Origin of the sequence: Geminisphaera colitermitum TAV2 (genome assembly GCF_000171235.2) — a bacterium.
In the GTDB taxonomy this organism is placed as follows: domain Bacteria; phylum Verrucomicrobiota; class Verrucomicrobiia; order Opitutales; family Opitutaceae; genus Geminisphaera; species Geminisphaera colitermitum.
This window is the reverse complement of the sequence record NZ_ABEA03000202.1, coordinates 1-44,908: the sequence shown is the minus strand read 5'-3', so window position 1 is coordinate 44,908 and position 44,908 is coordinate 1. Positions and strand designations below refer to the sequence as shown.

Genomic DNA, 44,908 nt, shown 5'->3' with positions numbered 1-44,908 from the left:
TGGGGGTTGAGCCAGATTTCGAGCCAGTCGGTGACGTTGGCGAGCGGGCTTTCGCCGTTGCCGCTGGGGAGGTAGCTTTCAACTTCGGCCAGGTTAACCGAAACCCCGCCGCCGGGAATTGCCAGGGCTTACCAGTTGCGCGCCTCGGCGGGTTTGGTTTTGTCCGTTTAGGTGACGGGGGTTTGCGGAAATTCGGCCCGCCTTTCGGCCGTGGCTGCGGCAAGGGCGGCTTGGTAATCGGTTTCGGTGACCCAGGCAATGGGAAAGGTTTCCCCCCAATAGCTTTGCCGGGAGAAAACCCATTCCCGGATTTTGTATTTAACGGTGGGGGTCCCGCGTTTCCGGATGCCAAGTTCGCCTATGATGCGTTTTTTCGCCTCGCCAACGGCCAGCCCTTCTTAAGGCCCGGATTTTACCATGGTCCCTTCGGCTTCAAAGGCGGCTTTGGTGAAATCGACTTCGGCCCCCCCGGGGGGGGGGGGGGGGGGAGTGACGACAGGGATGATGGGGAGGTCGAATTTTTTGGCGAATTCCCAGTCGCGTTGGTCGTGCGCGGGGACGGCCATGATCGCGCCGGTGCCGTAGCCCATGAGAACGTAGTCGGCGATCCAGATGGGGATGCGTTGGGCGTTGACGGGGTTGATGGCGTAGGAGCCGGAGAAGACGCCGGTTTTTTCGCCTTTGGCGAGGTCGGTGCGTTCGAGGTCGCTCTTGGAGGCGGCGTGTTTGCGGTAGGCGGCAACGGCGTCGCGTTGGGTGTCGGTCGTGAGGGCGTCAACGAGGGGGTGTTCGGGCGCGATGACCATGTAGGTTGCGCCAAAGAGGGTGTCGGGGCGCGTGGTGAATACACGCAGGTCGCCGAGCATGTCGTTTTCGAGGCGGAAGAGGATTTCGGCGCCTTCGCTGCGTCCAATCCAGGCTTCTTGCATGCGCTTGGTGGAGTCGGGCCAGTCAACGTCCTTCAGGTCGGAGAGGAGGCGTTCGGCGTAGGCGGTGATGCGCAGGACCCATTGGCGGAGGTTGCGGCGTTCGACAGGGAAGCCGCCGACTTCGGATTTGCCGTCAACGATTTCTTCGTTGGCGAGAACGGTGCGGAGTTCGGGACACCACCAGACGGGGCGTTCGTCCACGTAGGCGAGGCCGCGTTTGAAGAGTTGCAGGAAGATCCATTGGGTCCACTTGAAGTAGCGGGGATCGGTGGTGTCGATTTCGCGTTCCCAGTCGTAGGAGAAACCGAGGGCTTTGATCTGGCGGCGGAAGTTGGCGATGTTGTTCTGCGTGTTGCTGGCGGGGTGCGTGCCGGTTTTGACGGCGTGTTGTTCGGCGGGGAGTCCGAAGGCGTCCCAGCCGATGGGGTGCAGGACGTTGTAGCCGCGGGCGCGTTTGTAACGGGCAATGATGTCGGTGGCGGTGTAGCCTTCGGGGTGGCCGATGTGGAGGCCGGCGCCGGAGGGGTAGGGGAACATGTCGAGCACGTAGTATTTGGGCTTGGGCTGGCCCTTCGCGTTGAGCGTGTCGGCGGGGTCGGCGCGGAAGGAGCGGTTTTCTTCCCAGAAGGTTTGCCAGTGGGGCTCGATCGTGAGGAAGTCGTAGTCTTTGCAATGCGTAGCCATCAGATAAATATAAAGGGTGTGAGGTTGAGGGATTCCCGGAGTCGGTCAATCACGCGCAATGCGTGGATCGGCTGGATGATTGGCGGGCTTGCCGCCGTCGTCGTGTTGTTGTCAGGCGGTTGCGCCAGCGCGTCGCGCCCGGAGGGGGGGGGGGGGGGAGGAATGTCACGCGGGTTCGAGCGGTTGCTGGAGGCCGTGGTGCGGATCGACGTGCGCGAGGAGTCGTTCGAGGCGGGGTCGCGGCGTTTCATCGCGGGGGTGGGGTCGGGCGTGATTTTGTCGGACGACGGTCTGGTCTTAACAAACGCGCACGTGGCGAGTCCGCGGGCGGTCGAGTTGTCCGTAACGCTGGCCAGCCTGGAACGGGTCAACGCCACGCTCGTCGGTTGGGATCATTGGACGGACTTGGCGTTGCTGCGGCTCGATATGGACGAGGTGAGGCGTCGCGGGCTGGTGTTCACGCACGCGGATTTTGGCGACTCGGATGCGCTGTATCCGGGGCAAACGGTTTTTGCGGTTGGAACGCCGCATGGTCTGACGCGCACGGTGACGCGGGGAATTATTTCCAACAACCGGCGCTATTTTGCAGACAATCGCGGGGTCAATGGCTTCGAGACGGGCTTGTTTAACACGTGGTTGCAAACCGACGCGGCGATCAATCCGGGCAATTCCGGCGGTCCGCTCGTGGACGACGCGGGGCGCGTGGTCGGCATCAATTCGCGCGGCTATCTGGGCGCGGACAATCTCGGCTTCGCCATCCCGGCGACCATCGCCCGGCGGGTGGTGGCGGGGCTCGAAAAGGATGGCGCGGTCACGCGTAGTTACATCGGGATCGTGCCGGGGGCGTTGCAAGATTTGGAGGGATTTTATTCGCTCAAACAAAACACGGGGATGTTGCTCAACAGCATTGATCCGGGTTCGCCGGCGGCGAAGTCGGGGCTGCGTCCGGGCGACATCGTGCTGTCGATTGACGGCGTGGCGGTGGACGGTCGTTTCCCTGAACAATTGCCGCCGATCCTCAACCGCATCGCGAGTCTGCCGGTGGGCGCGAGCGTGAAGCTCGCAGTGAAACGCGGCGAACAGACAACAGACTACGAGATCGTCACGGAAAAATTGGAGAGTCGCAAAGGCGAGGAGTGGGCATTCGAAAAATGGGGTCTGACGGTGCGCAAGGTGTCGCGCGCGTTTGCACGCGAGAATCAGCTCGATGACGACACGGGTTTGCTGGTGCTTGGCGTGCAGCCCGGTTATCCGGCGGCGGTGGCGGGGCTTGGTCGTGGCGACATCATCAACAAAATCAACCAGCAACCGATCAGCACGCTCGACGCAGGCAAGAAGGCATACGCGGAGTTTGTGGAGAAACCCGCCCCAATCTTGATCGAAGCAAAGAGCGACCGACGTGTGTCGCTCTACGTGCTGAAGCCGTGAGGCTAGAGCATTGTCGGTTCAATTTGTCGCAAGGTTTAAGAGATCACGCAGAGCTGGCCTAGACCCGTTTCGTTTTAGCGACTTCACGGGTCTTGGCCAGCTGTCCTACAAGGCGCAGAGAGGTTCTTCGACGTTTTCAGTGGAGACTCGATAAGTTGATATAGCGGGAGGTGGCGCGGTAGCGCCCGTAGCGCAGGCATCTTGCCTGCCATCTAAATTGATTGCGCGAAGCGCGGTGACATCGGTTTGTCACGTAGTTCGGTGCTTTATTGCCAATCCGAACCGTGCGACTCACGAATACGGAGAGGTAACGGTTCGGGCTAAAGCTCCGAACTACGTCAAGGCAAGCGGCGCTTCGCGCGGTGGACTAGATGGCAGGCAAGATGCCTGCGCTACGGGCGCTGCCGCGCCACCTCTCGTCTATCCACCGAAAACGTCGAAGAACCCGCAGAGAAAACACAGATTGCTAATCATGAATAAATTACAAAATATTGTGTTTTTCAGATTCTGCGTCTCTGCGTGAGACAAAATAAATCGAAAATGTTCTAATCAGGGGGGGGGGAGCAAGCTGGGCAGGCGGCTCAAGGAGCGAACAGGTTCCAGCGTTCTCGGGCGAATTGGGCGTCGTTGCGGAGTTGGTTGATCTCGTCGCGGAAGGCCGGTTCATCGTCGCCATACGCAATGCGGGCCAGCACGAGCTCCATGCGGATGGGTTCGCGATCAGCGGGTTTCAGATCGGTCTTGATCCACGGTTTGTCGGGCGCGGCAAAGGGGACCATAAACCGAATCGCCTGGCGCAGACTGCGTCCATCGGGCGTGGTGTGGCGCCACCAGTCCACGCCGACGTGCGCGGCTTGTTGGGCGAGGGTCATGAAGCCGGCGAGATTCATCGTCGAGTAGGTGAGCGAGAGCGTGCGCGCCAGTTCGTGCGGCTGGCTGCCGTCGGGCTCGATTTGCGTGGCGAGCCGGGTCTGGAGCGCGGAGCTGAGCGTGGCGCGAGCGAGTTCGGTGCGGCCAAGGATGAGCGCGAGTTGCGCCACCTGCGCGTCATACCAGGTGCCGTGGTTGTTGTGCTCCTTTTTTTCGTCGAGGCCGTTTTTGCTGTGCAGCAGCCAGTCAAGATAAGCGCCGAGCCAGGCGTGGAGTCCCTCGTTGTCGGCGGGTGTCCAGGCTGGGGAATTGGCGATGAGGGCGATGCCGTCGGTGAAATAAATCAGGGCGCGCGTCTCGATGATGCCGATGCCTCTTCCATTGGTGCGGCCGGGGATGGCCTGGCCGTATTCAAGATGCGGATTCATGCGCGTGGCCGGGTCCAGAAACCAGGTGCGTGCGAGGCGTGCGGCGTGCGCGGCGTAGGGTTCGTGGCCGGTGAGATGCCAGGCGAGAGCGAGGGTCTCCACGGCGTGGCACATGGCGTCGAAGGCGGGGCGGTCGGTGCCGTCGTTGCGTTCGGGGTTGTGCTGTCCGTCGCGGCGGATGTAGGGCAGCCCGTCGGGTTTTGAAGGATCGGGCCACCAGTAGGGGCCCACGCTGTAATAGTCGTGTTTGTCGCCGCTGGCCGCGACCTTGGTTTTGTCCATCACGGAGGGCGGCTTCATCGCCAGCGCCTTGTCGGCGTCGGAGCGCAGCTTGGCCAGCGCTTCGCGCACGAGCGGATCGTTGGCCGCCACCCGTTCGCGGGCGGTGGCAAGGGCGGCGTGCGGCAGGGCAAAGACTCGCGGGGCCGAAGCTGCCGTGCTCGCCGTCGGCGTCGCAGCAGTAGCAGCAGTAGCAGCCAGGACGGAGTCGGTAATGGAAACGTTGATACAAATGGCCGTGAGCCAGAGAGTGAACAGGGTCGGAGTGCGTTTCTTTTTCATGAAGAGTTACAATGCAGGGTTGGCGAAGCGGACGTCACGCGTGGTGTGGCACGCCTAGGTAGAGGCGGGTCTGGTAACGGAGGGTCACGCGGTCATCGCGGGCGTGTTGCTGGAAGATGCGTTGTAGTTCGGCAACGAATACGTCGTGGCCGGGCTGGCCGGGATTGGGGGCGTAGGACGACGAGAGCGTGCGGCCAATAAGGCCGGGGAGATCGAAGTGTTGTTCATTGGGAGCTTCGATGGTCTCGAACCGCGCAGGTTCAAAAAACGCGGCGATGTGGGCGGGGGAGAAGTCGGACTGACGGGTTTTGCGGTGCTCGGCGATGTGCTGGAAGAGGAGTTTTTCGTAGTCCGCAAGAAAGGGCGTGCCGCCGACGATGCGTTGGTTCCAGATGAGCGCGATGCGTCCGCCGGGTTTGAGGATGCGGGCAAATTCGCGGCGGCAGGCAATGGGATCAAACCAGTGAAAGGCTTGCGCCGCCGTGACGAGATCGACGGAGGCGTCGGGCAGCGTGGTGGCTTCGGCGGTGGCGGCGACGCTGACAAAACCGGATGCGCCGCTGAGACGCTGTTCGGCGGCGGCGCGCATCTCCGCGTTGGGTTCCACGGCGTACACGCGGGCGGCGAGTGGCAGAAGCAGCGTGGTGAATATTCCAGTTCCGGAGCCGATGTCGGCGATGGCGGAGTCGGTACGGGGCGCGGGGCCGGACAGGGCGCGTTCACGCAGGACGTCGATCAGCGCCGTCGGATAGCTGGGACGGTAGCGTACGTAGTTATCAACGCGGTCAGAAAAACGTTCGGTGGAAGGGAGCATTTTTTTCTTTCAGAATTCAGAAATATCTCACGCGGAGACGCGGAGGCGCGGAGAAAGGCAATGGGGGTTATCCCGACTCCTCTGCGCCTTTGCGTCTCTGCGTGAGATTTTTGAGTTCATTCGATATGCACGAGGGCTATTTCGCCCAACTGTCCTTGAGCGTGATGGTGCGGTTGAACACGAGCGGCTTGCCGGGGGCGTTGTCCTTCGGGTCGGGCGCGAAGTAGCCGAGGCGCTCGAACTGGAAGCGGTCCTCCAGCGTGGCGTCGGCAAGCGTGGGTTCGAGTTTGGCGGTGATGATCTCGACTGACTTGGGGTTGAGGTGGTCAAGGTAGTTGTCGTCCGCGCCGGGTTCGGGGACGGTGAAGAGGCGGTCATACAAACGCACTTCGGCGTCGATGGCACGGGTGGCACTGACCCAGTGAATGGTGCCTTTGACTTTGCGGGTGGCGTTGGGCTGGCCGGTGCGTGTAGTGAGATCGGCGGTACAGCGGAGTTCGGCGAGGTTGCCCGCGGCGTCCTTGACGATTTCGTCGAGCTTGATGATACAGGCGTATTTGAGGCGGACTTCGCCGCCTGGCTTGAGACGGAAGTATTTGGGCGGCGGGACTTCGGCAAAGTCGTCGGCGTCGATGAACACTTCGCGGGTGAGGGCGACTTTGCGCGTGCCGAGCGCGGGGTTGCCGGGGTGGTTGGTGGCGTCGCACTCGATGGCTTCGCCTTCGGCAATGTTGGTGAGGACGATTTTTATCGGGTGCAGGACGGCGAGGCGGCGGTGGGCGAGGCGGTTGAGTTCGTCGCGCACGGCGTTTTCGTAAACGGCGAGTTCGGTGAGGCTGTCGAATTTGGTGATGCCGATGTTGTAGGCGAAGTTGCGCAGGGCGGCGGCAGGGACACCGCGGCGGCGGATGCCGCTGATCGTGGGCATGCGGGGGTCGTCCCAGCCGTTGACCACGTTTTCCTTAACCAGACGCATGAGGCGGCGCTTGCTGAAGAGGGTGTAGGCGAGGTTGAGCTTGGCGAATTCGTACTGGTGGGGGAGGGGACGGGGGAGGTCGAGGGCTTCGAGGAGCCAGTCGTAGAGCGGGCGGTGGACGACGAATTCGAGGGTGCAGATGGAGTGCGTGATGCCTTCGATGTAGTCGGAGAGGCAGTGGGCGAAGTCGTAGAGGGGGTAAATGCACCAGCCGTCGCCGGCGTGGTGGTGCGCGGCATGGCGGATGCGGTAGAGGAGGGGGTCGCGCAGCCAGACGTTGGGCGAGGCCATGTCGATGCGGGCGCGCAGGGTGCGGGCTCCGTCGGGGAATTCGCCGGCCTTCATGCGGCGGAAGAGGTCGAGGGATTCTTCGATGGAGCGGTTGCGCCAGGGGCTGTCCTTGCCGGGCTGGTCGGGCGCGCCGCGGTAGGCGTCGGTTTCCTCGGGCGTGAGGTCGCAGATGTAGGCTTTGCCGTTGAGGATGAGTTGTTCGGCAAAGGCGTAGAGAGCGTCAAAGTAGTCGCTGGCGAAGAAGGGTTCGGTGGCGTTGGGTTTGTCGTTGTCGGCGACGGGGGCGGGCGCGGCGTAGTAGTCGGGCTTGCCGTCGATGGTGGCGGGCGCGGGGCGCTGGCCGAGGGGGGTGAGGCCGAGGGTGTGGCCTGCCCAGCCGTCGATGAGCCAGCGAACGTCGGTGGTGATGGATTCGACGTATTCAACTTCTTCCTTGGTCGGGTTGGTGTCGTCCATGCGGAGGTTGCAGCGTCCGCCGTTTTCGAGGGCGATGCCGAAGTTGAGGCAGATGGACTTGGCGTGGCCGAGGTGGAGGTAGCCGTTGGGTTCGGGGGGGAAGCGGGTGACGATTTGCGGGTAACGGCCGGCGCTTACGTCCGCGGCGACGACGTCGCGGATAAAATCGGTGGGCGCCACGGCGGCGGCAGGCGCGCCGGTGTCGGGGGAGACAGGCGGGACTGGAGCGGTGGAAGCGCTGGAGGCGGAGGCATCGGCGTTCATAAACCGGACAGCATGCGCGAGCCGGGCGGGCGGTGGCAAGCGCCTCGTGGCCTCCCCCCCCCCCCCCCGATTATGAGGGGGCGACTCAAGGACGGGGGGCGGGTTCTCTTCCTCTTCCTTTTTCTCTTCCTTTTCCGGATGGGCGCGGCTGCGGCCGCGTCTGGCGGGTCGGGAGACCCGCCCTCCATTCTTGGCACATGGCCTGTCGTTTTGGTTTTGCCTGGGGGCAGCCGGTATTAGATAAGTTTTTAGTTTTTGGAGACCATTTGCCCTGTCGCAGTGACTGTGCATTTTTTGTCCTAAGCCGGACTACCACCCGGCCGATTAGATCAAGTCAGTTCAGTATAAGTTAGTCAGACACCCGGCTCGCCGGGCGGACTCACCTCCGCCAGGCAGGCCCTACTCAGGAAACCGCTACCACACCCATGCGCTACCACGCCCTCTGGTTCGGTGTGGCCATGACCCTCGCATCATGGCTGCCCGCGAGCCGGGCGGTTGTTGTGCCCGCGGCCCACCAACGGGCCGAAGTCACCGCAACCCTCGCCCGCGTCATCTCCTTCCCGCAAAACACCCGTTCGTTGCGGATCGCGGTCTTTTTGAGAAGCGACAACAGCACCTCCGTGCTCAATTATCAGGCGTTCGTGCAGCGCGTCGCGGACCTGCCGGGGGCGACGATCACGGCGCTCGCGCCGCGTGATTTTGCCCGGATGGATTTGTCGGTGTTTGACGTGATCGTGTTTCCCGGCGGCAGTCCGGCCTCGCAGGGGCGCAGCATCGGCGAGGCCGGGCGCGAGGCGATCCGCCGCTACGTGGAAAACGGCGGCGGCTACCTCGGCATCTGCGCCGGGGCGTTTCTCGCCACCTCGGGTTATCCGTGGAGCCTTGGGCTGCTCAACGCCCGCACCGTGGAACCCAACAACTGGATACGCGGACGGGGCGAAGTGGACGTGCAGTTTTCCGATGACGGGCGGGCGCTGCTCGGCGATTATTCCCCGGCCATGCCCATGGTTTACGTCAACGGCCCGATTCTCGAACCGATGGGCCGCCACGATCTGCCGCCCTACACCGTCGCCGCCTGGTATCGCAGCGAAATCGCGGACAACAACACCCCGCGCAACGTGATGGTCAACTCGCCCGCCTTCGTGCACTCGACCTACGGCCGCGGCCGCGTGTTCGCCATCAGCCCGCATCCCGAAGTGACGCCGGGTCTGGAAAACATCGTGCCGCGCGTGCTCCTGTGGCTCGCCTCCGGTCAGGAGCCCGTTTCCCGTCCCGTCTCCGGCACGATGGTGGCTTCGACGCGGTAACGCAAAAAAACCGTCGCCACGCCCGCCGTCGCGGACTTTTCGTTGGCGGACATGTTTGACGGCACATCCGGCACATTTTCATCCATTGCCATACTCGGTTCCGGCGCGCTCGGCCTCTACTACGGCGGACGCCTGGCGCGCGCGGGCAACGACGTGCGGTTCATCGCCCGCAGCGATCTCGCGCACCTCCGCGCCCACGGTATCCGCGTGGACATTACACCGGACAACGATACCTTCACCCTCCCTGGCGCGTCCCTCCGCCTCGCCGCCACCCCGGCGCAGGCCGGCCCTGCGGACCTCGTCATCATCAGCCTCAAGGCCACGGCCAACGATCAACTCGCGCACCTGCTCCCCCCCCTCCTGCACGACGGCACCACCGTGCTTATGATCCAGAACGGACTCGGCGTGGACGAAGCCGCCGCGGTCATCGCCGGTCCGGAGCGCACGGTGGGCGGACTCTGCTTTATCTGCGTCAACCGCATCGCCCCCGGCCACGCCCAGTGCACCATGACCGGCATGGTCGTGGCCGGCGAATTTGCCGGACCCGCCACCGCGCGCACCCGCGCCCTCGCCGACCTCTTTCACGGCGCGGGCATGAAGCTCACCGTCTCCGACAATCTGGCCGAGGCACGCTGGAAAAAACTCGTCTGGAACATCCCTTTCAACGGTCTTGCCGTCACGGGCGGCGGAGCGCCCGGTGACCCCCGCCCTCCCTCACCCGCCGCCGTGCCCACGGGCATTGACACCGAAAAAATCCTCGCCGATCCCCGCATGACCGCCGACGTCTGGGCGCTCATGCGCGAAGTGCAGGCGGCGGCGGCTGCGCACGGCATCACGATCCCGGACGACTTTGTGCGCCATCAAGTGGAGCGCACGTATCCGATGGGCCCCTACAAGCCCTCCACCATGCTCGACTACGTGGCGGGCAAACCCATCGAACTCGAACCCATCTGGGGCGAACCCTTGCGCCGCGCCCGTGCCGCAGGCGTGGACGTGCCCCGCCTCGCGGCGCTTTACGCGCGGCTGCGCGAGTTGTGCGCTAAAAATTGAACAGAAGGTAACCAAATCCTCCGCGCCTTCGCGTCTCCGCGTGAGATAGTTTTGAGAGGGAAGTGGTAATGGAGCGATTACCCGTTGTCAGTGTTTACCGCCCCGGCAAGAATTGCCGGGCAGGAGGCGATGCAGCCTCGTGAGTTGTATCGGATGTTTGAATGCGGACTTTAAAAGATATTTTTTCCCGCTCCACGACAGCAGGTTGTGGCATCGGCTGACTGACTGGCATTGACCGTGCAATAGGGCTGGCCCCCGCGCATGGCCGAACAAGACCAAGATCAAAAAACCGAGCTTCCATCGGAGAAACGTCTCTCCGAGGCGTACGAGCGCGGGCAGTTCGCCAAAACGCCGGAACTCGGGATCGTATTCATGCTCGCCGCGGCCTTTGGCGCGCTGTCCATGGCGTGCGAAGACGGGGCGCGCCGCGTGGCCGAGTACGCGACGGGGATATTCGAGCAACTGCACACCGTCCGCATCAGTTCGGGACTGGTGCCGGCGCCGGTGGCGATGGGGGCGGTCACTTTTGCCGGTGCGCTCGCCCCGCTCATGATTGCGAGCGTGGGGGCGGCGCTGCTCTCCGGCGGCATCCAGACGGGATTTCGCGTCACGCCCAAGGCGCTGGGTTTCAAACCGGAGAAACTCAATCCGGTGACGGGTTTCGGGCGCGTCTTTTCCAAAAACACGCTGGTGCATGGCGGCATCGACTTTTTGAAGGTCAGCGTAATCGCCTTCAGCCTCTGGCTGGCTGCGCGCACGCTGCTCGGCGACCCGCTGTTCACCGCGCCCGTCGAGACAGCCTACCTGGGCGAATTCATCCACCGCAGCCTGATGGCGCTGCTGGCCCGCCTGCTTCTGGCGATGGGCATCATCGCCGCGATCAGCTATGCCTACGAATGGTTCAAAACGCACCGCGAACTGATGATGACGCGGCAGGAGGTGAAGGAGGAACGGCGTCAGTCGGACGGCGACGCGCTGGTGAAATCCGCCCTGCGCCGCATGGCCCGCCGGCTCATGCGCCGCCAGATGCTAGCGGCGGTGCCGACGGCCGACGTCGTCGTCACCAACCCCACGCACTACGCCGTGGCGCTGAAATACGAGCGCGGCATCGACAAGGCCCCCGTTGTCCTCGCCAAAGGCGACCGGCGCCTGGCCCTCCGCATCAAGGCCATCGCCGCCGAGCACGAAGTGCCCACGGTGGAGGACCGCGCCGTGGCGCGCCTGCTCTTCGCCACCGGTGAAGTGGGAAAACCGATACCGGGTGAACTTTATCAGGCCGTGGCGGGCATTCTGGCGATGGTGTATCGGACTCACCGATACTACTTCTTCCGCCTCAAATCCCGGCGCACGGAAATGAGGACCGCCGCATGAACTCCGCCGCCGCCGTCGCCACGCCTCCCCCCCCCCCCCCCCTCTCTCCCGCCGCTGCGTCCGCCGTTCCCTCCGGAGGGTTGCAGACAAACAGCCTGCTGCGACGCGCGGACCTGATCTTCATCGCGGCGCTCTTCGGCACCGTGCTCATGCTGATCGTGCCGGTGCCGCCCTTCGTGCTCGACATGCTGATCGCGGTCAGCCTGGCGATGTCGCTGCTGGTGCTGCTCGTCATCGTTTACGTGCGCGACCCGGCTGAGTTTTCCGGTTTTCCGACCGTGCTGCTCGGGCTCACCCTCTACCGGCTGGCGCTCAACATCTGCACCACGCGCCTCATTCTCACGGAGGGCTACGCGGGCTCGATCATCGACTCGTTCGGGCACTTTGTCATTCAGGGCAACTACATCGTGGGCTTTGTCGTGTTCGTGATCCTGGTGGTGATCAACTTCGTGGTCATCACCAAGGGCGCGGGGCGCATCGCCGAGGTGACGGCGCGCTTCACCCTCGATGCGCTGCCGGGCAAGCAGATGGCGATCGATGCCGAACTCAACGCGGGCATCATCGACGAGTCCGTGGCCACGGCGCGCCGGCTCAAGGTGCAGAAGGAGGCGGATTTTTACGGCGCGATGGACGGCGCATCCAAGTTTGTGCGCGGCGACGCCATCGCGGGCATCCTCATCACGCTGGTCAACGTCATCGGCGGCTTCGCCATCGGCGTCTTCCAGATGGACCTCTCGCTCCAGGAGTCGCTGACCAAGTTCACACTGCTCTCCATCGGCGATGGCTTGGTGACGCAGATTCCGGCGCTCATCATCTCCGTGGCCGCGGCGCTGCTCGTCACGCGCGCCTCGGAAAACAGCGACCTCGGCGCGCAGGTTGGGCGGCAGTTGCTGCGCTACCCGCGCGCGCTTCAGGTCGTGGGCGGCATGTTGTGCGTGTTCGGGTTGATCCCCGGCATGCCGTTGCTGCCCTTTGCGGCGTTGGGCGGCATGTTGTGGTACGTGGCGCGGACGCTGCCCAAACACCTCATGGGCGACGATGCCGCGATTGCGGCGGGAGGGGCGGGAGCGGGCAAATCGCGCGCCGAGGGCAAGGCGGGGGGCGCAACTGCGACGACGGCGGGCGCGCCCGGCGCGAAGGGCGGCATCGCGGAGGAGATCCGCAGCATGATCGACCTCGACGTGTTTTCCATCGAGGTCGGATTCGGGCTCCTGCCACTGGCCGACCAGAGGCAGAACGGCGACTTGCTGGCGCGCATCACGGGCGTGCGCAAAACGATGGCGCGCGAGCGCGGCCTGATCGTGCCGCCCATCTCGGTGCGCGACAATCTGGAGCTTGAATCCAACGCCTACCGATTCCTGTTGCGCGGCAAGACGCTGGCGCGCGGCACCGTGGCGGCGGGCCGCTGGATGGCGATGAACGTGAGCGGCAGCACGACCAAACTGCGCGGCACGCCGTGCAAGGAGCCTGTCTTCGGCATCGACGCCGTGTGGATCGACGAGGCCGAGCGCAAGACGGCCGAGATCAACGGCTACACCGTCGTCGATGCGGCGTCGGTCATCGTCACGCACCTCTCGGAAGTGCTGAAAAACGTCGCGCATCATCTGCTCGGGCGGCAGGACGTGCAGACCCTGATCGACCACGTGAAGCAGACGAACCCGGCGCTGGTCGCCGAACTGCTGCCCGACCTCGTCAACTTGGGCATCATCCAGCGCGTGCTGCAAAACCTGCTGCGCGAAGGGGTGCCGATCCTCAACCTGCCGCTGATCCTCGAAGGCATCGCGGACTACGCGCCCGTATCCAAAAATCCTGACGACCTCTCGGAGCTGATCCGCCGGCGCCTTGGACTGTATTTTATTCCCCATCCCAATCCCGAATACGAAGTGCGGCCCGGCGTGGTGCGCGCCCTGACGCTGGACCCGCGGCTGGAGCAGTTGCTTGTATCCAAAATCCACCGTTCCCCCGGCGACGTGGGGCTGGCGCTCGATCCGCTGACGGGCCGGCATTTGCTGGCGGAGGTGGCGTCGCGCACAAAGGCGCTGGTCGAGTCCGGCGCGCCCGCGGTGCTCGTGGTGGGCGGCGAATTGCGACTGGCGTTGCGCAGGTTCTTCGAACCCTCGTTCCCGCGTCTGGCGGTTCTGGCGTATCAGGAATTGCCGGCGTCCACGGAGATTGAAAACGCGGGCATCATCCCGCCGGCAGGAGCGGCGACTTCTTCCTGATTTTTTTTCCCATGACCTCCCTTCCCCCCCCCCCCCCCCCTATCGCCCGCCAATCCATGCGATCCATCTTTCTCTTCTCCGGCTTTATCGGATTCACCGTCGTGGCGCTGGCGGGCCTCACCGCCGGGCGTGATCCCGATCTGGTGTTGCGCGACGCCGCCATCGGCTGCCTCGCCGGAGCACTCGTCGGACGTTGGTTCTGGAGCGTGCTCGTCAGCGCGATGCGCGAAACGTTGCTCGCCCAACGTCAGACGCAACCTCTCCTCCCCCCCCCCCCCCTGCGCCGTCGTCGCCGCCGCGTCCTTCGCTGCGTCCGTCGCCGCCCGTTCGTACCCGCTGATTAACCACGCATCCACCCATGTCCATCACGCTCACCGAGATTTCCTCCGCGCCTCCCCCCGCCGTTGTTTCCACGGCTTGGCGCGCCTACCAGCATGCAACGAATGGCGCGGACCGCGACGACGAGCAGACGCTCATCGAACGTTACCTGCCGCTCGTGCGCAATGTCGTTGACCGCATCAAAATGAACCTGCCCGCGCACGTCGAGGTGGAGGATCTTTACAGTGTGGGCGTCACCGGGTTGCTCGCCGCGATCCAGCGTTACGACCCCGAGCAGGGCAACACCTTCGCCGGCTACGCCACGCTGCGCATCCGCGGCGCGGTGCTCGACGAATTGCGCCGCCTCGACTGGTGCCCACGCCGCGCCCGGGCCAAGGCGCGCAAAATCAAGGACGCCATCGGCGAACTGGAGCAACGCCACGGACGCGCCGTGACCGACGCCGAGGTCAGCGAGCACCTCGGTATCTCCCTGCACGATTACGCGCACTGGCTGGAAGAGTCGCGTCCCGTGACCTTTGTCGCCATCGACCAGCCCGCGTCCGGTGACGACGGCGGGAGCAGCGGAGGCGGGAGCGGCGTGTCACTGCACGAGGTCATCGCCGACAAAAACGACACTCCTGTGCGCGAACGCATGGAAAAGGAGGAGGTCTGGCAACTTATCGCTCAAAGAATCACGGAACTGCCCGATATACAGAAACGCATCCTCGCCATGTACTATTTTGAAAACATGCGGCTGGCCGAAATCGCCGCCGTCTTCCGCCTCACCGAATCCCGCATCTGCCAGATCCACTCGCAAGCCGTGCTCACCCTGCGCGCCTACATCCTGCGCGCGCAGAACCGCTGACCTCCTTGCGTCCACACCCTCCACCCTCCGCCCACCTGTTTTCCGCCCTTCACTCTTCCCTCCGCCCCGCACTATGACGATCCTGATCGGAGCCCTTGTCGTATTGTCCGCCACCCTCGGCGGTTTCATGCTCGCCGGCGGCAATCCCCTCGTGCTGCTGCACCTCTCCGAATACGTGGTCATCATCGGCGTGGCGCTCGGCCTGCTCATCATTGCCAGCCCGCCCGCCGTGATGCGCGACATCATCCGCAAAGTCGGCGAAGCCATCCGCGGACGGCGCATGAGCCGCGAGGACTATTTCGACCTGCTAAAACTCCTCTACGAACTCTTCGTGCTGGGCCGGCGCAACGGCCTGATCGCACTCGAAGAGCACGTGTCCGCGCCGGAGCAGAGCGCGATTTTCCAAAAATACCCCACCTTCGCCCTTGATGCGGAACGACGCGAATTTCTGATGAACGCCCTGCGTCCCGTCATCGACGGCCGCATCAAACCCGATCAGCTCGAAGAATTGCTCGGCGCGGAACTGCGCGCCAAGGCCGAGGAGGCCGAGCACCCCGTGCACCTCCTCCAACTCGTGGGCGACTCGCTGCCCGGCATTGGCATCGTCGCCGCCGTGCTCGGCATCATCAACACCATGGCCTCCATCGCCGACGGCCCCGAAGTCGTGGGCCTGCGCGTGGCCGCCGCGCTCACCGGCACCCTGCTCGGCGTGTTCTTCGCCTACGGCTTCGTCAACCCGATGGCGAACCGGGTGAAGCTTAACAACATCACCAACCAGCAATACCTGCGCTGCATCATGATCTCGGTCGTGGGCTTCGCCAAGGGGCTCGCCCCCATCACCTCCGTGGAGGTGGCGCGCCGCTCGCTCAACAGCTCCGTGCAACCCGGTGCCGAGGAACTGGAGAGCACGCTCAAAAGCATGCCCGCGCCCGGCAAAACCTGAACCAAGGAACAACCCATCATGGCCGGCAACTCAGGATCAAGCGGAGCATGGAAGGTGGCCTACGCCGATTTTGTCACGGCGATGATGGCCCTCTTCATGGTCCTGTGGATCTCCGCGCAAGATCATCAAATCCTCATCTCCACCGCGCGCTATTTCCAAGCTCCGACCAAACCGCTTCTCAACGCCGCCGCGGGTGTGATGCCCATGGAGAAATTCCGGCCCGAGACCGGCAAATCCAGCGGCGAAAAGGACAACCCCGGCACCGGTCTCACCGACCAGAAAGCCGTGGACCTCGAGTACCTCAACAAACTCGCCCGCGAACTCTACCGCCTGCTCAACCTCGACGAATCGCGGACCGACAACCCCATCGACATCCAGGTGACGAGCGACGGCCTGCGCGTCATTCTCTACGATCGCAACGGACGCCCCCTCTTCGTGGACCGGGGCACGGAACTGACCGAGTGGGGCCGCTTCGTGATGGACAACCTCGCCTGGCTCATCGACCGCGACCATTTTTACGTGACCATCGAAGGCCACACCCGCGCCGGACTCACGCTCGATGACCGCCCCTCCAGCTACACCCTCTGGGAACTCTCCGCCGATCGCGCCAACGCCTCGCGTCGCGCCCTCACCGAGCACGTCGTGAGCCCGGCCCTGATCGAGCGCGTGGTGGGCTACGCCGACACCCGCCCCCTGCTCGACACGGACGCGACTTCCGAATCCAACCAGCGCGTGACGCTCAGCCTGCGTCTGCCGAGAAAACACACCCCCAAACCATGAGGCACTACTTGCAAGACCGTCCCCGCCTGGACCCGCCTTCGCTGGCGCGAGGCCTGAAGTTACTGCGCGGCAACGTGCCGCGTGGCGGCGTGCATGGATCGCCCCTCCCCCCCCTCCCGCCGTTCGCCCCTGCGCGTGGTGGAGCCAATGGGACTGCGCGTGGCGATGCGACAGCCGCCGCGTCGGGCAACGTCCCCCCCTCCACCGCCACGATCCCAACGCCGGGCGTGGCGGCGGGACCGTCTGTGGACTGCGAGCGTGCCGCCGACGGACGCATCACTCGCATCATCGTGACCGCCAGCAGCGGCGAACGCATCGAGATCGACTGCGCCTACGCAGCTCCCGACAGCGCCCGCTGAGAAGTTATTGGAGGGCGGGTCTCCTGACCCGCCAGACGCGGCGCAGCCGCGCCCATCCGAAATCGGAAGGGCGGCGCTTCGCGCCGTCGGCGGGTCGGGAGACCCGCCCTCCAGACGTTTCTCGCAGACCGCTTACTCGGACGCGGGGGCTTCCGGGGGCGGCGTGCCGGGCTGCTGGGGCGCGGTGTTTTCGGACGCGGTTTCGGCTGCTGCTGCAGCGGCGGCTTCCTGCTCTTCCTCGGTCTCGACGACCTTGGCGATGCTGAGGAGTTTGTCGCCTTCGGCCAAGGTGAGGAGTTTCACGCCTTTGCCTCCGCGGTTGACTTCGCGGATGGTGTTCACGGGACAGCGCACGCTCTGGCCTTTGGTGGTGAGGAGCATGATCTCGTCGGTGTCCTTCACGCTGAGCGCGCCGGCGATGTTGATGGAGTTGTCGTCGGGTAGTGTAATTGCCCATACACCGCGTCCGCCGCGGTTGATGAGGCGGTAATCCTCAAAGCGGGTGCGGACGCCGAGGCCGGCTTCGCTGGCGACGAGGAATTTGGCGGTGTGGTCCACGACTTCGATGACGTCGAGCTGGTCGTTATCGAGTTTGAAGCGCATGCCGGTGACGCCGCCGGTGGCGCGGCCGGTGGCGCGGAAGAGTTCTTCGCCGGTCTCGGGGTCGCGTTCGCGGAAGCGGACGGCGAGGCCTTGGTGGGAAACGAGGATGATCTCGTCGTTGCCGGTGGTGAGGACGCAGCCGATGATGGTGTCGCCTTCGGCGAGGTTGATGCCGATGAGGCCGCCTTCGAGGTTGCGCGTGGTGCCGAGGTAATCGGAGAGGGCGGTCTTCTTGATGACGCCGCGCCGGGTCGCCATGACAAGGTAGCGGTCGCTGGCGAAGTCCTGGAGGCAGAGCATGGCGGCGATTTTCTCGCCTTCGTTGAGTCTCAGGAAACTGGATACGGATTTGCCTTTGGCGGTGCGGGGGCCTTCGGGGACGTCATAGACTTTTTTGGCGAGGCACTGGCCGGTGCTGGTCACGAACATGATGTAGTCGTGAGTGGAGGCGGTGAAGAGGTGTTCGACAAAATCTTCGTCGTAGGTCTCGGTGCCGATGACGCCTTTGCCGCCGCGTTTTTGGGAGCGGTAGTCGGCGCTGGGGGTGCGCTTGATGAAGCCGAGGTGGGAGACGGTGATGACGCAGCCTTCGTTGGGGATGACGTCTTCCATGCGGAAGTCGCCGAGGGCGCCGGTGATCTCGGTTTTGCGGGCGTCACCGTATTTTTCCTTCATGACGAGGAGCTCTTCCTTGATGACTTCGCGGAGGCGCCAGTCGTTTTCGAGGATGACTTTGAGTTCTTCGATGAGTTTGAGCAGTTCGAGGTATTCGGCTTCGATTTTGTCGCGTTCGAGGCCGGTGAGCTGGTAGAGGCGGAGTTCGAGGATGGAGTCGGTCTGGCGTTCGCTGAGGGGGTATTTGGCCATCAGCTTTTCCTTGGCTTCCTGGCGGGAGGCGGAGGCGCGGATGATGCGGACGAAGTCGTCGAGGTTGTCGAGGGCGATTTTGTAGCCTTCGAGGATGTGGGCGCGGTCTTCGGCGCGGCGGAGGCGGAAACGGGTGCGGCGGGTGATGACGTCGCGGCGGTGGTCGATGTAGCAGTCGAGGAGTTCGCGGATGTTCATCTGCTTGGGGCGGCGTTTGTCGAGCGCGAGCAGGATGACTCCGAAGGAGGATTCGAGGGCGGTTTTCTGGTAAAGTTGGTTGAGAATGGGGGAGGATTGCTCGCCGCGTTTGAGTTCGATGACGATGCGGGTGTTTTCGTCGGATTCGTCGCGGATGTCGCGGATGCCTTCGATTTGTTTTTCGGTGACGAGTTCGGCGATGCGGGTGACGAGGTTGGCGCGGTTTACGTTGTAGGGGATTTCGGTGATGATGATTTGTTCGCCGCCGGTTTTGGTTTCTTCGGTGATGGCGCGGCCTCTCATGCGGACGATGCCGCGGCCGGTGCGGAGGTAGGAGTCGATGCCGTCGCGGCCGGCTATGACGCCGCCGGTGGGGAAGTCGGGGCCTTTGATGATCTGGCAGAGTTCGTCAAGGGTGGTGGCGGGGTTGTCGAGGACGGCAACGCTGGCGGTGATGAGTTCGTGGAGGTTGTGTGGGGGGATGTTGGTGGTCATGCCAACGGCGATGCCGGTGGAGCCGTTCATGAGGAGGTTGGGGAGGGAGGAGGGGAGGACGGTGGGTTCGGTGGTGGATTCGTTGTAGTTGGGGGCGAAATCCACGGTGTCTTCCTCGATGTCGGCGAGGAGGGCTTCGGCGATGTCGCGCAGGCGGCATTCGGTGTAGCGGTAGGCGGCGGCGGAGTCGCCATCGACGGAGCCGAAGTTGCCTTGGGGGTCAATGAGAGGGTAGCGCATGACCCAGGGTTGGGCGAGGCGGACGAGGGTGTCGTAAACGGAGGAGTCGCCGTGGGGGTGGTAGTTTTTCAGCACTTCGCCGACGACGCCGGCGCATTTGGTGAAGGCTCGGTTGTGGAGGAGTCCTTCGCGGAGCATGGCGTAGAGGACGCGGCGTTGGACGGGCTTGAGGCCGTCGCGGGCGTCGGGGAGGGCGCGGGACACGATGACGGACATCGAGTAGTCGATGTAGGCCGTCTGCATGATATCGGTGATGTTGGCCGTGGTGAGCTTTTCGGCGATGGCGGGCGTGACGTTGGCAGGCGTGGTCGTGTCGGAGGTGTCAGGTGTGTCGTCGGGCATGGATTGAAAATTAGGATTTAGAAATTAGGATTTAAGAAATCGGAGGGGGGGGATGGGGTGGGTTGAGGTGGAGGGTGAATTGATTTTTGATTTGAACAGCGAAGGCGCAAAGGCGCGAAGTAAGGCAAGGAAGGGAGGTTAGGTAGGCTTGCGGGAGTGTTTGTGTTTTCTTCGCGTCTTTGCGCCTTCGCTGTTCAAATCAGTTTTCGGTTTGAAAATCGTGATTTAAGATTCGCTTGATGCCGTGTTTAATGAGGGGGACGTTGAAATTGATGAGCAGTCCGAGCGGAAAATGGAGGAGTTTGATGTAGGTGATAAGTTGCGCTTCGTGAACAGGGAGCACGGATTCGACGGTCTTGAGTTCGATAGTGAGTTTATTGTTGAGTAAAAGGTCGAGGCGGTAGCTGTTGGCGATGAGGTGTCCGCGATAGGTGAGCGGCATGGATTTTTCTTGTTCAACTGTGATGCCGTTAAGCGAGAGTTCGATTGCCATGCATTGACGGTAGGTACCTTCCAAGAGGCCCGGACCAAGTGTTTGATGCACGGCAAATGCAGCATTAACAGCCGCCGTTGCAAGGTGTTCAACCTCTTGTGGAACAAGGACCGTTCTCATTTTGTATTTCTTCGCGTCTTTGCGCCTTCGCTGTTCAACAAAGGCATCAGGCGTCGAGGAATTGGACGTTGAGGGCGTTGTCTTCGATGAACTGGCGGCGGGGCGGGACTTCGTCGCCCATGAGGAGGGTGAAGAGGGCGTCGGCCTTGGCGGCGTCGGCGACGTTGACTTTGAGGAGGCGGCGCTTGGCGGGGTCCATCGTGGTTTCGAAGAGTTGCTTGGGGTTCATTTCACCAAGACCTTTGTAACGTTGGATGGAGAGGCCTTTGCGTCCGTTGGCGCGAATTTGCGCAACGATGTCGAGGGGGCTGTGGAGCGGTGTCTGGACTTCGCTCTTCTGGCCGGCGTTTTCGGTGAGGACGTAACGGGCATTCTCGGTGGTGCCGAATTGGTTGATGTCGAGTCCGATGCGGGCAATGGCCCGGATGAGCTTGGACATCTCGGTGGACTCGAAGATTTCGTGGATGGTGATGCGTTTCGCGGTGCGCGCGTTGGCGACAGGCGTGGGGGGGGGGGGGGGAGGGGAGGCGGCGGCTTCGCCGGAACGTCCAACGTCCAATGCGGGAGTGGCGGGAGGAAGGTCGGTGGTGATGCTGCCGTCGGGTTGGAGGGTGGAGCTGGCGCTGGCGTCGATGAGGTCGTGTTTTTGTTCGAAGGCGTAGCGGGCGGCTTCGTCGTGGAGGAATTCGTGGTTCTCTTGGTTGCCTTCGCGGATGCGGGCTATGTAACGGGGCAATTCCTGCGTGGTCTTGTCGTGCTGGTCGAGGTAGTCGGAGAGCGAGGCACCGTAGCGGGTGACGCTGCCGCCGAGTTTTTCGAGGGCGGAGAGGTTTTCGACGATCTGGTCGATCTGTTCTTCGTTGAAGTTGAGGTTGTCGCGCAGGCGGGTGAGGATGACGTCCTCGGAGCCGAGTTCGAGGAGGATGCGGTTCATCTGGTCGTCGTTATCGACGTATTGTTCGCGTTTCTTGCGCTTGATTTTGTAAAGGGGGGGCTGGGCGATGTAAACGTAACCGGCTTCGAAGAGGCCGCGCATCTGGCGGTAGAGGAAGGTCAGGAGGAGGGTGCGGATGTGGGAGCCGTCCACGTCGGCGTCGGTCATGATGATGATTTTGTGGTAGCGGGTTTTGGCGATGTTGAAGCCGCCAACGGAGTCGTCGCCTTCGCCGATGCCGGTGCCGAAGGCGGTGATCATGGTGCGGATTTCGGCGTTGCCGAGGACGTGGTCAATGCGGGCTTTCTCGACGTTGAGGACTTTGCCGCGGAGGGGGAGTATGGCTTGGTAGCGGCGGTCGCGGCCTTGCTTGGCGGAGCCGCCGGCGGAGTCGCCTTCGACGATGTAGATTTCGCAGAGCGAGGGGTCGCGTTCGGAACAGTCGGCGAGTTTGCCGGGGAGGCCGCCTCCGGAGAAGGCGCCTTTGCGGACGGTTTCGCGGGCTTTGCGGGCGGCTTCGCGGGCGCGGGCGGCGTTGAGGCATTTGTCAATGATGCGTTTGATGACCGGGGGGTTGGTCTCGAAGTACATCATGAGGCCTTCGTAGGAGGCGGAGCCGACCACGCTTTCGACTTCGGGGGAGAGGAGTTTGACCTTGGTCTGGGATTCGAACTTGGGGTCGCTGTGCTTGATGGAGATGACGGCGGCGAGGCCTTCGCGGACGTCGTCACCGGTGATTTGCGGGTCTTTGTCTTTGAGGAGGTTGTTGGCCTTGGCGTACTGGTTGATGGCTCGGGTGAGGGCGGAACGGAAGCCGGAGAGGTGGGTGCCGCCGTCGGGGTTGTGGATGGTGTTGGTGTAGCAGAGGACTTGGTCGTTGTAGGTGTCGTTGTACTGGAGGACGACTTCGACGTGGATTTCGACGGGTTTGTCGTCGATCTGGCTGCGAACTTCGCGGGTGATGCGGATGGGCCTGGGGTGGAGGGCGTTTTTGCCGGTGTTGAGTTGGGTGACGAATTCTTCGACGCCGTTTTTGTAGTAGTAGGTTTCGGGTTTGGGGGTGGCGGGGCGTTCGTCGGTGAAGACGATTTCGAGGCCGGAATTGAGGAAGGCGAGTTCGCGGAGTCGCTGGCTGATGCGGGCGGCTTGGAAGACGGTGGTTTCCTTAAAAATCTCGGGGTCGGGTTTGAAGGTGATGTAGGTGCCGGTGCCGCGGGCTTTGCCGATGACTTCGAGTTTTTTGACGGTTTTGCCGCGCTCGAATTTCATGTGGTGGACCTGGCCGTTGCGGGAGACTTCGACTTCAAACCATTCGGAGACGGCGTTGACGCACTTGGCGCCGACGCCGTGGGTGCCGCCAGAGAATTTGTATCCGCCCTGGCCATACTTGCCGCCGGAGTGGAGGGTCGTGAGAACGAGTTCGACGCCGGGCAGACCGCTTTCTTGGTTGATGTCCACGGGGATGCCGCGGCCGTTGTCGCGGATGCTGATGGAGCCATCGACGTGGATATTGACTTCGATGCGCGAGCAGTGGCCGGCGAGGTGTTCGTCCACGGAGTTGTCAAGGACTTCGGAGACGCAGTGGTGGAGGGCGCGTTCGTCGGTGCCGCCGATGTACATGCCGGGTTTTTTGCGGACGGCTTCAAGGCCTTTGAGCTGGCTGAGTTTGGAGGCGTCGTAGTCGCCTTCGATGGCTTGGTTGGCGACGAAGGGGGCATCAAGGGCGGTGGGGGCAATGATGCCGGCAGAGGCGTCGGAAGTGGAGGTGGGGGCGTTTTTCGGATCGGTTTGGTCGGACATGTGAAGGTGGTTGCGTGTGTGAAAGGGAATGGAAAATGAGTTGATATCTGGATGGATGCAGGACGGCGGCGGGCTGGCCGAGTTGTTAGGAAATGTAAGGGAAAAATAGCATCGGAAAACGCGGGTGGCGACAACCCCATTTTTTGAGGGCGTTCACAAATGCTGATGATCGGTGCGTGGGAGGGGACGAAGAAGGACGTGAACAGGCCCTAATGAAGAGCTAATGGGGTTTGGCGAGGGGGCGAGGCTGTTCCGTCGCCGCTTTTTGTTCTCCCGAGAACCGTGATGCATCTTTGCTTGAACTCCCCGAACAGGAAAAACCGACCCAAAGAGCAGTAGGGAGGTTCTAAAAATTAACCAAAGAGATACAAAGATACAGAGGAGGGGGTTCTTAATTTTGTATCTTTTTTGAGTAAAATAGGTTCCTTTACTTTCTCTGATTCGGTGAACCTTTATGCCTTGGTATCTCCGTGGTTAATAATCTGTTGTTTAGGAGTTTCCAATAAACCTTCTCGGGTGAAAATTATCCGCTTAGAAGACAGTAGATTGCGCAATTGGAAGGAGAATCTTTCATTGCTTTTGGGCTCTTTGCTGATCAAAAAACCCAATTTCCCTAATGCCCGTAAGCCTGCTTCCTGTGACCAAACCAACCACCACCGACGAACAAGCCTTTCTCAATACCCACCCCCCCGCCAGCGTCTGGGGCGAGCCGTCCCTCGCCACCTGAGAACACTCAGATTCATCGCGCATGGAAGTCTGTTACGTCCCCACGCTCAGCGCCCACTCCGCCGATTGCCGTCGGTTGTTTGATCTATGGCGGTGCTACGGGCGGAACACGGTCCATGTTACCCTTGATTTCAGCTACTGCGATTTCCTGCGCCCGCAGGCGGTGGCCTTTCTCGGTGGGCTCGTGCGCTTGATCGAACATCGTGGCGGCTCGGTGAGTTTTCTCTGGGGCACGCTCAAGCCCGCCATCTGGGCCTGCCTGGCCCAAAACGGCTTCATGCAGGCCTTCGGCGGACCGCAGGGTCCGTGGCAGGGAACGGCGGTGCCCTATCTGGAGCATCGCGCGGCGGATGCAGCCGCCTTCGATGCCTACGCTCGCGGACGTTGGCTCGGGCGCGGCTGGGTTGACGTAAGCCCCGAACTGGTGTCGGAAGTGGTTGGCAACGTTGGCGAGATTTACGTCAACGCCTTCGAACATGCGGATTCGGCGGTCGGCGTGCATGGATGCGGTCAATTGTTTCCCAAGTTGGGTATTTTGTCGCTCACGCTGGTGGATTTCGGTGTCGGCATCCCGGCCAACGTTCGCCGTTTTCACGGCGCGGCCACTGGTGAAGTGTGGCGAGACGGCAGGCGTTGCTTGGAATGGGCCTTTGCCCGGGGTAACTCGACCCGCTCCGGGCCGGTGAGCGGCGGATTGGGGTTGGATACCCTGCGTGAATTTGTGGTTGCTTCCCAAGGCAGCTTGGAAATTCATAGCCACGAAAGCCGGGCCATTTTGCGAAAAGAACGCACAGAATACGCAGTCTTCCCCGATTATTTCGAAGGAACCATGATCACGATTCGACTCCGAAGCTCCCCCGGCTATTATGATCTTGGCTCGTCCCGTGCTACCTTCCATCCGTTTTGATTCCCTTTGTTCCTCCTATGACCATACTCTCCGTCAAAACCATCGTTGGTGAAGTCTGCATGACCCGCGAAGACGGCCAGAAACTTCACGACCACTACCGAGGCCTGCTCGACGCAGGCGAAATGGTGAAGCTCGATTTTGCCGGCACGACTACCTTCGTATCTGCATTTTTCAACACGGCAGTGGGGCAACTCTTGCGCGACTATACGCGCGATCAGCTCAAGACCAGGCTGCTGTTCGCCAACGTCCCCGCAGCCGCGACGCGCCCTTTGCAGCGTTCCATTGAGCAGGCGGAGCGCTACTACTCCGACTCCAATTACCGCGCGACGCTGGAACGCGTGCAGGCGGAGCAGTCCGAACTGGTCTAGGCGTTTCAGGTGGCTGTCAACCTCACAGTCCAGGCGCAGGTCGTTGACTTGGCAGCACACACGCCGGTTGCGGGAGAATCCTACTTGGTAGATACAAATGTCTGGTGGTGGGCATCCTATGTCTTCGCTCCGGAGCTGGCGGAGACAAAGAAGCCGAAGCATTACCAGCTTTCAGTTTATCCGAATTTTCTGAAGCGCGCGAAGCTCGCCGGAGCGGCTTTGCACTGGTCACCTCTCTCTTGGCCGGAATTGGCGCATCACATCGAACGAACAGAATACGAGATGGCCAAATATTACGGTTCACCCGATGCCGATAATCCCAAATCCTATCGACACAACGATGCTGTTGAACGGGCACGCGTGGTGCGGGTCATCGCTGATGCTTGGGCGGAAGTCGATGCGCTCGGCTCCCAATTGGGCGACATGGTCATGTCGTCGGCGTCCATCGAGGAAGCGGCGACTCTGCAAAAGGAGGCCGAACTCGATGGCTATGATCTATTCTTGGCCCTAGCTCTTCAGAAATCGGGCGTGACCGGCATCGTTACAGATGACGGTGATTTTGCCACGGTTCCGGGGATCAGGATGTTCACCGCGAATCGAAACGTGCTTAACGCAGCCCAATGATGTCGTATTTGAGGCAGAAAGCATGGTCCAATACGTGGTGAGGTTTGGCATGTGGCAGGCGGTTTCGGGGCTTACGTGTTGAAATGCGGACGCCGCTGTCTTTTCTGCTGCGTTAGTGAATCGCGATCCTAATGAAACTGATCAACCAGAGGCAGAACCAGCGCCGGAGTCTGTTTACCCGGAGTTGAGAGATGAAGAGACGGGGGCGGTGCGGGCGGAGGACGAGGATGGCAGGGGGGGGGGGGAGAGGGAGAATGTTGATGCGGACAACGTGGACGAGTGGGAGGACGAGGAGGATGAGGCGGCGTCGGACATCGCGCCGGGCGAGCGGCCCATGGGGTTTTTTGACCATCTGGAGGAGTTGCGATGGACGATCGTGAAGTGCGTGGTGGCGTTCGGGGTGTTTGCGGCGGGGATTGGTGTTTTTTTGCGGCAGGCGAATCAGGTGTTGTTGTGGCCGTTGCACCGGGTGCAGGCGGAGAACGCGGCGGTGGAACTGGACTTGGGCACGCGGTCGGTGATGGAGAGTTTTACCATCGTCATCCAGATGTGCGGGCTGGGCGGGTTGGTGATGGCGCTGCCGTTCATGTTTTTCTTTGTGGGGCAGTTTATACGGCCGGCGCTCAATGACCGGGAGGTGCGGCTGGTACTGCCGGTGTGCCTGTCGGCTCTTGGGTTGTTCGTGGTCGGGGCGGGGTTCAGCTTCTTTTTTCTGGTGCCGAGCACGATCCGGGTGTCGGTGGAGTTGAATGAGTTGTTTGGCTTCGTGATGCGGTGGACGCCAGAGGCGTATTACAGTTTGCTGCTGTGGCTGGTGCTGGGGGTGGGGGCGGCGTTTGAATTTCCGTTGTTGATCGTGGTGTTGGTGTGGATGGGGGTTTTGAGCACGCGCAGGTTGATCGGATGGTGGCGGCACTCGTTGTTGGTGATTTTTATCATTTCGGCGATCGTGACGCCGACGCCCGATCCGGTGACGCAGACGGCGCTGGCGGTGCCGCTCTACGGGCTTTACTGGCTGGCTGTGCTGGTGGCGTCGCGCGTGGAGAAGCGGCGGGCGGCAAAGGTGGCGGCGGAAGAGGCGGGGGAATCGTTGGAGTGATGAGTGCGTCCAACAGCAGCAGATACAGGGTGCCGGATGCGATTCGGCGGGAGCGGGCGGACAAGGTGCTGGCGGCGGCATTTCCTGAACTGAGCCGGGTGGCGTGGCAGCGGTCGTTTGACGCGGGGTTGGTGCGGCGCGCCGGGCGTGTGCTGGACAAGAAGGACGAGGTGCGGGCGGGTGAGGTGTTGGAGTTTTCACATCCGGAAACGAAGCCGTCCGAATTGCGCGCGGCGGACATTCCGCTGGAGATTTTGCATGAGGACGAGCACTTGCTCGTGGTGAACAAGGCCGCCGGCATGGTGGTGCATCCGGGCGCGGGCACGGGCGATGATACGCTGGTGCATGCGTTGCTGGGTTACTGCGCGTCAACGGGGGGGGGGGGGGGGGAGGGGAGAAGTGGACTCAGCGGCGTGGGCGGGGTGGAGCGTCCGGGGATCGTGCATCGGCTGGATCGGGAGACGACGGGGGTGATCGTCGTTGCCAAGACGGACGCGGCGCACCGGGGGCTTTCGGAGCAGTTTGCGGGGCGGCATTTGCACAAGGAATATGTGGCGTTGGTGGCGGGCGTGCCGCGGCTGGCGAGCGGGACGATTGACCGGGCCATCGCGCGTCATCCGGTGCATCGGCATCGTATGACGACGGGCGAGGGGGGGCGTCCATCGCGGACGGACTGGGTGGTGCTGGAGGCGTTCCCGCCGTGGGCGGCGTTGGTGAGGTGTCACATCCACACGGGGCGCACGCATCAGATTCGGGTGCATATGAAGTCGATCGGCCATGTGCTGCTGGGCGATGCGACGTATGGGTGGAAACCGGACCCGCGTCTGGAGGCGCTTGATGCGATGCCGAGGCGGGTGATGCTGCACGCGGAACACATCCGGTTTCAGCATCCGGTCACGGGGCGGGAGTTGGTAGTGCGCGCGCCGCTACCGGAGGATTTTGAGGAGATGTTGCGGGCGCTGCGGGCGGGTGACGTATAGCAGATGGTGGAAACGACTCCATCGTGAGGATGGATCGGGTGACGTGGTAGCCGGTTTGGATTTCGTGCGGAGCGTTGGTGTGCGGGAGCGGGTGCCCGTCGGGGGCGCAGACTGTGTGCCAGCGTCCGGGCGGGGCAGGCGGTTGCGGGACGAGATGGGTGAAGGTCCATGTGCTGACGTTGTCGAAGGTGGCGCGGTAGCGGTTGTCACCGGTAAGTTGATACATCTGCCAGAGCGCGGCTGCGGTTTCGACTTGGGGCCACCACCAGACGCGGCGGTCGATGGCGGGGCCAGCCATTGGCCCCAGGTAATAAACGGCTCCGTCGGGACTGATGCCGTCGCGGATGAGGGCGCGGGCAATGGTTTGGAGGAGGGGGAGGATGTCGGCTGACGGGAGGCCGAGGGCGGTGTTGGCGGCGAGGAGATAGGTGATGGTTTCGGCGTTCTGGCCGTAGAGGGTCTGGTTGTTGATGGGGCGGGCAAACTCGGCGGGCCGCCAGTCGCGGGCGAGCGCCCAGCGGACGTGTCCTGTTTCGGTGGATACGAAGCGAGGGATGAGGGCGTGAAGTTCGGCGAGCCGGGCGCGGATGAGCGGGTCTTGCGGTGTGGCTTGGAGGAGGCGGGTGAGGGCGAGGAGAAGGTGGAGTTGGGTGGGAGCGTGTTTGCGGGAGGATTCGTGGTCGCGCAGGGTGTCGTTGAATGTTGAATACGTTACAAAATATCCGCCGTGTTCGGTGTCGTGCGCGAGTGGGTCTAGTTGAGTGAAGAGTTGGCGGGCGAGGCGGAGGGCCTCGGGTTTCCCGGCGAGGGCGTGGATGTCGGCGAGGAGGATGATGATCCAAGCTTGAACGGCGGTGGAGTTGGCCGGTGTTTTTTCGAGTTGGGGGATCAGTGCGGCGCAGCGTGAGTCGAGCTGGGCGCGAAGGGTTGTTTTGATTGTGGGGTTGGTTTCGCGGGCGAGGGAGACGGCGTGAACGTAGAGGGCGCGGAGGCGAAGCGTGGGGGTTTGTTCCGCAGGGGGTGTTGTTGTCCACCATGGGAGGACGTCACGTGTGAGGTGCGCGCTCCAGCGTTGGAGTCCGGTATCGCGGGAGGGGGGGGATGCCGGTGCAAGGTTGCAGCATAGGCTGGTTGCAACGATCAGGTGGAGCAGGCGGCGGTTCACTCGGTGCTGCCAGAGGTTCTTTCTTTTTTGAGCAGGAATTCGCCCTTTCCCAGTTTGGAGTCGTCGGGCTGGGACTTGGTGCTGGCGGCGGACCACCATTCGGACCAAAGCCGTTTGTCAGTGGCGGGCAAATACGCAGTGTGTCCGTCGAGAAAGGCGACGTTGATGCCGTTGCCTCCTCCGTGGCGGGGGGGCATGCGACGGGAGGAATTCCATATGGCATTCCAGCCGTCCCATATTAACGGGGTGCGGGAGGGGACTTGATAAAATGAGTCGAAGTTGCCGGCATGCAGCAGGCCGTTGGTGGAGCTGTTTGGGTCTTTTATGGCGTGCGCACTATCTCCGTGGGTTTGCAGGCCGTAGTCGGGGATGCGTCCGGGTTCGTCGGCTTTGACACTGGAGTTGGTCGGGATGGCCATCGGACAGATTTCCGTTTTTTCGAAGATGAATTTGGGGCCGGGAGCGAAGATGTAATTGGGGCCTGGTTTGTAATAGCGGCGCAGGAGAAGAATGCCTTCGGCGTTGTGATCTTCGCTCAAGGGATGGGTGTTCTGCGCTGTGCCGGGGGGGCCGTGTCCTTTGAACTCGTTGCGATACATGGCATGTGCTTGCGCGAGGGTGCGTAGGTTGGAGAGGCATTGTACGCCGCGGGCACTGTCGCGGGCGCGTCCAACAACGGGGATGATGATGGCGGCAAGGATGCCGATGATGGCGATAACGACGAGGAGTTCGACGAGAGTGAAAGCCGTCTGCCGCCAGCATTGCGAGTTGGACAGGCAGGGGTGTTTGTCGGGGTGCGAAATCATGGCCGGGGGGGGGGGGGGGGGGAGGTGCTCAGGTGTTGCGGTGGCGAAGCGCGATGATGGTAGCAAGTGCGCCGAGGGCGAGAATCAAGGCGTGGGTCGCGGGCTCCGGGACGGTGCTCAGGACTACGTCGTTCCATGTGGTGCCGATGCGGATGTCGTCAAAATAGTAGGTGTCGGTGGAGAGGCTGTTGGTGCGCAGTTGCAGGCCGTTGAAGGCGGTGGAGCCTCCAGCGGTGGATGTGATAGTGGCCACGATGCTGGAGTCCGTTGAAGTGAGGTCGGCGGCAGTGGGGTTGAGCCAGGTGGTGGTCGTTTTGTAACTGAAGTTGCCACCGCCTGCATCCTCGGCCCATCCGCTGAAACGCACGACGACGAGGTAGGTGGTGTTATATTGCAGGTCGGTTGTAATGGTTTTGTTTTGGTTGTTGACTCGCGCACCGGCCTTGGTGGAGGAGCCGAGGAGCAGTGTGTTGTCCGATGCCGCGGTAAAAGTGCCATCCCGTGGTGACCAACTTGTGAAGTGGTTTGCGGTGATGGTGCCGTCCGCGTTGTTGGCTTGGACGACTTGGAAGAGCATGCTCACATAAACGTCCGCACCGTTTGTCACGACGGACGTGATATCGCGCGTGCCAGCGGAGGTGGCGTTTGCTCCGGAAACCGCGAGGGATTTGCCGCCGCCATACGTGAAGTCGCCGAGTGTGTAGGTGAGGAGTTTGTCGGCGATTGAGGTGGTGGCCACCTGCGAATCCCATGCACCTTTCCAACCGGTGCCACCGTCTTGGGTTTTGAGGGATTCGGCCAGGGTGTAGGAGTCGAAGTTGTCGTGCGCGAGCAGGGCGGCGCGGGCGGTGTCGGGCAGCCAGACAATGGCGGCGAGGCTGGCGAGGGCGAGGTGGAGGATGGTTGTTTTCATGGGTTTGGATGCGGTGGATTGCTGCGTTGTGGGTGTGGGTTGCGGAAAGGGTGCGTCAGGTGGTGGTGGCGGCGCAAAGGCGAGGTTTCTGAACTCGTTCAAATTTCTCTGAAACCGGTAGCGTTTGCTTGATGGTGGTAATGCTGCGCGCCTGCGCGGTACGGACGTGGCTCATGATGGTTTTCACGCGGGCGAGAGCGGCAGGGCGGTCGTGGTGGATGGCGAGAAGCCGGTCGGCAATGGCGTGGCTGGTGGTGGCGGGGTCTGTGATTTCGAAATACCAGTCGCCGAGGCCGACGTCGGTCCACATCTGGCCCTTGGTGGTATCGCTGGGCTGGCGAACGAAGATCGTGGGTGTGCCGACGGCGAGCGCGAAGATAGGCGAGTGGTTGTCGAGGCTGACCACGGTGTGCGCGCGGGCGTAGGTGGAGCAGGCTTCATCGGGCAGCCAGTAACCGGGACGCCAGACAACTTTGTCGCGGACATCTTCGGGGAGGTTTTGACGGATGAGGTCGCGGCCGAGTTCGACTTGATAGGTCATCTCGGAGCAGACGAGGACGCGCAAGCCGGTGGCGCGCACCCAGCGGGTGATGAGGGCACGGAGTTTTTCCATGTCGGCTTCGCGGTGGCGGGCGCTGACGAGGGCGCGGCCTTCGTCGCGCGGGGTGGGCCGGGTGTCATGGGTTTCGTGATACGGGGTGAATCGAAGGCGGGGAATCACGCAGATGAATTCGCGGTCATGCAGGTCGTGATTGCGGAGGAAGGTGGCGGCGGCGGTGTCGTCGCGGAGGTCGATGGCGAAGGCACCGTCGGGTGCGAAATCGAGGCGGGGCTGGCGGAGGTTTTGCGCGCGGAGGTAATCGAGGGTGAGGGTGTCGCGACAGAATACAAACGAAGCGGATTCGAGCACGCGGCGTTCACGGGCGGCGAGGTGGGTGGGGGGGAGTTGGGCAACGAGCGCACGCTGGCGGGCAATGGTGTCGCCTTCGTTGGGAATGGCCTGATGGGCGGGACCGGCGCCGAGCGGGTCGATGGTGATGGCGTAGATGCCATAGGGTTTGCCGTGCGTGAGCCGCGTCCAGGCTTCGAGATGCGGGAGGGCGACGATGCCGGGCCCCGATCCGTGTATGAGGAGATCGGCTTCGGCGATGGCATCGGCAAGCGCGGGCGTCGTCGGCAGGCCGGTGGCAGGGTCGATGATGCCGTCGGCGATGTGGAGTCGGGGGAATCGGCGTTGAAGCATGGGGCGCACACCGCGGTCGAGCAGGTCGGGCCAGAGGGTAATGATGGCGTCGGGGAAGTTTTTTTCGAGGAGCGTCAGGACACCGGGCGAGTGTCCGATGTCGCCGATGTTAACGGTCTGCCAGGAGGATCGGAGCAGGAGGTGAAGCGGGCGCTGTGCAGGCGCGGCGGTTGTGATTGGGGGAGACATGTCGGCGATGGCGGCGATCATGCGCGGAAGCTGGAGGGGGGGGGAGGGGGGGGGCAAAGGGCGGGAGGTTGAACCCGTTCAAAAATGGGAGCGCTACAGGGGGAGCATTGCCGGGTGTTGACTTCGTTCCCATTGGAAATACGTAGAGAAGTCATGCAGACTACATATTCTGTGACGGAGGCGCAGGCGAATCTGCCGCGTATTATGAAACAGGCGGAGGATGAGATCGTGACCATCGAGCGTCATGGCAAAGTCACCGCTTATGTGTTGGGGCGCGAACGCATGGAGGCGATTGTGGAGACGATGGAGTTGCTGGCGTCGCAAGATTTCATGCGAACGCTGAAAAAATACCGGGCGGGCACGCTCAAGATGAAGCCGTTGTCTGCCGCCAATGTATAAGGTGCGCATTTCCGAGCAGGTGGAGCATTTCTTGCAAACGATGGCTCCGGGTCCGAAGCACAAGTTGCGCGAGGCCATCGCAAGGTTGGGAAAACAGCAGGGGGTGGTGCGTGCGCTGGAAAATGATTTGGCGGGGTTCTGGCGTCTTCGGGTGGGGCGTTATCGGGTGATTTTTTGTTACGTTGAACCAATGACGATCGACTGCGTTTTTGCCGAGGAGCGAAAGCTGGTTTATGAGTTGTTCAGCGCATTGATGAGAGAACAGCTTGGACGGGAGTAGCTGGCATTCACTCCGCCAGTTCCACGGTCGTTGTGAGGGCGAACTCCGTGACTGGGTCACGGGTACGGATGATGGCGGTGGCGTGGTTGGAAATCGTGCGGGCGCGGAGGGTGGCGTCGGGGGCGGATTCGATACGGGTTTCAATAGGTGTGGAGGTTTCCCACTTGAGGCGAACTTTGCCGATCTGGAGTTCGTTTTCGAGTTGTTTTACCAGCGCATCGGGGGCTTCGCCAGTGTGCCAGCGGAAGAGGGCGATGTCGGGTTCCTTGAGTGTAACGGTGTCTTGAATACGCATGCGGGTGGCGGTCCACTCGACGCGGCGTTTCCAGAGGGACGCACGGGCATAGCAATGGCTGGCATCGACAGTGATGTCGCCGCCATCGGCGTCCATGCGGTGAACGGTGATGGGAGCGGGGCGATGAGCGGTGTCGAGAATCTGGCCGGAGCGGGCAAGCCAGTCGCCGGTCATTTGTTCGGGAGCGAGATCGCCGATTTGCAGGACGTTGTGGCCGGGGACGCCTCGATACCGGGTGGTGAATTGGGGCGTGGCGTAATTGAGTGCGCCGGCTTCGATGAGGAGGGCGCGGTTGCCGATGATGAAATTGACATGGCCGCGGTCCTGATGGTCGTGGCGGTCGCCGGCATCGCCGCCGCGTATCCAAACTCCGGATGCTGTTTCATCGTCCCAACTGCTGCGCCAGTTGACGCGGGTGGCGTCGGGATACACGGCGAAGAGTGGCGGCGGCTGGGCGAGGGTGTCGGGAATCGTGGCGGCGATGAGGGCGTCAACGTGGTCGCCGGCAAGGCGGCGGGTTCGTTGTGCCCAGAGCGCATGGGGGTTGCCGGTGTTGACGGTGATTTCGCTAAAGACGTTGCCAAAAATGCCAAGCTGGCCGCGAGCGCCGTTGAGGGTGTCGAAGGCGTTGATGAGGAAGCCGCCGGGTTGGATGTGGTGTGCGAACCAGGTGCCGGTGTGGGCGAGGAAGGGGTGGGACAAGGCGCGTTCATCACCGGTGCGAGCCATGGCGCGGGCAGAGGAGAGGAGGCCTTTGACAGTGATGGAGGCGTAGGTGAGGCCTTCGCGAAATTCGCCGCGTGCGCCTTGTGCGTCGAGTGATTGCATGAGGCAGCGCACGCCAAATTCGTAGGCATCGCGGAGGGAGGGGGGGGCGTTGTCTCGCCGGGCGCCGCGATAAAGGCTGGCGCGAATGAGGCCTTCGACGGGCAACACCCATTGGTTGCTGGCGGGGTCTGGTTTTTTGACGAACCAGGGACGGCGGGCGTGCCAGTCGTCGAGGATGGTGGCGATCTCGCGGTCGAGCAGGGCGTCAATCGCGGTGAGCAGGCTGGGGGGAATCTCGTCGGGAGGGAGGAGGTCGAGGGCGTCGGCGATGCCGCGCAGGTGCCAGCCGGTGCCGAGCCAGATGCCGTCGCCCGCGGGCGGGAGGGGCTTGGCGCGGGCTCCGCCAAGGGTCCAGCCGGGGCGTTGCAAGGGGCTCCAGGTGGTGAGTTCCGCGAGTTGGGCGAGGAGGCGGTCGCGGAGCGCGGTGTCGTGAGTTATCCGATACGCGGCGGCGAGGCGGGGGAGTTCGATGGAGAGAACGCCTCCAGAGTCGGCGTCGTACATGGCGAGGGCAAATGTCTCGCGGTTTTCAGGGCTGGCGTTGGCGACGGTGGCTTTGAGTGTAATGCGCGAGGTTTCGATTTTGGCAATGGAATGGACGCGGCGGATGATCGGTTTGGCGGCGTCCGTCCGGGCGCGGACGATGAGGTTTTCACGCAGTGCGACGACAGCGGGAGTGGTGTCGCTGGCGGCGCGGTCAAGGAGTGTGCTGGTTGGCTGGCGGGGCAGTTCGGCCAGAGGGACCGCTGGCAGTGGCGTGGTGATGCAGACTAGGGTGGCTAGTGCGAGACAACGAGAGCGCATGGCAGGGGGGGGGGGGAGGGAGGCGGCTTCGCCGAACGTCCAACATCCAACGTCGAACGTCCAACATCCAATGTCAGGGGACGGTGGCGGTGAGGGTTGTGGTGAGGGTGAGGTGCTGGATGGGTTGGGGGGTGCTGACAACGAGTGTTGTGTGCGGATTTTCGGTGCGACGGAATTTCAGCGTGTGATCGGGGTGCGTAATCGCCTGGACGGTGATGGGGGCATCGGCGGTGATTTCGAGTTCGATGGCGGCGGTGTTGAGGATGTCTTCACCTTGCGGGCGTGGGAGGTCGGGGTTTTGCCAGGGGCCGACCCAGGCGGGAAAAACGATGCGGCCAGCGGGGATTTTTATGCGGTGGCGGTTGGGTGCGAGTTGTTCGATCCGCGCAGGCTCGGCGGTGGCGAGGTGCCAGCGCCAGGCGGGGGTGACGGCGGGTGCGTTGGGACGTGTGGCGATGGTGTCGGTGACACGAAGGGTAGCGGGCGTCCAAGTGGCGCTGCGGGTGGCGTCGGAGAGGGCGGGATAAACTTTTCGCAGATCGATGGAGAGGTCGCCGCCAGTGGCGTCGTGGCGGGCAACGGTGATGGGCGCGGGGGCGTGGGGGGGGAGGGTGTCGCCGTCGAGCGTGAGGACGTTGTGGCCGAGGGTGGAGTCGTAGTCGGGGCGTTTGCGTTTGTTGGCGTAACCAGGGGTGCCGGATTCGATGAGTATTGGGGTTCCAGATACGATGAAATTGATGTGGCCGCGGTCGTGGTGGGTATGGAAATCCTCCGCGTCGCCTCCGCGTATCCAGAGTCCGGATGCGTCGGGAGCCCAGGACTGGCGCCAGATGAACATGTGCGAGCGTTGGAAGAGGCCGGCGGTGGGGAGGGGGGGGGGGGGAGGGAGGCTGCGGGAGGAGGAGGCGAGTTCTCCGAGGGCGAGGAGGGCAAAAAAGTTTTGGCGGAAGCGTCCGGTTTCGCGGAGCATGGTTTGCGCAAAGGCGTGGCTGCCGGAGACAGCGGCGAGGTGGGTGAGATCGGTGATGGCGAGGTTGCGACGTTGGGCGTTGAAGCCGTCGAAGGCGTTGACGGGGTTTTGGCCGGGTTGGAAGTAAAGGGCCATCCAGTTGGGGAAGTTTTGGAAGAAGGGTTGCCGGGCGAATTGGGTGTCGCCGGTTTGCCGGGCGTAGTGGCGGGCGAGTAGGAGTGAGAAGCTGGTCCAGGCCATGCCGTAGGTGTGGCCTTCGTTGAGGGAACCGTCGTCACCGGCAAGAGCGAGGCTGCGGCGAAGGCTGTCCTGACCGAGTTGATACGCTTCGGGGAATTGGTCGCGGCCAAGGACGGCGGCGGCTACGAACATGCCGCTGGCGGGGACAACCCATTGGTTGGAGGTGACTTTCTGGCTTTGAACATACCAGGGGATTCGGGCTGTCCAGTCGTGGTGGGTGCGGCGGATTTCGTCGGCCATGCGCTGGCGGACGGCGACAAGGAGGTCGGATGGAAGTGCGTCCGTGGCGGTGGGGTTTTGAGGGAGGATGTCGAGGGTGATGGCGAGGGCTTGCAGCAGGGTGCCGGTGGCGAGCCAGACGCCGTCGCCAGCGGAGGGGAGGGGGTCTTTGCGAGCGGAGAGGGTCCAGCCGGGACGTTGGAAGGGGGTCCAGGTGGAGACTTCGCGGAGTTGTTTTTCGAGGTGTTCGCGGAGGGCGGGTTTGGTGGTGAGGCGCCAAGCGGCGGCGAGGAGGGGGAGTTCTTCAAGGAGGGTGCGGGCGGCGCCCATGTCGGAGGAGGCGAGGGCAAATTTTTCGGCGTCTTCAGGACGGTTGCGGCGGCGGAGTCCGTCGCTTTTGTTGCGGGTGTCGGTGGTGCGCCCGGCGGCGGGGTTGGCGGCGGTGGCGGCCATGTGATCGAGGGAGCGGGCGCGGACGAGAATGGGACTGGCGGCAAGGGAGTCGGCGCGAGCGAGGATCGCTGTCACTTCGGGCGTGTCGAGTTGGTCGCGCAGGGCGTCGATGCGCGCGGCAAAGGAGGGGGCGGCGGCGGGTGGAGGCGTGGAGTGAACGGCGGTGCACACGGATGCGAAGAGGGTTACGCAGGCAAGGAGGGCGGGGAGGCGGCGCGGGGCGGAGGTGTTCATGGAGTGGAGAGAGGAAATGCTGGCTGACTGGTGTTCAATTGCACGATTTTTGAACTCGTTCAAAGAATCAGGGTTGGCGGGCTGTGATTGGTGGGTTTTGTATCAGTGGCATGAGCAAGTTGCCCGCCCCAGTGCGCCCTACGTTGCAGGATATCGCGGATCGTTCGGGTTTTGGTCGCGCCACGGTTTCGATGGCGTTGCGCAATCATCCGGACATTAAGCAGGCGACGCGGGATTTGATTCGCAGGACGGCGGAGGAGATGGGGTACCGGCCCAATCCGATGATCGCGGCATTGATGACGCAGTTGCGGGAGCGGCGTCCGGGGCGGAGGGGGCATGCGAATGTGAGGGGGGGGGGGGAGGGGGGTATTGCAACGGGGCGGATCGCGTTGGTGAGCCGGTTTGGACAGGCGATTCGCAGGCGGCAGTTCAAGGATTCGTTTTATCGTCCGCTTTACGATGCGATCAGCGAGAGCGCGGAGGGGCAGGGATATGGGATCGATGAGTTTTATCTGGGGGAGAGTCCGGTGTCGGATGCGCGGCTGACACAGATTTTGCGGGCGCGGGGGATTCAGGGGGTGTTGTTTTTTCCAGGGGCGGATGCTCCGGATATGGAATTCCCGGAGTTGGACTGGCGGTATTTTGCAACGGTGTTGATCGGGTTCAATACCGCCCATGAGGGGCTGCATCAGGTTTGTTCGGATTACACCTACGATTTCGAGTGTGCGTTGCAGCATGTGCGCGCGGCGGGTTTTAGGCGTATCGGATTGGCTATTACAAATCGCGTGGATGCCTCGACGAATCATGCATGGGGTTCGCGGTATTTGTTTTACCGGCACGGAATCCAGGCTCGGGACCGGTTGCCGCCTCTGTTTTCGTCCAAGGAGCATTTGGGACAAGAGGAGGTGTGCGAGTGGTTCGAGCGCTACAGGCCGGAGGTGGTGTTGTCGGCGGGGCGGGATGTGCGCGATATTCTGATGGGAGCGGGTTATCGCGTGCCAGAGGAGGTGCGGGTGGTAAATTTGGTGCAGCGCGGAGAAACGGGGTTGGCTGGGATTGATCCGCATACGGTGGAGGTGGGGCACGCGGCGGTGGATTTGCTGGTGTCGTTGTTGCATGGCAACCACTTGGGTCAACCGGCGTTTCCGCGGATGGTTTCGATCCGGGGACACTGGGTGGAGGGGGCGTCGTTTCCGGAATGAGGGGGGGGGGGGGGGCGGTGCTCCGCCCTCTCATGCAGCAACTTTTTGTTCGCAACATAGAGTCGGGCGGAAGTGTCGTTTCCCGCCTGGGAAATGAGGTGATCTCCTCATAGTTCGTGTGTTATGAGATAGTATGTCCCGGATTAGGCTCGCTGCTGATTGGGGTTTAGCCGGTTGCGCGTGTTGACGGAATGAGGCGCAAGGATTGGGTTACGGGCGATTCTTCCGGCCAGCGTTTTTCTACCACACTGTCTCATGATGCCATGCGCCCCAGTGGTCCGTCTTGGACCGTAGCGGGAGGGGAGCACGGACCGGACTCTACCACGTCCAGACCAGACTGACTCAGATCATGGAAACCGTTCTTTATCTCATAGGTGCGACGTTGCTCGTCGTACCCTCGTCATCCCTCGTGCGCGGCAGGCACAGGTTGGTGACTCTTTCGCATGTGTTGGAAAACAGTTCCTTTTTCCCACATTTTTTGACGCCTCTCAATGTGAGTGATGGCCTGCGGGCCTGGCTTGGCACGGCCCTCATTTGCCACGAGGGCAGAAGTGGCGTGCTGCCGTTTTTTCTCGTCGGCATCATTTTGGGGTTGGGTGTGCTGTTGCAGCATTGCTTCGTGCGCGATGGCGATGATTCGTTGCCGGCTCCAACGGCTTATCTGGCCGGCATGGTCTTGGGATTTCTGCCGCCGTTCAATGCCGCCATCGCATTGGTGGTCGCCGTAACCATGGCGCTCGCATTGAGGCAGTTATACGCGTTTCACCTGGCGGGCGCGGTGTGCATTCTGGTGGGCGGACTTGTCATGGGCGCGCCCAGGTTGGAGGTGGCGTTGATGACGTTGTTGTTCTGCCTGCCCGTCGCAGTGGCGCTGTTGTCCAGACGTTCGCTGGAGTTGCGCGTCAAGCATGTCAGGCACGGGAGGAACGAGGGAGCATTTCATTCGCCGGTGCGCGATGTCGCCATCCCGGCGAGTGGCCGGGAGGGGATTCACAAATCTTGATTTTGCAGGGGCTGATGTCGCCATCAAAGCCGTCGCTCCCCCCCGGCGGGCGGCGGCGTTCAGTCGGCATCACTCCGCACTACTGCGAATATTTGATGACCGGCTTGTTGGTAATCGTGCTGCCGGTGGCGATAAATTCCGTCTGGTCGCGCCGGATTACCGCCGGGTAACGCTCGCCGGCTATGGAGGGCAGTTCGCTGATCGCTTTGCCCGGTCCCACGAGTTGGTCGAGGGTCACCATGCTGTCGCCCGTCCGGATGAAGTGGAGTTGCGCGGCATCGGCGAGTTGGCGCAGGTTGCGGATCACGCGTTTTTCCTGGGCATCGCTGTGGTCGCTGGTGAACGAGGGCAGCGTCATCAGACCGACAAGGACCACGATCATGCCGATGAGAAGAAGTTCGACGATCGTAACGCCCTTGGTTGAACGAAAACTCGTTTTTTGAATCACAGGAATGGCTGGCATAATAGGCTCTGGATTTCCCAGCAGTGAGCAGCCTGCCCCCCCACGCCGCCATCCCAAAGTGTGGCTGCCGTTGTAAAACATACCCGTTGCTCTAATTTTTTTTTGCCTGGGCCTGACGCGAGGTGAGGCCCCGTACGGCACCTGGCCTCTCTGTGTAAAAGTCAGCACAAAACCGCTTCGTCCTGATTTCTGCCAACGTGCGCAGGCAAAAAGGGATTGTTATCCGCGGGCAGGAAGAGTGTTGTCAGCACTTCCTCCCTATGAAGAAAGGTCTGATCGTTCTCGAATCTCACGCGTTTGAACTCATTTACGGCGAAGAAATGCTCGCTGAAATCGCACACCGCGTGCAGTTGCTCTCCCCCCGTCCCCTGACCAAGGCGGAACTGGGCAGGAATCCCGCCCTCCTGCGCGACGTCGAAGTGATTTTCTCCGGATGGGGCGCCCCCATGATGGACGCCGCCTTCCTTGACGCCGCGCCCAAGCTTCAGTCCGTTTTCTACGGAGCCGGGTCCATTCGCGGATTTACGTCCGAGGCCTTCTGGAAGCGTTCGATTCTGGTCGCCAGCGCCTACGCGATGAACGCCATCCCGGTGGCGGAGTTCACCCTCGGCGCGGTACTCCTCAGCCTCAAAAACACCTGGCGCTACGCCCTCGGGGCCAATCGCCTCGGCGCGCATATGGAGCGCGTCCCCTGCGCCGGCGGCTACGGCAGCAAAGTCGGCCTCATCTCGCTCGGCATGATCGGGCGCCTCGTGCGCGAACGCCTGCGCCCCTTCGATCTCGACGTGCTCGCCTACGATCCGTTCGTGACGCAGGCGCAGGCCACCGCGCTCGATGTCGAAATGGTGTCGCTCGATGACATTTTCCGCCGCTGCGACGTGGTGAGCCTGCACACGCCCTGGCTTAAGGAAACCGAAGGCATGATCCAAGGCCGCCATTTCGAACTGATGAAAAACGGCGCAACTTTCATCAACACCGCGCGCGGCGCCGTGGTCCACGAACCCGGCATGATCGACGTGCTCACCAAGCGCCCCGATCTCACCGCCCTGCTCGACGTCACCTATCCCGAGCCGCCGGTGGCAGGTTCGCCGTTTTATACGCTGCCCAATGTGGTTCTCACGCCGCACATTGCCGGTTCGCAAAATCGCGAATGCCGCCGCATGGGCCGCCTGATGATCGACGAGTTCGACCGCTGGGAACGCAATGAACCCATGAAGTGGGCCATCAGCGAGGAGAAGGCCGCGCTGCTGGCGTAGTGGGTTGTCAACTACGCCGAGCCCAGTTCCTCGATCAACGCGCGCACCTCGGCCGCGGCGCGTCCGAGTCCGGAGGTCGCCCAGTCGGTCGCCGGATTTTCCGGAGGCAGTTCCAGCGTATCCAACGCCAAGGCATGGGCGGCCAGGATCGCGTTGCGATGTCCAGACGTCCGGGGCGTGTCCAAACCAAGGGCCGCCTCGCTGGCCAGTGCGTCCAGCGCATTCATGATCACCTGTGCCACCGCCTCGTGCGCGGGGGAGATCACGCGCGCGGCTTCCTCCTCCATCTGCACCTCCTTCACCGTGTGAGGTGCCTCCGCGGGCCGTCGCACATGTAGCATCAAAACCGTGGCGATGCGTGTCAGCCGTTGCGTGGCATTGGCCAGCACGGCGGCCCGTTCCACGCGATCACGGCGGTTGCGTGGATCGCCGTAGAGTCGTCGCAGTGATGAAAACACCGTGGCGTTGGCCGACTCGGCCGCCCGCTTTGCCTGGACCAACGGTGCGTCCACCACGCCCCCGTGCGCCAGCCGGTCCACCAGTGCCGCGAGATAGTCACGATTGGCCCGCAGCGCGCCCGCCATCAGCGGCGGCAGACGTTCCCGTTCCCACACGGGCCAGAATACAATGGCCGCGCCCAGCGCCACCAAACCACCGGCCAGCGTCGCACCTGTGCGCTCCAGCGCCACGCCTGCCGTCTGAGCGCCCGAGGCTTCCATCAACAGCACCACGAACACCGTCACGAAAAACACCGCCACCGCATAGTTGCGCCGCACCAGATAACAGAACAGGAAAACGCACACCGCGATCACGCCCAACTCCACGCCCGCCGGCAGCCGCAGCCACAACAAACCTGACGCCAGCAAACTCCCCGCCACCGTCCCCGCCAGCCGCTGCGCCGCCCGCGCCCGGGTCGTCCCGTAGTCGGGTTGCAACACCACCATGATCGTCAACGGCAGCCAGTAGCCATGCGGCCAGTCGAGCAGGTAAAACGCCGTCACGCCCCCCATCAGCAGCACCGTCAGCCGCAGCGTGAATCGCAGCAGCACGCGGTCCAGGCGCGGCTTCAGGTTGATCGTCGCCGCCAGCGGACGCAGTTGCCACGTTTTCAAGTCCAGCAACTCCAGCGGAAACGCCGCCCGTTCATCCGCGCGCTCGATGGTGGGTCGCACCGCGGTTTCCACTCCCGCCAGCCGCTGTCCCAACTCGCGTAACAACTCCGCCACATGCGCGATGTCGCCTGATTTGAGAGCGGAGTGCCCGTTTTCTTTCGCCAGACCGGTTGCCCGCGTGGCGAGCAATCCTTGGGCGCGTGCCTCCAGACCGCGCAGGATGCCGTCGAGACGGCGCAGCCGCACTTCGCATGCCGCCAGATGCCCCGGCTGACGCGACACCACCGTGACCGCGATCGAGCGTCCCAAGTTGGCCAGTCCGACAAACAACGGCACCGCCGAAGCCGACAACTGACTGCGCCAGCTCCGCCGTTTGTCCCCCCCTCCCCCCCCCTCCGCCGTTGATGCGCCTTTGACCCGCGCCTCGCTTTCCTCGCCTTCCAGCAACGTGTAAACCGCACCCGCTGCCATTGCGAGCCGGGCGGCCCACAGATTGAGTTCGATCAACTGTGCCACCACCCGTTTCTGCGCCTCGGACCCCGGGGCTGCGCTGACCAGCATCCGGTCCGCCTGGTCGATGGCCATGCGCAGCGCACCTTCCGGATCACGCAAGGCGGACAGACGCCGGACCGACTGCGTATTCGATTTTTCGTTACGCGCCGTGGTTTCGTTACGATCCAGATTCTCCTCCCCCATCACCTCGAACACCCTTGCCAGCGCCAGCCAGCTCTCCGCCACCACGCGCCTCAATGGATGCTGGGCCCGCCAGGGCCACAACGCCACTTGAAGCAGCATACCCATCCCGCCGCCGGCCAGCGTGGCCAGCACTGCGGGACCCACGTGTCCGCCATGCGATTCGCCTGCCAGCGAGACAAAAAACAGCAGGGCCGACACCACTGCGACGGTCGGGCCATAATCGCTGCTCAAGTGCCGCCACAAGCCGCTCCCTGCCGCGATCAGCACCGTGCACGCCAGCATCATCGGCAACTCCCCCGACCAAGCCAGAGCCCCCAGCCCCACGCTTCCTGCCAGCACCACCTGCATGGCGAGCAGAAGGCAAAACCGGGCCCGGTAATCGCCCTTCACATCGATCATTGCGATATTCTGGGCCGCCATCCCCGCGAACATCGCCACTGACGGCCACCCCAGATGCCACGTTGCTAGGAACGAACCCATGAACGCGACCGCCGCCCGCGTCGCCCGCGCGAGATCCGGGCGCATCGCTTCATGCAGCGCCCACCGCCGGATTTCAGCCCATGTCATCCATGAGATTTTTGCCATGCGCCCGCCAGCCTGCCCCACACCCCGCCGGCACGTCACGCCGTTTTGTTGAAGTGACTTAGGGGGCGATTTTTTGCGGGTGTTTTAGAAAGCGGACGCTGCCGTCAAGATAACCAAAAGTCGCGCTGCGTTCGACCTTGTTATCGAGCACCGACGCTGCCCCAGGATTGCTGTGATGCGCGGTGTATTTGCCGGGGATTGTGTTTACCGGACTGTCGCCGCGCTGGTCCCACACAATCGGCAGGCGTGCAAAATCCGGGTCGTCCAAGCGTGAGGGCGTCAACACGCGCGTGGCGGAAGCGTCCCATGATTTGTAAACTTGCAGGTTGGCCGAGTAGTGGCACTCCCACGTCGGCGTGCTCGTCAGCGGCTGGCCGTATTGTTTGTTAATCGGGCAAATCAAGATTTGTGATTGTTCACCTTTTTTAATCAGGCCGAGGCTTTTTATGTTGCTGTCGGCGGGATCGCTTTGTCCCTGCAACAAAACCTGGATTCGGGTGTTTTCGTCACGCGTGCCGATTTTGGAACTCGGGAAATCCAGCAGCCGCCCCTTATTGTCGTTCGCTGCGAGAATCATGTAACTGACGATTTGGCGCAGATTGCTTCGGCACTGTGTGGTGCGCGCACTAAAGCGCACACGTGACACGGTAGGGAGCATGATGGCGGCGAGGATGCCGATGATCGCAATGACAGTGAGCAATTCGATGAGCGTGAATCCTGAAAAGTAGCGGGTAGGTTTCATGACGAGAGGGGGGGGGGCGGACGTTTATTCGATGGTGAGGGTTTTGATGTGAGCCTCGCTGCCGGATTGGATGGCAACGTGTTCGCGTGCGAAATTGTTGTCGCGCAGTGTGAGCGTTTCAATGGGGCGTCCCTTGGACAAAGCGCGGATGCTCACGGCAACGACATCGTCCGGTGTGGCGGGCGCCCAGCGGGTGCGGATCACTTCGAGCTGTTTTGGTGCTGGGCCGAAAACCGTGATCGCGCCGCGTGTCGGCGAATGTTTGCCGGTGGCGCAAGCCGCGAAGGTATTGTCCGTCAGTGCGATCTTGCCGATGCGTGGTAAGAATCCCTGCTGCTGATAAATGGCGAGACCGGCCTGATAGGTGTCGCGAATGGTGTTGCCGGACAGAGTGATGTCGTCGCCCGCGCAAAGGCTGACGCCGAAGCCTTCGGGGGAACCGGTGATGGTGTTGTTGTCAAAGACGATGCCGCGCGGTGTGCGTGTGAGGCCGCCGACTTGATCGAGGCGGAGTCCGGAGTCGCGGCTGTCCTCAAGGCGGTTGTTGGAAACAGTGACGCGGTCAGAGGATTGGATGGAAATACCAAAGTTGCCTGAGCCGCGTATCAGTGAATTTTGAATACGCACGTCGCGGCAGGTGTCGATGCGGATGCCGGGTCCGGCGGAGTTGATGGTGACAAGGCGCGTGATGGCGAGTTGCGTGCAACCAGCGGCGTCGAGCAGGGCGCGGTTGTGGCGGACGGGGGCTGGAGTGGCGAGGCGGAGTTGCAGGTTGCGCAGGGTGAGGCTGCTGGTTGCCACGAGACGTAAGCCGATGGCGTCGGGGTTTTGGAATACGAGCACGGCGTCGGGAAGCGCGTCGGCTCCCGATGTCTCCGGGCCTTCAATGACGATGTTGTTTTTGTCGGCGAGGAGGAGGTGTCGATCGAGCGCGCTGAAGAACGTGGCTCGGTCAGAGTGCGTGGTGTCGATGCGGTAAACTCCAGCGTGGAAAACGAGAGTGCCGCCGGTGGCAGGGAGTGCATCAAGGGCGCGTTGGAGAGCGGCAGTGTCATCGACCGCGCCGTCGCCGCGCGCGCCGAAATCGCGGACGTTGAGG

37 protein-coding genes and 2 pseudogenes are annotated in these 44,908 nt (G+C 62.6%); 21 read left to right on the top strand and 18 right to left on the bottom strand.

Annotation, left to right across the window (positions count from 1 at the left end; translation table 11 throughout):
- Positions 1-1,613: pseudogene (leuS, locus tag OBACDRAFT_RS23575) on the bottom strand (leucine--tRNA ligase); the annotation flags it as partial.
- Positions 1,613-1,864 carry a hypothetical protein gene (locus OBACDRAFT_RS30360; RefSeq protein ID WP_232767701.1) on the bottom strand — a complete coding sequence of 84 codons (252 nt, stop codon included), beginning with the start codon at positions 1,862-1,864 and terminating at the stop codon, positions 1,613-1,615. The gene OBACDRAFT_RS30360 and the pseudogene leuS, both read right to left, overlap by 1 nt.
- 19 nt (positions 1,865-1,883) lie before the next feature.
- Here OBACDRAFT_RS30360 and OBACDRAFT_RS23570 point away from each other — a divergent pair, with 19 nt between their 5' ends.
- Entirely contained in the window at positions 1,884-3,041 is a 1,158-nt protein-coding gene (locus tag OBACDRAFT_RS23570; protein WP_232767698.1) for a trypsin-like peptidase domain-containing protein, read from the top strand.
- 581 nt (positions 3,042-3,622) lie between these two features.
- Here the strand turns inward: OBACDRAFT_RS23570 and OBACDRAFT_RS23565 are convergent.
- From OBACDRAFT_RS23565 to glnS, 3 genes are all read right to left on the bottom strand, one after another.
- Entirely contained in the window at positions 3,623-4,900 is a 1,278-nt protein-coding gene (locus OBACDRAFT_RS23565; RefSeq protein WP_043589495.1) for an alginate lyase family protein, read from the bottom strand.
- A 34-nt stretch (positions 4,901-4,934) separates the two neighbouring features.
- Entirely contained in the window at positions 4,935-5,714 is a 780-nt protein-coding gene (locus tag OBACDRAFT_RS23560; RefSeq protein WP_043589494.1) for a class I SAM-dependent methyltransferase, read from the bottom strand.
- A gap of 136 nt (positions 5,715-5,850) precedes the next feature.
- Complete coding sequence (glnS, locus tag OBACDRAFT_RS23555) at positions 5,851-7,701, bottom strand: glutamine--tRNA ligase (RefSeq protein WP_043589491.1); 1,851 nt, start codon at positions 7,699-7,701, stop codon at positions 5,851-5,853.
- A gap of 425 nt (positions 7,702-8,126) precedes the next feature.
- Here glnS and OBACDRAFT_RS23550 point away from each other — a divergent pair, with 425 nt between their 5' ends.
- The 9 genes from OBACDRAFT_RS23550 (at position 8,127) to OBACDRAFT_RS23510 (ending at position 16,916) form a co-directional block, all read left to right on the top strand.
- A complete protein-coding gene (locus OBACDRAFT_RS23550) occupies positions 8,127-9,008 on the top strand; it encodes a BPL-N domain-containing protein (RefSeq protein ID WP_043589489.1) in 882 nt (293 codons plus the stop codon).
- Between the two features lie 51 nt (positions 9,009-9,059).
- Positions 9,060-10,058, top strand: a complete 999-nt coding sequence (locus OBACDRAFT_RS23545; protein WP_043589488.1) for a 2-dehydropantoate 2-reductase — start codon at positions 9,060-9,062, stop codon at positions 10,056-10,058.
- A gap of 261 nt (positions 10,059-10,319) precedes the next feature.
- Positions 10,320-11,429, top strand: coding sequence for an EscU/YscU/HrcU family type III secretion system export apparatus switch protein (locus OBACDRAFT_RS23540; RefSeq protein WP_043589486.1), 1,110 nt, complete (start codon positions 10,320-10,322; stop codon positions 11,427-11,429).
- 80 nt (positions 11,430-11,509) lie between these two features.
- Positions 11,510-13,651 carry a flagellar biosynthesis protein FlhA gene (gene flhA, locus OBACDRAFT_RS23535; RefSeq protein ID WP_232767695.1) on the top strand — a complete coding sequence of 714 codons (2,142 nt, stop codon included), beginning with the start codon at positions 11,510-11,512 and terminating at the stop codon, positions 13,649-13,651.
- Positions 13,652-13,662: 11 nt separating this feature from the next.
- Positions 13,663-13,995, top strand: coding sequence for a hypothetical protein (locus OBACDRAFT_RS31000; RefSeq protein ID WP_269799097.1), 333 nt, complete (start codon positions 13,663-13,665; stop codon positions 13,993-13,995).
- Positions 13,996-14,009: 14 nt separating this feature from the next.
- Positions 14,010-14,834 carry a sigma-70 family RNA polymerase sigma factor gene (locus tag OBACDRAFT_RS23525; RefSeq protein WP_043589485.1) on the top strand — a complete coding sequence of 275 codons (825 nt, stop codon included), beginning with the start codon at positions 14,010-14,012 and terminating at the stop codon, positions 14,832-14,834.
- Between the two features lie 73 nt (positions 14,835-14,907).
- Positions 14,908-15,777 (top strand): motility-associated protein, encoded by an 870-nt coding sequence (locus OBACDRAFT_RS23520; protein ID WP_043589484.1) that lies wholly within the window; start codon positions 14,908-14,910, stop codon positions 15,775-15,777.
- An 18-nt stretch (positions 15,778-15,795) separates the two neighbouring features.
- Positions 15,796-16,557, top strand: a complete 762-nt coding sequence (locus OBACDRAFT_RS23515) for a flagellar motor protein MotB (protein ID WP_052362475.1) — start codon at positions 15,796-15,798, stop codon at positions 16,555-16,557.
- The gene (locus tag OBACDRAFT_RS23510) at positions 16,554-16,916 is read left to right on the top strand and encodes a hypothetical protein (RefSeq protein WP_043589483.1); all 363 of its coding nucleotides are present in this window, start codon (positions 16,554-16,556) and stop codon (positions 16,914-16,916) included. Before OBACDRAFT_RS23515 ends, OBACDRAFT_RS23510 begins: the two co-directional genes overlap by 4 nt.
- Before the next feature lie 132 nt (positions 16,917-17,048).
- Here the strand turns inward: OBACDRAFT_RS23510 and gyrA are convergent, their stop codons facing one another.
- The 3 genes from gyrA to gyrB all read right to left on the bottom strand — a co-directional run bounded on the left by gyrA (position 17,049) and on the right by gyrB (position 23,008).
- Positions 17,049-19,661 carry a DNA gyrase subunit A gene (gene gyrA, locus OBACDRAFT_RS23505; RefSeq protein ID WP_081722311.1) on the bottom strand — a complete coding sequence of 871 codons (2,613 nt, stop codon included), beginning with the start codon at positions 19,659-19,661 and terminating at the stop codon, positions 17,049-17,051.
- A gap of 199 nt (positions 19,662-19,860) precedes the next feature.
- A complete protein-coding gene (locus OBACDRAFT_RS23500; protein ID WP_043589482.1) occupies positions 19,861-20,274 on the bottom strand; it encodes a GxxExxY protein in 414 nt (137 codons plus the stop codon).
- Positions 20,275-20,320: 46 nt separating this feature from the next.
- Positions 20,321-23,008, bottom strand: a complete 2,688-nt coding sequence (gene gyrB / locus OBACDRAFT_RS23495; RefSeq protein WP_043589481.1) for a DNA topoisomerase (ATP-hydrolyzing) subunit B — start codon at positions 23,006-23,008, stop codon at positions 20,321-20,323.
- 748 nt (positions 23,009-23,756) lie between these two features.
- On the opposite strand from gyrB, the gene OBACDRAFT_RS23490 reads away from it, so the two are divergent.
- From OBACDRAFT_RS23490 to OBACDRAFT_RS23470, 5 genes are all read left to right on the top strand, one after another.
- The gene (locus tag OBACDRAFT_RS23490; protein ID WP_043589480.1) at positions 23,757-24,641 is read left to right on the top strand and encodes an ATP-binding protein; all 885 of its coding nucleotides are present in this window, start codon (positions 23,757-23,759) and stop codon (positions 24,639-24,641) included.
- Between the two features lie 17 nt (positions 24,642-24,658).
- On the top strand, positions 24,659-25,009 hold the full coding sequence (locus tag OBACDRAFT_RS23485) for an STAS-like domain-containing protein (RefSeq protein ID WP_043589479.1): 351 nt from the start codon (positions 24,659-24,661) through the stop codon (positions 25,007-25,009).
- Between the two features lie 9 nt (positions 25,010-25,018).
- A complete protein-coding gene (locus OBACDRAFT_RS23480; RefSeq protein ID WP_043589478.1) occupies positions 25,019-25,633 on the top strand; it encodes a hypothetical protein in 615 nt (204 codons plus the stop codon).
- Positions 25,634-25,748: 115 nt separating this feature from the next.
- A complete protein-coding gene (gene tatC, locus OBACDRAFT_RS23475; RefSeq protein ID WP_043589477.1) occupies positions 25,749-26,732 on the top strand; it encodes a twin-arginine translocase subunit TatC in 984 nt (327 codons plus the stop codon).
- Entirely contained in the window at positions 26,732-27,712 is a 981-nt protein-coding gene (locus tag OBACDRAFT_RS23470; protein ID WP_052362472.1) for an RluA family pseudouridine synthase, read from the top strand. Before tatC ends, OBACDRAFT_RS23470 begins: the two co-directional genes overlap by 1 nt.
- On the opposite strand, the gene OBACDRAFT_RS23465 is transcribed toward OBACDRAFT_RS23470, so the two are convergent.
- From OBACDRAFT_RS23465 to OBACDRAFT_RS23450, 4 genes are read right to left on the bottom strand one after another with little or no spacing between them, the layout of a single operon-like run.
- Positions 27,627-28,877: an AGE family epimerase/isomerase gene (locus tag OBACDRAFT_RS23465; RefSeq protein ID WP_052362470.1), complete on the bottom strand. Its 1,251-nt coding sequence runs from the start codon at positions 28,875-28,877 to the stop codon at positions 27,627-27,629. The two genes, OBACDRAFT_RS23470 and OBACDRAFT_RS23465, sit on opposite strands and share 86 nt — an antisense overlap.
- Positions 28,874-29,683: a type II secretion system protein gene (locus OBACDRAFT_RS23460; RefSeq protein ID WP_052362468.1), complete on the bottom strand. Its 810-nt coding sequence runs from the start codon at positions 29,681-29,683 to the stop codon at positions 28,874-28,876. The genes OBACDRAFT_RS23465 and OBACDRAFT_RS23460 overlap by 4 nt, the downstream gene beginning before the upstream one ends.
- A 28-nt stretch (positions 29,684-29,711) precedes the next feature.
- Entirely contained in the window at positions 29,712-30,596 is an 885-nt protein-coding gene (locus OBACDRAFT_RS23455; RefSeq protein ID WP_043589474.1) for a PEP-CTERM sorting domain-containing protein, read from the bottom strand.
- 55 nt (positions 30,597-30,651) lie between these two features.
- A complete protein-coding gene (locus tag OBACDRAFT_RS23450; RefSeq protein WP_088179338.1) occupies positions 30,652-32,049 on the bottom strand; it encodes a polysaccharide pyruvyl transferase family protein in 1,398 nt (465 codons plus the stop codon).
- Between the two features lie 132 nt (positions 32,050-32,181).
- On the opposite strand from OBACDRAFT_RS23450, the gene OBACDRAFT_RS23445 reads away from it, so the two are divergent.
- Complete coding sequence (locus tag OBACDRAFT_RS23445; protein ID WP_043589472.1) at positions 32,182-32,427, top strand: type II toxin-antitoxin system Phd/YefM family antitoxin; 246 nt, start codon at positions 32,182-32,184, stop codon at positions 32,425-32,427.
- Positions 32,420-32,707, top strand: a complete 288-nt coding sequence (locus tag OBACDRAFT_RS23440; RefSeq protein WP_043589470.1) for a type II toxin-antitoxin system RelE family toxin — start codon at positions 32,420-32,422, stop codon at positions 32,705-32,707. Before OBACDRAFT_RS23445 ends, OBACDRAFT_RS23440 begins: the two co-directional genes overlap by 8 nt.
- Positions 32,708-32,714: 7 nt before the next feature.
- Here the strand turns inward: OBACDRAFT_RS23440 and OBACDRAFT_RS23435 are convergent, their stop codons facing one another.
- Together OBACDRAFT_RS23435 and OBACDRAFT_RS23430 are read right to left on the bottom strand one after the other, a co-directional pair.
- The gene (locus OBACDRAFT_RS23435; protein WP_232767688.1) at positions 32,715-34,775 is read right to left on the bottom strand and encodes a heparinase II/III domain-containing protein; all 2,061 of its coding nucleotides are present in this window, start codon (positions 34,773-34,775) and stop codon (positions 32,715-32,717) included.
- Positions 34,708-36,750 carry a heparinase II/III domain-containing protein gene (locus OBACDRAFT_RS23430; protein WP_043589463.1) on the bottom strand — a complete coding sequence of 681 codons (2,043 nt, stop codon included), beginning with the start codon at positions 36,748-36,750 and terminating at the stop codon, positions 34,708-34,710. Before OBACDRAFT_RS23430 ends, OBACDRAFT_RS23435 begins: the two co-directional genes overlap by 68 nt.
- Before the next feature lie 110 nt (positions 36,751-36,860).
- Here OBACDRAFT_RS23430 and OBACDRAFT_RS30995 point away from each other — a divergent pair.
- From OBACDRAFT_RS30995 to OBACDRAFT_RS23420, 3 genes and pseudogenes are all read left to right on the top strand, one after another.
- Positions 36,861-37,016 (top strand): annotated as a pseudogene (locus OBACDRAFT_RS30995) (LacI family DNA-binding transcriptional regulator); the annotation flags it as partial.
- A 126-nt stretch (positions 37,017-37,142) separates the two neighbouring features.
- Entirely contained in the window at positions 37,143-37,952 is an 810-nt protein-coding gene (locus OBACDRAFT_RS23425; protein WP_232767710.1) for a substrate-binding domain-containing protein, read from the top strand.
- Positions 37,953-38,301: 349 nt separating this feature from the next.
- Positions 38,302-38,955 (top strand): hypothetical protein, encoded by a 654-nt coding sequence (locus OBACDRAFT_RS23420; protein WP_043589460.1) that lies wholly within the window; start codon positions 38,302-38,304, stop codon positions 38,953-38,955.
- 79 nt (positions 38,956-39,034) lie between these two features.
- On the opposite strand, the gene OBACDRAFT_RS23415 is transcribed toward OBACDRAFT_RS23420, so the two are convergent.
- Positions 39,035-39,418, bottom strand: coding sequence for a pilus assembly FimT family protein (locus tag OBACDRAFT_RS23415; RefSeq protein WP_043589458.1), 384 nt, complete (start codon positions 39,416-39,418; stop codon positions 39,035-39,037).
- A 260-nt stretch (positions 39,419-39,678) separates the two neighbouring features.
- Here OBACDRAFT_RS23415 and OBACDRAFT_RS23410 point away from each other — a divergent pair, with 260 nt between their 5' ends.
- Positions 39,679-40,674, top strand: a complete 996-nt coding sequence (locus tag OBACDRAFT_RS23410) for a hydroxyacid dehydrogenase (protein WP_043589454.1) — start codon at positions 39,679-39,681, stop codon at positions 40,672-40,674.
- Positions 40,675-40,685: 11 nt separating this feature from the next.
- Here the strand turns inward: OBACDRAFT_RS23410 and OBACDRAFT_RS23405 are convergent, their stop codons facing one another.
- The 3 genes from OBACDRAFT_RS23405 to OBACDRAFT_RS23395 form a co-directional block, all read right to left on the bottom strand.
- A complete protein-coding gene (locus OBACDRAFT_RS23405; protein ID WP_043589499.1) occupies positions 40,686-43,067 on the bottom strand; it encodes an FUSC family protein in 2,382 nt (793 codons plus the stop codon).
- A 58-nt stretch (positions 43,068-43,125) separates the two neighbouring features.
- A complete protein-coding gene (locus OBACDRAFT_RS23400) occupies positions 43,126-43,809 on the bottom strand; it encodes a type II secretion system protein (protein ID WP_052362466.1) in 684 nt (227 codons plus the stop codon).
- Positions 43,810-43,833: 24 nt separating this feature from the next.
- On the bottom strand, positions 43,834-44,908 hold a 1,075-nt coding region (locus OBACDRAFT_RS23395), incomplete at its 5' end, for a right-handed parallel beta-helix repeat-containing protein (protein ID WP_043589452.1).

Excerpts from the sequence above, each read along its gene's own strand:
- OBACDRAFT_RS30360 (WP_232767701.1), bottom strand. The coding sequence starts at position 1,864 with ATGAAACGCCGCGACCCCGCCTCGAACGACTCCTCGCGCACGTCGATC.
- OBACDRAFT_RS23545 (WP_043589488.1), top strand. The coding sequence starts at position 9,060 with ATGTTTGACGGCACATCCGGCACATTTTCATCCATTGCCATACTCGGT.
- OBACDRAFT_RS23415 (WP_043589458.1), bottom strand. The coding sequence starts at position 39,418 with ATGCCAGCCATTCCTGTGATTCAAAAAACGAGTTTTCGTTCAACCAAG.
- OBACDRAFT_RS23410 (WP_043589454.1), top strand. The coding sequence starts at position 39,679 with ATGAAGAAAGGTCTGATCGTTCTCGAATCTCACGCGTTTGAACTCATT.
- OBACDRAFT_RS23450 (WP_088179338.1), bottom strand. The coding sequence starts at position 32,049 with ATGATCGCCGCCATCGCCGACATGTCTCCCCCAATCACAACCGCCGCG.
- OBACDRAFT_RS23420 (WP_043589460.1), top strand. The coding sequence starts at position 38,302 with ATGGAAACCGTTCTTTATCTCATAGGTGCGACGTTGCTCGTCGTACCC.
- OBACDRAFT_RS23525 (WP_043589485.1), top strand. The coding sequence starts at position 14,010 with ATGTCCATCACGCTCACCGAGATTTCCTCCGCGCCTCCCCCCGCCGTT.
- OBACDRAFT_RS23510 (WP_043589483.1), top strand. The coding sequence starts at position 16,554 with ATGAGGCACTACTTGCAAGACCGTCCCCGCCTGGACCCGCCTTCGCTG.
- glnS (WP_043589491.1), bottom strand. The coding sequence starts at position 7,701 with ATGAACGCCGATGCCTCCGCCTCCAGCGCTTCCACCGCTCCAGTCCCG.
- OBACDRAFT_RS23485 (WP_043589479.1), top strand. The coding sequence starts at position 24,659 with ATGACCATACTCTCCGTCAAAACCATCGTTGGTGAAGTCTGCATGACC.
- OBACDRAFT_RS23460 (WP_052362468.1), bottom strand. The coding sequence starts at position 29,683 with ATGATTTCGCACCCCGACAAACACCCCTGCCTGTCCAACTCGCAATGC.
- OBACDRAFT_RS23430 (WP_043589463.1), bottom strand. The coding sequence starts at position 36,750 with ATGAACACCTCCGCCCCGCGCCGCCTCCCCGCCCTCCTTGCCTGCGTA.
- OBACDRAFT_RS23455 (WP_043589474.1), bottom strand. The coding sequence starts at position 30,596 with ATGAAAACAACCATCCTCCACCTCGCCCTCGCCAGCCTCGCCGCCATT.
- OBACDRAFT_RS31000 (WP_269799097.1), top strand. The coding sequence starts at position 13,663 with ATGACCTCCCTTCCCCCCCCCCCCCCCCCTATCGCCCGCCAATCCATG.
- OBACDRAFT_RS23550 (WP_043589489.1), top strand. The coding sequence starts at position 8,127 with ATGCGCTACCACGCCCTCTGGTTCGGTGTGGCCATGACCCTCGCATCA.
- gyrB (WP_043589481.1), bottom strand. The coding sequence starts at position 23,008 with ATGTCCGACCAAACCGATCCGAAAAACGCCCCCACCTCCACTTCCGAC.
- OBACDRAFT_RS23440 (WP_043589470.1), top strand. The coding sequence starts at position 32,420 with ATGTATAAGGTGCGCATTTCCGAGCAGGTGGAGCATTTCTTGCAAACG.
- OBACDRAFT_RS23445 (WP_043589472.1), top strand. The coding sequence starts at position 32,182 with ATGCAGACTACATATTCTGTGACGGAGGCGCAGGCGAATCTGCCGCGT.
- OBACDRAFT_RS23405 (WP_043589499.1), bottom strand. The coding sequence starts at position 43,067 with ATGGCAAAAATCTCATGGATGACATGGGCTGAAATCCGGCGGTGGGCG.
- OBACDRAFT_RS23540 (WP_043589486.1), top strand. The coding sequence starts at position 10,320 with ATGGCCGAACAAGACCAAGATCAAAAAACCGAGCTTCCATCGGAGAAA.
- OBACDRAFT_RS23490 (WP_043589480.1), top strand. The coding sequence starts at position 23,757 with ATGGAAGTCTGTTACGTCCCCACGCTCAGCGCCCACTCCGCCGATTGC.
- OBACDRAFT_RS23565 (WP_043589495.1), bottom strand. The coding sequence starts at position 4,900 with ATGAAAAAGAAACGCACTCCGACCCTGTTCACTCTCTGGCTCACGGCC.
- gyrA (WP_081722311.1), bottom strand. The coding sequence starts at position 19,661 with ATGCCCGACGACACACCTGACACCTCCGACACGACCACGCCTGCCAAC.
- OBACDRAFT_RS23500 (WP_043589482.1), bottom strand. The coding sequence starts at position 20,274 with ATGAGAACGGTCCTTGTTCCACAAGAGGTTGAACACCTTGCAACGGCG.
- OBACDRAFT_RS23470 (WP_052362472.1), top strand. The coding sequence starts at position 26,732 with ATGAGTGCGTCCAACAGCAGCAGATACAGGGTGCCGGATGCGATTCGG.
- OBACDRAFT_RS23520 (WP_043589484.1), top strand. The coding sequence starts at position 14,908 with ATGACGATCCTGATCGGAGCCCTTGTCGTATTGTCCGCCACCCTCGGC.
- OBACDRAFT_RS23515 (WP_052362475.1), top strand. The coding sequence starts at position 15,796 with ATGGCCGGCAACTCAGGATCAAGCGGAGCATGGAAGGTGGCCTACGCC.
- OBACDRAFT_RS23560 (WP_043589494.1), bottom strand. The coding sequence starts at position 5,714 with ATGCTCCCTTCCACCGAACGTTTTTCTGACCGCGTTGATAACTACGTA.
- OBACDRAFT_RS23400 (WP_052362466.1), bottom strand. The coding sequence starts at position 43,809 with ATGAAACCTACCCGCTACTTTTCAGGATTCACGCTCATCGAATTGCTC.